Raw genomic sequence first — 57,671 nt, 5'->3', positions numbered from 1 at the left:
TGCCTCAGGAAAGCCAAAAAGGTCGTTTTCCAATGATCGAGGAAGGACTGAAGGTCTCTATCCTCGTGCGCCAGTCCGTGGCAGAGCCCAGTCTGGAGAAAGCGTTGAACAGTACCCTTAAGTATTTGCCAGCCCATCAACTGAACAACCGGCGAAGAGCGCCGACCACTTCCAGGTCCCACTCTGTTTAAATAATCTCGAATCTGGTTACAAACTATTATCAGGTCCTTGCGCCCTCTCAACCGACTGTTCCTAAGCACAGAGAGGAATTCCGTCGCGGTGCCAGACACCTCTTGAGCTACGGCACCGAAAATTTGCGCTGTATCGTAGTCGGGCATGTCCCTTGCACTTGCTTCGAGAGTCTCGATCAGCCGATCTCGCTCATCAACGGAAGCCCTTTCGAGCGACTCTGTGAACGCTGTAGGAGACATCCAGTCCGCTCCCCCGATTAGAGCCCCATCCGAGCAATTCCTCACAGAGAAACTAAGGCGCTGCTCAATACGGTCAGATAGGTAATTTTCAACCGCGCGCTTAGCCGTAAAGTAATCCCCTTGAGTGGTAACTGTGGTTCCATTTACCCCCTCTGTCTCGAACTTGGGCCGAGCTTCAGTGCCTCTGGCAGTCTCCTTGCGAAAACGAGAAGCGAACTCAGTTCGAGATTCTTGTCCGTAAATCGAAAATCGCGAGTGGTGCTGCGATTTTTCCTGATAGCCGTAATCTGTCCCAAATAAGAACAAGTTTCTGAAGCCGAACGCAAAGGCCAGCGCCATTGCTGCGTTGGTGCAAGTAGGCGAGCAACCGGGGATAGCATCTTCATTCAAACCTAAGAAAGCCGGCACGTAGTATTCATTGGAGAAGTAAAAGCGATACTTGTCAAACAACGGCGGAACTAGTGGATTCACGCTTACCGTGCACAGAAGCGTAATGTCATGTAGCCCGAACTGCTCATCTATGTCGCTGAGCATTTCATAGATCATGTAGTCAGCGTCGAGTTCAACGTGCAGATCTGGTCGGATACCATGACTAAGAAGCGCTCGCAAGCCCGTACCGGCGCTCATCACTACAAGCTTGTCCCGATTAGCCTTCAGCTCCCCGATCCGTGCATCCAAAGACGGACCACTGCCAACCACCGCGACTGGGGTATGCGATTCTGGAAGCTCATAAGCCTTTGCGTAAGTGCCGCCCAATTTAAGGTTATGGAAGACGTTTCTAAAGCCCCGAAGCTCAAAATCGTAATTTCCCCAGTTTGCACCTACCACCGGCAGATCCTTCTCAAGGTCTTTGGCAATTCGGTACAAATCAACATTCACTAGATGATTGTAATACGAGCTGAAGTAAGGATAGAGGGGAACAATTTCAGCAACCTTTGCTCCCAGAACTCGACGCACGTTCTCTTCTGAAGGATTGGTTGCTATACAAAAAGAGATCGACCGCCCCTTTCCCCTAAAGCGAGCGCAGATTTCTTCCCAGTCCACCGTAAACAGAGTTAGGGCGAAGCGCTCAGGATCAGGCTCAAAAACTACCACATCTATGACATCCGCCCGGGCCGTCAGGCTGTCAATGTGATACCCAAGCCCGCACCCGAGAAAAACCACCGAAGGTAGAATATCCCCGCGATAGTAGCCTTTGAAGGTCGACGGATTGATTCTACTTTTCCTAAGACTTTCCCGGACAAAGCGGGAAGCAAAACGTGCGCCCTCGCCCGCTTCCAAAAAAAATGGGGGAGCCACAGTGACTATCGGCTTTTCAGTGGGGGTTTTCTCGAGGAAATCCGAGACTTCTGCGAGGGAGTACTCACGCGCCAAATGCCGATAAACGGATGTACCGGAATCCACCAAGTCCACATCGTCCCGACCGGGAGTAATGCTTAGTTCACAGTGCTGGGGTTCGAAGTTGGCAAAAAATTCGAAAATCTCGGGACGATACTTTTGGAAATACGCCAAGTTCTTCTGCTTCCGCCTAATGAAAGGCACTGCAACATCTTCATCTTTTCCAGACATCAAACCTTCCTTTTAACGGGTTTCTAACGTTCAGCGCTTATGACGCGCAAAAAGTTTTATGCAACACCAAAGACGCCAAAACAGAGCAAGTAATACCAGATTAGGCAAACATTCGGCAAAGTTCGGACTCTAGAGGCGACGGCGAGGCAAGCGGCAAAATTCTGCCCTTTGCAGGAATTTGGCTTTGGTTACGCGCAGAAACGAGAGAACAAAAAACAAATATTTCACTGAATTTTCAGAATCTTAACCATCAATTTTTAAGTCTGGCACGCTATTAGCTTGGTCCCCATCAAGTAAACAGCTCCTGACCTCCACTGCCCCTCTCTGTCAGGAGAGTTGTTCGGAAAAATAAATCGAGGAGAAAAGAGATGCCTCAGGTAATTAATACCAATATTGCATCGCTGAACGCCCAGCGAAACCTTAACTCATCGCAGAGTGATGCCAACACAGCACTGGAACGCTTATCCTCTGGCCTTCGAATAAACTCTGCCAAAGATGATGCTGCGGGGCTAGCGATATCGACTCGCTTTGAATCACAGATTTCGGGACTGAACGTAGCTCAAAGAAACGCGAATGATGGTATCTCCTTGGCGCAAACGACCGAAGGCGCACTTGACGAGGTAGTTTCAAATCTTCAACGAATCAGGGAGCTCGCGGTTCAATCTGCCAACGCAACCAATAGCCAGTCGGATCGCGAGGCATTGGATAACGAGGTGCAACAACGAATCGAAGAAATCAATCGCATCTCCAACCAAACGTCATTCAACGGACTGAAGATCCTAGATGGTTCCTTTGGGGTAGCCTCTTTTCAGGTTGGAGCGAACGCCGGCGATACCATTAGCATTAACCTAACCTCCGGTTCCCGTGCGAGTGACGTTGGATCGATAGCGACAGCCTCAGCCTTGAATGTCGATTTCTCTGGCACTAACTCCGTTGCAGCGGGCGACACCCTCTCAGTAACGGTTGGAGATCCTGCGACAGCGACCGCTCAAACAGTTACTTTCACAGGAGATGAGGCAAATATTGCTGAAGTCGTGGAGACCATCAATGGCCAACTAGACGGAGCCTCGGCGATTGTCTCTGCTGACGGATCTGCGATTGAAATAAAGTCTCTGGAAGAGCTGAGCTCCATTGCGCTTTCTACCACGAATGGCACTAACGCACTTAACACCACAGGTACAGACACCGCAGCCACTGTTGGTGATCCCGGTGATAATTTACAGTTGGCCTCTGTCGACTCAGTTAACGGTGCAAATGATGCGATCCTCCGGGTGGATAGCGCATTGACCACAATCAACGGGATTAGAAGTGAGCTTGGCGCGATTCAAAATCGCTTTGAATCCACCATCGCAAATCTTGCCACGACGGCGGAAAACCTCGCAGCCTCCAACAGCCGCATCCGCGATGCCGACTTTGCCGCCGAATCCGCCGAGCTGGCCCGCACTCAGGTACTCCAGCAGGCCGGCCTGTCGGTTCTGGCCCAGGCTAACGCCCGGCCACAGCAGGTATTGCAACTACTGCAGGGCTAAACCGAAGCAGCAAAACCGAAACGGCCGGGCTAACGACCCGGCCGTTTTTGCATGGGTGCTGAGCACCTCACCGATGCGAGTTGTGATTTTCCATATACTGTCGCAACAACTTATTGATGCGCGTTTGATACCCCTTGCCCTGGGCTTTAAACCAGGCAAGTACATCCTCATCAATGCGCAGCGTCACCGGCTGCTTCGCTGGCACTCGCAATTCTGCTTCCTTGAAGAACGCATCATCTAACTCAGGAATGTCGCTGGTATCGATCGCGTCGCTGTCCAGTTCCGCGAGCCGCTTCCAGTCAGTTTTAGATGTTCTGTTCATAGAGCTGCACCTCACGTTTAGTCGCTTTCCGGGCGGAAATGATGCGGATGACATCACCGCACCTTTCGGAATACACAACCACTCCTATAATTTGCCGCACAAGCCCAATAGCTACCCAACGCTCCTCCTCATAGACAAACCGAGTATCAATAGCGGTCAGCATCGGGTGACTGAAAATATCCGCGGCATCATTAAAGTCGATACCATGCTTTCGAATGTTGGTCGCATTCTTCGCCTCATCCCACTCAAAACGCATCATACATCCTTGTATTTACATTTGTATGTACAGAGTACCTCAACCTATCCCAGATAGCAGTACATCAATCTATTTCGAAGCATTGCCAGTGAAGATGGCACACCTTTCGCAATACCTCTCTCAAAGCACGGCAAACCGTCAAAAACTGCAGACCTTTGCCGCCTCAGAATGCGGCTACTATCACGAGGTGTCCCATGCAATCACAGCATCACATTCAGAACCCTGGCTCCGATCAGGCGCAGGCGGCCCGCCTCCTGCTGCAGGCCAACCTGGCTTATGGTGAATCCAACAGCAACGGGCTGAGCCACCTTCAGCGCCTTCGGGCCAGGCAGGAGTGCCGTGATTACCTGGCTAACGCCTTCCAGCTGGAACCCGAAAACGCCGGTGCTCTCGGCCTTCTGGGACGCATTGAATTGGATGAAGGACGCCTCGATGAAGCCCATCAGCTGTTCAGTGCCAGCTTGCAAGCGCAGCCCGGACAGGCCCAGCAACACGCCAACTTGGGTTACTGGGCTCTAAAATCTGAACGCCCTGCGCTGGCCGAACAACACTTCCTCGAAGCCCTGGATTGCGACCGGCAATCCGCCGCCGCTTTTTGCGGAGTGGCCCACGCCAAGCGTCTGCAGGGCCAGTTCGATGTCGCTTACCTGCACTACCGCAAACTGCTCGAAACCGGCGCGGAATGGGATTCGGTTTACAGCGGCTTGCTGAGCTGCGCGCAACACCTTCAGGTGGAGCGCGCCGACGGTGAGCTGGCGCGGGATGCCATTGCCCTGCTCCGCCGCGAGGGGCTGCCCCATCAGGAACTGGGCCGGTTTGTGGCTGCCATCGTGCACCAGCAGTACGATCTGGATAACCCGAACGCGGAGATCTTCCTGGATGCCGCCAGTGAAGATGAGCTGTTAATCCTTGGCCTGCAGAAAACACTGATGTCAAACCCGGCGGTTGAGAACTTGGTGGTTATGCTGCGCCGCGCCATCATTGCGGAAGTGGCCCAAACGGTGGAGCTTCGGGACGACCTGCAGCAGCTGGCACTGGCGATTGGGCAGTATGCCGACCGCACCGGTTACGCGATGGCCGCTGAGGACGATGAAGAACGCCTGATCGCGACCATTAACGACAGCATCCAGGCCCAACTGGCGATGGGCGAGCCGCAGGATGGCGTGATCGGCTCCCTGATCATCAGCGCGATGTACGGCGCCCTGTTCCACCAGAGCTTTGCCGTTCAGCTCGGGCAGTGGAGCCTGACCGATTGGCCACTGGCGCTGCAGCCGGTGATGGCCGCCAGTTATTACGATCGTGCCAATGAAGAGGCGATCAAGCAGAATTTTGATGAAAAAGCTGCCGAGCTTTGCATGGAGAAGGTGGATGTTGCCCAGGCATGGCCGGCCTGGTCACAACTAGCGTTCCGTGCGGAGAATAGCCTGAAGAATGTGATGGCATCGGAACTGGGCATCGCCACTGACAGCCTGCCCGACACCCTTCGCATCCTGGTGTGTGGCGCCCAGTCTGGCCAGCGCGCCATGGAACTGGCTCGTTACCTCAGTGATGTCGAGGTGATTGCCGTGGACGAATCCCTGGCCAACGTTGCCAAGGGCACCCGCATGGCCGGCGACATGGGCATCGAGAACATTGTGTTCTGGCCCTGGTCCATTGCCCAGCGGTTTATTGCCGATGGGCATCAGGTGCATTGGATTGAGGTTGGGCGCCTGCCCTCCCCCGCCATGACCGAGGTGTCCCTAGCCGCATTGGTAAATGACGCCAGCTCGGCCGGTGCGGTGGTGCATATGCACACGGCCATTGGAGAGCAGACGCCGGGCGACCGCCACATTCGCAACCTGATTGCCGAGCACAGGCTGCAGCCTACCCGCACTGCACTGCGCCAGTTACGCCGCATGGTGCTCGCCAACCCTCAGGATGCCAATTGGAAGGAACTGACTCAGGAAGACGATTTCTTCAGCCTGGGTGGTTGTCGCGATCGCTGGTTCCGGCCGCAGGACGGCGCTCAGCTGAAGCAGCTGATGGCGATGGTCAGCAATGAAGTGGACTGGAAACTGGTGAAAGCACGGGATGCCGATGGCCACAGCCTGGCTACCCAACCGGTGCAGCGGCAGATTCAGGCCGAGGCTCTGGGTAGCGAAGTCCAGAGCCTGGTTGGCCAGGGGCTGAGCGTTTACTTTTGCAAGCGCCGCTGAGGCTCACAGGCCCAAACGCCTACACGCCCAGCACTTATACGTAAGGGATCAACGATTCCGCGTACAAATGTAGGTCTTCAAGAACGTGCCGCCGCTCTGGAGTCAGCTCCGGATCGGCGGCCAGCCGTTGCAGCTCATGGGCAAAGGCTTCAAGCGAACGCCAGCCTTTCTTCGGATGCATCAACCGCTGGGAACGAAATTCCTCCCAGCGCTCCATCTCTTCCCCCTGCAATGAACTCGGGTAATTCCGGGCCCGGTAGCGGAACAGCAGTTCCGTGAGCCGGTCATCAGAAAAATGCACTTCCTGCTCACCCAGACTTTCCACGGGCTGCTCCAACACCCAGTTCAGCTTTTCTCTATCCGCCTTACTGATAAAGCCTCCGGCATAGAGCTGTTCATCTGGGTCGGTCAGATCGCCTTGGTGCTCTTGATCAAAAGCCTGGGCAATTCGTGCCGCCAGATCAGGCGACTGCTTAAGTAAGGCCAGGTTGGCCCGCAGGGTATCGCCGTCGAGTTCGAGCTCACCCAAGCGTTCCTTGGTCAGGCTCTTGAGCATGGTGCCGGGTGCCAGCACCGGGCACTTATTCAGCTGCACCCCTTTGAGCGGGAATCGGCGCACGCCCTCGCCCAACTCGGCCTGGGAAGTGAATACCCGCTCACGAATCTGCTCAGGCGTGGCGTTGATCAGCTCCGTGGGGTCTTCACGAAGGTCGTAGACAATGACCAGATTTTTGTTGGTCGGGTGCTCCGCCACCGGCGCCACCATGGCACAACAACCGCGAGAGGCTGGGTACTTGGCTGAGATGTGAAACACTGGCTTCATGGTGCCGGTATCCAGCATCGCCCGCGCCGAATGTTTGTCCTTGTTCTTCAGGACAAAATCGAAGAGCTTGGGCTGCTTCTCTTTAATCAGCTTGGCGACGGCGATGGTTGCCTCAACGTCCGACATGGCGTCGTGTGCGCTTTCATGGGCAATGCCATTAGCCACCGTCAGTTCTTCCAGCCGGAAGCTGGGGCTGCCATCTTCTTTTTTCGGCCAGTTGATGCCCTCCGGGCGCAGTGCGTAGGTCAATCGAACCATATCGATGATGTCCCACCGGGAATTGCCGTTCTGCCATTCGCGGGCGTAGGGATCGCGCAGGTTTCGATAAAGAGTATGGCGGGTTACTTCATCATCGAAGCGCAGGCTGTTGTAGCCCACCACGCAGGTGCCGGGCTGACTGAAGGCTTCGTTGATCTGGGCAATAAACTCGGCCTCAGGGTAGCCATCCTGCAGGGCTTTCTGGGGCGTGATGCCGGTGATCAGACAGGCTTCCGGGGATGGCAGGTAGTCGTCCGCTGGTTTGCAGTATATGACCAGCGGATCCTCGATGATATTGAGATTTTCGTCCGTTCTGACACCGGCAAACTGGGAGGGACGGTCGTGGACCGGGTCTACGCCAAAGGTTTCGTAGTCGTGCCAGTAGAACGAGCGAATCAAGGGAAAACTCCTGCCGGTGATGGGTCAATGGGGCAGGAGTTTAGCATTTAAAACAGCTGAGTCCCCATATCGGCCTGGTGAGTCTGCAGTCTGGGCAAACCTGAAGGGCCGGTCAGTTGGCTCATGTCGACTGTCATACTGGTGGGGAGATTGATGAAGACGCCTTTTCCGGCGTTGATGACGTTGGCACCGTCCGGACTCTGCCATTTAACGCCCGCGTCGTCCCGCTGAAATCCGATAAAGAAATCATCGGTAAACCCCGTGACTGTGCCACCTGCGCCATCATCTTGCGCCGTTCCCACAAACAACGACTGCACTTTGCTCAGGGACGCACACTCACTGCAGGTAGCCGGGTTTGCACTATCGGCAATGCCAATCTGCGTCGCACGGTAGTTGGTTGCCTGATTGCTGGCATCGAACAGGGCCGCGTCGTGAACAACGCCCGCCGAGTCACGCAGTTTGAGGCCAATATTGCCGCTCAGGCTGGAGGTTAAAGAAGACGCAGAGCCTCGGGCCTGACCAAAACCCATCCGAAAACCTGCCAACCCGCTGGCGTCTTCTGCCAGCTCAATGAACGGTTTTGAGGCTTCGAACGGCACGGTCTCGCCTTGCATGTAGGTCTGGCCGTTGTATTGCACACCGTCCTGGCGAGCAATATGGCCCAGCGCCAGGTGGGTGGCGGCAAAGTCGGAGCCGCCATCTATCTCACCCACTTTGACATCGTCGATATTAACGCGGGTTTCCACGTCCATGCCCAATGTCATGCGGGTGAAGTCATGAACACCATCGGCAAGATTCTCGACCTGCATGAATGCCTGCCCGGTAACCTCACCGAGGGTTTGATCGGAGATGGGTTTCAACTCAGCGTGGGTAACCGGCACAACAGCCAGACAAAACATGACCAAAGCAGCGCATCCATAGGCATGATGCTTCATAACGTGTGCCTCTGATTAAGGTTCAAGAGCAAGTTTCGACACCCACTCTGCTGTTGCGCCTTTGTTCGTTAGTATTTGGGCTCAACAGGCGGCTGATTTTGCTGATTGCTTTCTTGTTGACCGCGAATGCACTATAGCTGAGGCAAGTTCGCCAATAGAGTGAGCTTCATCACAATCGCCGGGAACCAGCTGGCTTGGCAGGATTCAAGTATGACCGGCTTCACAAATCATTACGCTGGTGTCGCAAATGTGTACACACCGTAACAGCCTGATATACTCGATCAACTTTTCACTGGCGCTATGACAACTTCCATGACCACCCGCATCCTCGTTTGCGACGATTCCGCGCTCGCCAGAAAACAGATGGCCCGTGCGCTTCCTGAAGGCTTCGGTGCCGACATCGTATTCGCCAGCAACGGAAAAGAAGCTCTCGAGCTTTTGAGGGGCCATGAAGCGGAACTGATGTTTCTCGACCTCAACATGCCGGAAATGGACGGCTACGAGGTTCTGGAACACGTTCGCAAGGAAGACCTCCCGGTACTGACCATCGTGGTCTCCGGTGACATCCAGCCGGAAGCCCGGGAGCGGGTGCGCAAGCTGGGGGCCATTGATTTCATCAAGAAGCCGACAGACGCCGGCCTCATTCTGAGCTTGCTCAAAGACTACGGCTTCTACAGCCCGAGTGAGCTGGAAGACACCGCGCTCAACGACAACGCTCTGAAATCGGACTCATCCAGTGCCAGCGGCGGCGACATCTCGGTGTCCCTGAACGATTACCTGCAGGAAATTGCCAATGTCGCCATGGGCCGCTCATCGGACCTGCTGGCGCGCCTGCTTAAAGTGTTCGTCAAGCAGCCCATCCCCAAGGTGGCCTTCATCGCCAACTCGGAGCTGCACATGGCGATATCGGCGGCCCAACACAGCGATACCTATTCCGCCGTCTGCCAGGGCTTCACCGGTGCGGGCATTGCGGGCGAAGCACTGCTGCTGTTTGCCGATGCCAGCTTCAAGGAAATGGCCGAGATGCTTCATTACGAAGAGCTCGACGGCGAAGCGGTGAATGTCGAAGTATTGATGGACATGTCCAGCATCCTGTTCGGCGCCTTCCTCAAGGGAATTGGTGATCAACTAGACCTGAAGCTCGGGCTGGGGCATCCCACGGTTCTGGGGCAACACCGACAGATCACTGAACTCCTCGAACATCACAGCGCTCGAGACGAACGCCTACTGTGCATCGAAATCAGCTATGCCCTGGAGGATCGCGAGATACAGTGCGATGTGCTGGTACTGCTTACCGAGGATTCTATCCCCTTCCTCGAACAACGCCTCGAATACCTGGTGGACTGATCAATGGCCTTTAATGAAGTAGAAGCCAACTCGTTTCACTGGCTGGTGGATATGCTCGAGTCCGTTGAAGTCGGGCTTGTCGTTCTGGACCTCGATTTCCGAGTGCAAGCCTGGAACGGCTTCATGGAGAATCACAGCGGCATCACCGCCAGCAAGATCCGCGACCAGGTCATCTTCGATGTCTTCCCAGATATCCCTCAGGCCTGGCTGGCACGGAAGGTAGATGCCGTTGCACTACTGAACACCCGGGCATTTACCTCCTGGGAACAACGCCCCTACCTGTTCAAATTCCGCAACACCCGCCCGATTACCGGCACTGAAGAGTTCATGTTCCAGAACCTCACCATCAGCCCGCTGTCTGGCACCACGGGCCAGGTGGAGAAGGTCTGCCTGATGGTGTACGACGTCACCGACATCGCCAGCAGTAAACGGGCACTGGAGCGCGCCAACGAGCAATTGGCGAAGCTCAGCATGACCGACCGCCTGACCGGATTGCTCAACCGGGGCACCTGGGAGAATCTGGTGGACGCGGAGTTCGAACGTTACCGCCGCTATGGCCAGGCCACCTCTCTGGTGATGTTCGACATTGACCACTTCAAGAAAGTGAACGACAGCTATGGCCACTTGGCCGGCGATGAGGTGATCAAACACACCGCAGCGGTCACCAAGGGCAATTTGCGGCAATCGGATATCTCCGGCCGCTACGGCGGTGAAGAGTTCGGGATTATCCTGCCAGAGACCGACGCCGAGGGCGCCCGCATTATTTGTGAGCGAATTCGGGAGAACATTGAGCAGAGTGTGGTTGAGACCAGCGTCGCGCCCATTCAATACACCATCAGCATGGGCATCGCTCAATTAAGTGATGCGCCCGAAAATTACATGCAGTGGATGCAGCTGGCCGATGAGGCGCTATATGCGGCCAAGGAAGGCGGAAGGAATCGGGTAATGATTTCCAGAAAGTGACCGGCTGATAAAAGAAAAGCCCGGGATTAACCGGGCTTTTCTTTTTATAAAACTGACAAACTAAACTTAGTTTTCCTGCCAGCTCTGAACCGCTTCTTTACCGTACTTATTACGCCACTCGTTCAGTGTCTTGTGATTACCACCACGGGTCTTAACCACTTCACCGGTATGCGGGTTCTTATACGTCTTCAAGGGCCGCTTGGCGCGACCACCAGAAGCGGTCTCACTCTTGGCAGAGCCAACAGACGGATCAATCGCAGACAAGATCTGCAGGACATCTTTCGGTGACTTGTCATATTCCTTCATCAAGTCACGAACCTTGTTCTCGAACTCCAATTCGCCTTTCAGAGCCTGGTCTTCTTCAAGCTTTTCCAGCTCTGCGGCAAGCTTTTCCATAAGCTGCTTTTTCTGGTAATAGTCGTTGATCTTTGCCATGGAAATAAAACCTTATTCAAAAAAGGGTTTTCAAAATATTTCGGAGTTGACCAAAAGCCAAAAAGATAATAATTAATTTAACAAGATTTGGCAAAGTTTATTGCGTTTTCTTAAATAAAAAGCCGATCTTTTTGATCGGCTTTTTGACAAATCATCGAGAACAGTTTAATTGATACTACAATCTCAAATCGGCTTCACCGAGTGGCAGGACGCCTTTCAAATCAAACAACACACCATCATTCTTTAAATAGGCACGCAGTTCCTTAGACGATTTTTCCGCATACTCCCGATGAGGGACAGCCAATAACAGGGCGTCGTAATCACCCTGTTTGGGTGATTCCAGAAGGGTCACTCCATACTCATGCTGTGCGTCGTCAGAGTTAGCCCAGCAATCTGTGATATCTACCAAGCAACCAAATTCCTTAAGTTCCCTCACTACATCGATAACATGGGTATTGCGCAAATCCGGACAGTTTTCCTTAAACGCAAACCCCATGATTAAGACTCGGGATTTAGCCACCGTATGGTTGGTTTTGATCATCGCTTTAACCAACTCAGCGGCAACATAAGTGCCCATACCGTCGTTAACTCGACGGCCCGCAAGAATGATCTCCGGATGATAGCCAATGGACTGAGCTTTGTGAGTGAGGTAGTAAGGGTCTACGCCAATACAATGTCCGCCCACCAGGCCAGGCTTAAACGGCAAAAAATTCCATTTCGTTCCAGCAGCGGCCAACACTTCATGGGTATCAATTTTCAGCCGCGAAAAAATCATCGATAACTCATTAATCAGGGCGATATTCAAATCACGCTGAGTATTCTCAATTACTTTTGCTGCTTCCGCGACTTTTATCGAGCTGGTCTTATGGGTACCTGCCGTAGTGACTTCGGCGTACAACCGATCAATCTCTTCAGCAATCTCAGGGGTAGACCCTGACGTCACTTTTTTAATGGTTTTGACGCGATGCTCTTTATCGCCTGGATTGATACGCTCTGGACTGTAACCCGCAAAAAAATCTTTGTTAAAGACAAGTCCAGAAACACGCTCCAGCACTGGAACGCAGACTTCTTCAGTCGCCCCTGGAAAAACGGTGGATTCATAGATAACAATGTCGCCCTGCCTCAAAACACGGCCGACTGTTTCACTGGCTGCTAAAAGCGGGGTCAAGTCCGGGGCTTTCGACTCGTTAATCGGCGTGGGCACTGTAACGATGTAAATCTGGCAATCTTCGATATCTTCCAGCGAGTTGGAAAATGAGAGGCCAGACGACTCTGACAACTCCTCCCGTGACACTTCTCGCGTGACATCAATACCGTCCTTTAGCTGAGCAATACGCTGGGCGTTTATATCAAAGCCGATAACTTCTCGCCGCTCTCCGAAGGCTGCCGCCAAAGGCAGTCCGACATAGCCAAGCCCAATCACCGCAATCTTTTTCATACGAATTCCTTTCGTTTCTACGGGAGCTATCCTTAGCTCTAATTCTAACCACAATTACAAAACTTGCTATTTAAACTGGGAACCGGCGGATTTTATCTGTCTCTGGAATCTCCACGCTTGGCTTTTGGGCTTCGCTCTGCCAAACCAAATCCGAAACTCCCTCATTTGGCGTGAATCCCGTCGGGGCGGCAGTAAGGATTTCAACGACTCTACTGCAATTGAACTCTTGGCTGGCGCTTAGCAACTCTTGTAGCGCCTCGTCCAGATCTTGCGGCGACATAGAAACCTCCCTAGCCATCATGATCCGCGGATGGGAGGTTCCTTGGGGGTTATCGCCAATCAACAGCTCTTCATAGAGCTTTTCACCCGGCCGCAGGCCACTGAAAACAACTTCAATATCCCCATTGGGCTCATCTTCCGTTTTTTCAGCTAAGCCCATCAGATGGATCATCTTGCGGGCCAGGTCAGCAATTTTGACCGGCTCACCCATATCCAATACGAAAACCTCTCCGCCAACTCCCATGCTGCCCGCTTGCAAAACCAGCTGGCTTGCCTCCGGGATTGTCATGAAATAACGGATGATGTCCGGATGAGTAACCGTAATCGGCCCACCATCACGAATCTGGTCGCGAAACAAAGGCACAACTGAGCCGGAGGAGCCAAGGACGTTGCCAAATCGAACCATGGAAAACACGGTTTTGGCCTGCCGATCTGCAAGCCCCTGAAGCACCAGCTCTGCCATTCGCTTACTGGCTCCCATAACATTGGTTGGCCGCACGGCTTTATCGGTAGAAATTAAGACAAAGCGCTCAACGCCCGCTGCGATCGCCGCCTCCGCAGCGTGAGCGGTGCCGAAAACATTGTTCTGAACCCCTTCAATAACATTGTGTTCGACCAACGGGACATGTTTATAGGCGGCTGCGTGATAGACCGTTTGAACACCAAACGTTCGCATAATCACTTCGCAACGCCGTCGGTGCACAACGCTCCCCAACAACGGATGCAACTCTACACCTAATGCTTCCACTCGATTAATAGCCTGTAATTCACGTTCAATGGCATAAAGTGAAAATTCAGATTGTTCAAAAAGCACCAGTGTTTTCGGTTTGTGCCGAATGATTTGGCGACACAGCTCAGAGCCAATAGAGCCCCCTGCCCCAGTCACCATAACCGATTTCTGAAACAGACTTTCTGCAACGATCGCCGTATCCGGACGAACCGGGTCTCTCCCCAGCAAATCCTCAATCTCGAGATCACGGATATCGTTGATCCGGGCTTGTCCTGCGACCAACTCTGACATTGACGGAACCGTTTGGACCGGTACCGAGAGCCTTTCCAAAGACTGCATAAGGTGTTTACGATCAACACGTTCTGTATCTTCCAGAGCAAGCAGAACCCGGGATGCCCCTAACTCTTTCGTCGCCCTCTCGATATGTTCGACTGAATAAACAGGCAGGTTGCCAATGAGCGAGCGATGATTGCCGCTCTCGAAAGAAACAAAACCAATTGGCCGGTATTCAACCCCTTGAGCTAAAGCCGATGCCAGTTGCATACCCTTATTTCCAGCGCCAACAATCAACACACTGTTTTTTGATTTTTCACCCCGGCGCCGAACAACTCCACGAACTGAAAACCTAGTTCCGGCCACTAGAAGAAAAGCAAATGTCCCGTAAATTACTGGTACCGAACGTGGCACAAGTGTCTGAAACAAATAGCCAAATACAATCAGCGCCACACTGGAAAAAGCAACACCGATAATAATCGCCAGAAACGCATGCTCGCTCAGATATCTGATGACAGCGCGATAAAGCCCTAACTTAACGAAAGCGCCGATGGTTATGAGAACTGTAGCTGAAGAAACAAGCAGTTGTTTGTTGTTTGGGAGCCAAGTAAAACTCTCAAACCTAAGTGCAAAGGCAGCCCAGATTGCAACGAATAGCAAAAGGAAATCGACACCGACGGAAATAACACGCTTCGCAGGACGGGGCAGATCGAGTATTTTTTTAATCGTGTTCGAGCTCAATTCTACCACTCCTCACCGGTTGAGATCCGCCCCATAAAAGGCTTGTTAATGCTCTACAATTCGTCTCGTGTACGTTGAGTCTTTATTTCCGCACACGATCTCCCGCGCCTTTGCCCGAAACAGTCTGGATTATGTAAGAAAAGTAGTCTTTTACCCCAAGAGAGCTGAGCATTTTCTGATCAGTCTCAGCCAACAATTCGGGGGTGGACATATCAATACCATTTACCTGGGCCAATCCAGTGATACCCGGCCTATGATCCAACACTCGACGGGCTTCGCGCTCTCGTATCAACGCCTCTTGGCTGTATAGGCATGGCCGAGCCCCCACCAGACTCATTTCGCCTTTCAATACGTTCCAAAGCTGAGGCAACTCATCCAGCTTTGTCCTTCTGAGAAAATGCCCTAACTGAGTAATAGAGGAGACGTTCGCAAGGTGACTAGCGACCGATTTCGTCTCTCTAGACATGGTCCGAAACTTTACAAGAGTAAACGGTTTTTTGTATCGTCCTACTCGCTCCTGCATGAACAAGGGCGAACCAGTATCGAACAACCCCATAACAAAAATGGCTACTAATATCGGAAAACCAACGATCAAGCCCAATGCTGAAAACAAAATATCCATAACTCTTAACACAAGCCTACTCCAACAGCTTCAACGTGCACGGTAATAATCAACGGTTTTTTGGAGCGCTTGCTCGACCGAGTATGGAGGCGCCCAATTCAGGGCATCGACCGCCTCCCCACAATCGACCTGTAAAGAACCTACCAAGCGCTCGACTACGGATTGTTTTCTAATCAGCCAGCCAGCAAAACGAAACAGAGCAATCGGTATCGGCACCAACAGTGGCCCCTTTCCTAATGAGCGCCGCAGCGCCGCCAACAATCCAGCAAGGGAAAGATCTTCACCATCACTAACCAAAAAGGCTTTTCCAGCCGCCAAAGACGAGGTGGCACAACACACGAGGAAATGAGCCAGATTATCAACATAAACCATGCTTCTCTGGTTCTTCACCGCCCCGAACGGAAGCGGAAGAGAAGAACTAGCCAACTTCATTAAACTCAAAAAGTTGCCCTTAACGCCTGGCCCGTAAACTAATGGTGGGCGAACGATTACAAGCTCCATACCCTTTGCGCGGCAAAAGGCCGATAATTTTTGCTCCGCTTCAGCCTTAGAAACTGCGTATGGATCTGAAGGCGCCAACATTTCTGCCCCCCTAAAAGGGCTCCTATCAGTTGTACTCTCTCCATGCACCTTTACGCTACTCAGGTATACGAAACGGCGAACGCCCGACGCATGTGCCAATCTTGCGAGTCGAAGCGTGCCTTCCACATTCACGCGACGAAATTCCGCTAACGGATCAGCTGCCTTCTCGGCCATCACATGAACCCGAGCAGCACAATGTATGACCACGTCAACACCTATCAGGGCCTCATCCCATCCAACGTCTGAGTTGAGTTCGAGATTTCGCTGATAGCGACAGGGCAATTGATTTCGCGAACGGTCCTCTGAGCGGACCGCAGCAACCACGTCAAGAGAGCGATCACGATGATCCAGCAACGCTTTTAGAACCGCCCGACCCACAAATCCTTTTGCGCCAGTTACCAAAACTCTCAAGCTGTCACTCACCCAGGTCGCCTTACAAGTTCCGCCAATTTAAAGGGAATTTTGCTAAGGACCATAAGCAAGTTGGTGTATATCCCATTTTCTCTACAAGCAAGCACAATTTCCCGATTCAATGTGATACTGCTACGGAGCCCGGAGGTACTGATGCCCCCTGAACGCATTCGTACTAAAACTTTGCTGAGATACTTCCATCTAAGCCGCGCTTTCAGCAACCAACGGACAAACATTTCATAGTCGGCAGAAATTTTCATGTCGACTCGATAAGGTCCAGCCAAATCATAGGCCTGACGCCGAACAAAAGTAGCGGGATGAGGAGGCATCCAACCAAAGCGCAACTTCCAAGGCCTAAAATGTTTCGCTCCGTAGTAACGTATTACCTTAGACAAATCATCGGCTTCAGCAAAAACGACATCACCGAAGACCAGGTCACAGTCCGGAGATTCCCGAAAGGTATCTACAACCGTCGCAACCACATCATCCGATTCGAAAATATCGTCAGAATTCAACACACCAATGATATCGCCGGTCGCGGCTAGGACACCCTTATTCATTGCATCGTAGAGGCCTTCATCAGGCTCCGATATCAGCGCCCCCAAATTAGCCCGCCTGCTCTCAAGCAACTCCACGGTACCATCGGACGAGCCACCATCAACGATTACGTGCTCAATATCGCCGTACGACTGAGATTGAACCGAATCAAGAGTATCGCTAATCGTTGATGCACTGTTAAAACAAACTGTAATGATCGAAACCTTCAACTTAGATGCACCTTATCCTTGTTTATTCCGCTGAAGTTGCTCAGTTTTCCGGGAGTGTACTCGGTTCAATAAGTCCAGATAAGCCTCTTCTACTTTCTCAAAAGAGAAGTTTTTCTCAATGCTAGCACGCCCGGCCCGGCCCATCCTTGATCGATCCGCCTCTCCGAGACGCACGGCCCTCTCGATCTGAACTGCCAAACTATCCACTGACAAAAAATCGGCGACAAACCCAGACACTCCATGCTGCACTACATCCCGCAGTCCAGATGTGTCGAAGCAAATAACCGGGACACCGCAACTTAAACTCTCCGCCGCTACCTGGCCAAATGCTTCGACCTGCGAAGGAACCACAGTAAAATCACCTACTCCATAGGTCCTCTGCATTCCGCCAGACGATGATACTCGGCCGCAATGAACTGTACGGAAACCAGCCATACACACTTTAGAAGTCACATCCCCACCGAACACTAACAAAGTGATGCGATCCGTCACATCTTTTGGAAGCCTCTTAGCAAGCGCAACAAGCGCTTTTTCAAGCTCAGCACCACCTTTAAGCCTATTCTTTTCAAGAGCTACGCCACCAAAAACCAAAACGAAGTCTTCAGCTCCGATACCCAGTTCATTGCGGATGCGCTGCTTTTCTGTCTCCAGCAGCGGTGCAAAAACCCCTGTATCGATAGGGTTAGGCAACAACTCAATTTGATTACCTGCTAACACAGGACTTTGCGCTGCTCTCTCACATAGCCAATTAGAAGGTGCAGTAACTATCAAATCCTTTCGCTGAGAGAGCAGCTTATACTTTAAAAACCAACAATACTTGTTAACCAATTTGCAAAGCGATAGCTTTCCGGAGGAGTAACCATCGAGCGCACCCTGAGGTCCAAAAGGATTTTGGTAATGCTCAGCCCCGGCAATTAACCATTCATCATGAAGGGTTATTATTGAGTACGGTGGCACCTTGGCGAGATCCCACAGAGAGAGAGTGTCGTTATTGATCCAGTGGAGATGAACGATTTCATCAGATCCAAAGCACGACTGAAGGGCATCGCGAACCAGCCTGCATGAGAATAGATTAATCGAATGCTTAACATCGACATCTTTCCGTACAAAGATCAGAAGGCAATACTCCAACAATCTTAAAAAGTAATGATAGCGGAATGCCATTGGCGCTGGCGCCTCTCGGCGATCATCGCCCGATAATTCTTCTACACAGAAAGAGCGAACTGAGAAGTTTCGAGACCCTAAATAATAAAACTTCTCGGCGGCAATCGCAGCACCACCTCTTAAGAATGAAAATGCAAAATAATTTACGCGCATCTTTTTACTCTATAAGTGAAGATTTTCCCGGAAATCCAACAAGCAAAAATCACGGGGACCAGATAGGCAAATGCCGGTAAAAATGGCCCGCGCAAGAGAAAATACATATAGAATGAAAAATAAATCATTAAAGTATTCCAAACAACGCAAAACCCCGCCCTCTTCTCTAGAAATACGACAAAAAAGGCTAAGGACGAAGCTGCGATGAATACTCCCAAAATGCCGAAATCAAGATAAAACTCAAAAGGAAGGGAGAAAGAAACATTAGAAAACCATAACGATGCATTTTCCATAAGGTACTGGCCAATCATTTCTCCAGAAGATACAGGTTTATCAGGCCAAAAACTTCTCGGAACAAAGAACAACAATGCTCCCAAGAGTTGCTGACCCATCGTATGGCCTCGCTCCGCGATCATTTCCTGCATCGTCACGCCATTTGACCATGCATCATAATGTAGATCATTATAATGACCACCGATCTGTCCCAGAATCTGCTCTACAGATATACCCCCACCTCCGAGCACGCCATATTGATGCGTAAGCAAAGAGGCTGCGGGAAAGGCAATCAACATAACCAGCATACCAAACAAAAGAAAAATACGTCCCCGCAAAAGCAGCGGTAATGCCAAACAGACCATTGTCAAGTACACCGGCCCCAAAGCATTCCTTCGCTCGAAGCCGGGATTCTTAAAAAAAACAACAAAAACGAGAAACCCAACGAACAACATCAAAAGGATCTGCTTTTGGGCCATATTCCCACGAACACCTAAAAAATATACGGATGCACCAAAAAATGCCATCAGCGCTAGGAATTTGAATACAAACAGGGAAATTATCGAGCTTTGAATGCCACTAAGCGCAAACAACGCAGATACAAACAATAGGGAGAAAACGAGGGTGTTTTTTAAAAACGATACCCTCACACCCTCGCGAGCATTCCGCTCCGCGATGTGTGCGTAAGGAATGAAGGCTCGACCAGACGTAAGCCAAAGGTAAGATATAGAATAAGAAATTAAGAAAACAAATATAATTACATTGACATATACAGCGCCAGACAACGAAAAACTCGATGTATTTACCAAGTAATCCATTGAGTCTTCCAGCTGTATAATAGGTGCCAAAAAATAAAACAAAGCGGAAAAAATAAATAAAGATATGCCCGGAAGACTAACTCTGGAGCCTCGCAAAGACACACATAGCACAGCCGCTGTCGCAATGAACACCAAAAAGAAAGAGGCAGTCAGCTCAGGCATTTAATGCGTCCAAAGTTAGTGAAGAATAAAAAACTTCATTATTCGACACACTTGACTCGCTTCCGAACCACGAAAATAAATTCTGAAATAAATACCAACATTACACCAAGAACGAAGGCCAAAAGCAGCCCAACAAGCAAAATTATCTGTGTCGGAGTGGAACTTTGATTTTTACCTAGACTTGCCTCCGAAAGGATTTCCCCTCTCTGCATCTGATCAAGCTTATACTCAAACTCTATTTTGTTCTCCAGAAGAGCTGCCAGTGCTTCGCCTGAAGCTGCACTCCCTTGTAACTGATCGATTACGCCAGCAATACGCTTTATCCTTCGTTCAAGTTGGGCGGATCGATCTTTGAACACTTTTGATTGCCAGCCATGCAACCGAGCAAGTATTTTCTGGTTTACGGTCACAGCGAAATCTTTGTCAATCACCCTCGCTACAGTTGCCAGCTGAACCAATCCAGTAGCTTCAGGGTGGGTCGCCAGAAGATCCAAGGCGGGTTGCCCATTCTTCTCATTTTCGGACACCAATTCTGGAATCCACACCGAGTTTATAGTGGACACAACCCCCTCGGGATCTGAAAGAAACTCCCCGTCTCCGACTTTCGCCAGCTGATACACACCCACAAACTCTTGCTTGGCCGGAGAGAGAAACGCGTACACCCCTGCAGCACATAAAATCGAAACGAACACAGAAAAAAACAACACCTTCCAACGCACGACGATTACCGCCAGCTCTACAAGGCTAATATCGGAGCGCTCTAGCGCCTGGCTCGAGGTATTTCCCATGATCTCCACTCAGTTCAAGTAGTCAATTGGTTTGTTTCGCCTGAAAGCCTTCTCCACAGCAGTGGAAAAAGCTCATCTATAAGCGCCTCTGCGCCAGTCGGATCTAACATAAGGTTCAGCCGACCAGGCAGTGTATTCAGGTAATATGCTGCAACAAATCGTAAGTTTTGCCCCTCAATGTCAACAAAAGTTTCTTCTGAGGTCCTCAATAATCTGGTCAAATTATCGAAAAGATCTGACAAACGGCCTACTTTAATGACCATTGGGTGGTTCTGATAGAACACCTCGCCAAACAGAAGAACGGGTTTTTTTAAGAGGAGCGCTTCATAACCTACCGTGCTTGTAAGCGTTACAACACCCTTCGATTTTCTTATAAGTTCCTTTGTCGCCTCATAAGGCGCCAGCAGCTTAACATTTGGAAGCGATGCTACCTTTTTATAGAAACTAAGCCGCGGGTACCCCCAGGCACTCATGTGGTCTTTGACGTAGAGACGGACCCCGTCGGGGAGATTAAAGGCAATATTTTTTATCGTTTCATATTCGTTTATATAACTTGAAGAAAGAATTGATGTTGATGACTCAGGATGGAAGTGCAAGGGATAAAGAAAAAAGTCATCGTGACCGGGCTCAGTGTAATACTTCTTTATGAAGGGTAACCTAAGTCGCCTTTTTAAACTCCGAAGAAACATTCCCAAAGAATAAAACAGCGGATTCCCTCGCTGAAAGCTGTGGTAGTGATCGTCGCCAATAAACTTGACCGCTCGGATTACCTTCTGAAGTTTTGAAAACCGAAAATAACGATCGAAAATTTTTACATTATCTAACTTATTGAACGCCATGTAATCTGGGGATGTGGTTTCAATATTATCAATATATTCACGACACCATTCCCAAACTGAATCGGGAACATCCAGGGTTCTATTCTCCAACGCCTGTCGGGTTTTCTCGACTGAAACATGCTCCTCTACCGGATTGCTGGTAAACCAAAATCGGCCTGGTAGACGATTCCCAGTAAACCCAATGTAATCCACATTTTTTTCCTGGCAGACAATCCAGCAAAAATGAGCAAAAGCGTTAGAGACATTCTCATAAAGGACTGTGCTGTATCCGTGGCGGTCTATCAATTGAGAAAAAAAGGACAGAAGGGCACTCTTTAGACGATCAAAAAACTCATTAGATTTTTCACCCCAAATTCCATACTCTTCAGACCGGTCGAAATCCGAAAAAAGCGCCAAGTTCAGGTTATGGTGAGAATAAGCCGACAGCAGCTTTTCGTCCAATTCATGCTGAGCAAAAAACTCTGAAAAAACCTCGTAATTTACACCAAGCTCTTCAACTTTGTTTTCGGACAGGGAAAAGGGACAGTCGACAGCGTACCCAACTTCCACGCCCTTCTCAATTAAGCGGCGAGCGATCGCATTAAAGAAATTATGATAATTAGGCGCACCATTTGATAACACAAGGACTTTCATTAAAACCACTTTCTGGAACATAGGAAATGCATTAAGACCGAACCGCGTAGGAATTCTTCAAGAACCACTGATAGGCTTGCGCTAACCCATCTTCCAAACCAATCGAAGCCTCCCAGCCTAGTGTCTTCAACCTTGAAACATCCATGAGCTTCCGGGGAGTTCCATCTGGCTTAGTGCTGTCGAACTCAAGCCGGCCCTCGAATCCCGTCACCTTCGCAATCGTTTCAGCCAGCTCACGAATAGTACAATCCACACCTGTACCCACATTGATGTGCGAGAGCATCGTTTGCGTGTTGGCCTGATAAGCTTCCTCGGCAAGCTCCATCACATAAACACTGGCCGCGGCCATGTCGTCCACATGCAAGAATTCACGCATCGGTTTGCCACTGCCCCAGATAACAACTACCTCATCACCCGCCTTGACCGCCTCATGAAACCGCCGCAACAGCGCAGGTATCACGTGACTATTCTCAGGATGGAAGTTATCGTTGGGTCCATATAGATTGGTGGGCATTACGCTCCGGTAGTCCCTACCGTACTGGCGATTGTAACTTTCGCACAACTTGATGCCCGCAATCTTGGCAATCGCATACGGCTCGTTAGTGGGCTCGAGAATGCCCGTCAGCAAAGAATCCTCCCGCATCGGTTGTTCAGCAAATTTCGGATAAATGCAGGACGAACCTAAAAACAAAACCTTCTGCACGCCGGCCTGATGAGCTCCGTGAATCAGGTTGGCTTCGATCATCAAGTTCTCGTAGATGAATTCCGCCGGGTAGGTATTGTTCGCGTGTATGCCGCCCACCTTCGCAGCAGCGATGTAAACCTGCTCAGGCTGATGCTCGGCAAGCCAGGCTTGCACGGCAGCCTGATCCAATAGATTCAGTTGGTCACGGCCGGCCGTCAGGATATTGGTGTACCCCAAGCCCTCGAGTTGACGGACAATGGCCGATCCCACCATACCTCGATGCCCGGCCACAAAGACCTTTTCATTACGAACGTCAGACATATTAATTCTCCACCGATACCGTCACATCATGGCCATGGGCCTTGAGCAACGCATGGCGCTTGGCTGCCTGAAGATCCTCCCGAACCATCTCGGCGCACATCTCCTGTACTGTAATTTCCGGCACCCAACCCAGCTTTTCCTTTGCCTTGGTTGGGTCCCCCAGCAAGGTCTCCACTTCTGCGGGCCGGAAATAGCGAGGATCTACCCTCACAATCACATCGCCCCGCTTCACTGCCGGTGCCGCGTCACCAGACACCGACACAACTACGGCCGTCTCCTCCACGCCTTTACCCTCAAAGCGCAGTTCAATGCCCAACTCAGCCGCAGACCACTGAATAAACTCACGCACCGCGTACTGCACGCCGGTAGCGATAACAAAATCCTCGGGTTGCTCCTGCTGCAGCATCATCCACTGCATGCGAACGTAATCCTTCGCGTGGCCCCAATCCCGGAGCGCGTCTAGGTTCCCCATATAAAGGCAGCTTTCAAGCCCTTGGGCAATGTTGGCCAAACCACGGGTAATCTTCCGAGTCACAAATGTTTCGCCCCGGCGCGGCGACTCGTGATTGAACAATATTCCATTGCAGGCGTACATCCCGTATGCTTCCCGGTAGTTCACGGTCATCCAATAGGCATAAAGTTTGGCAACCGCATAAGGAGAGCGGGGGTAGAATGGGGTAGTTTCTTTCTGAGGAATTTCCTGTACCAGGCCATAAAGCTCAGAGGTAGAAGCCTGGTAGAAGCGGGTTTTCTTCTCCAGCCCCAACAAACGGATGGCCTCGAGCAGCCGCAAGGTGCCCATGGCATCGACATCAGCCGTGTACTCGGGGGATTCGAAGCTTACCGCCACATGTGACTGCGCTCCTAGGTTATACACCTCGTCTGGCTGCACTTCCTGCAAAATACGCGTGAGGTTCGACGAATCCGTCAGGTCGCCATAATGCAAGACAAAGCGTTGATTATCGGCGTGAGGATCCTGATAAATATGGTCTACCCGCTGAGTGTTGAATAGAGAAGCCCTGCGCTTGATACCATGCACCTCATAGCCCTTCTTTAGCAGAAATTCCGCAAGGTAGGAGCCATCTTGGCCGGTGATACCGGTAATCAAAGCCTTTTTCATCTGTTAATCCTAAAACCATCTGTGTCTTAAATAGAAGCGCGCCTACGCTTCTAGTGAAAGCCTGCTTGATCAAACATCGGCGAGAGTTTACGCCAACACATCTATTTTTTCAGTAGCGATCAAGTAACCCAAGAGACTCCAACTACGCTAGGCACGCCCATACTTATCCTCAAACCGAACAATATCGTCCTCACCAAGATACGAGCCGGACTGCACCTCAATTAACTCAAGATCCACCATCCCCGGATTCTCAAGGGCATGAACCTGCCCGACAGGAATGTAGGTAGACTGATTCTCGGTTACCAAATAGGTTTTCTCTCCGTTCGTCACCCTCGCAGTGCCGCTCACAACAATCCAATGCTCAGCCCTGTGGTGATGCATCTGAACCGATAGTTTTGCCCCCGACTTCACAGTAATGCGCTTTACCTGGTAGCGGTGACCATTATCAATGGAATCATAAACGCCCCAAGGCCGATAAACTTCCCGATGATTTAGATGTTCATGGCGACCATCAGCCTCTATCTGACTGACCACTTTCTTAACATCCTGAACCCGATCTTTGTGGGCAACTAGAACGGCATCTTTGGTTTCAACGATAACTAAATCTTCTACACCAACTGTCGCTACCAGGCGATGATCTGCCCGCACCAAGCACCCAGAACTAATTTGCTGAATGACATCACCGGCAACCGCATTACCCCAATCATCTTTGCTCGAAACCTCCCACAATACAGACCAAGAACCAATATCGCTCCAACCGGCATCCATTGGCACAACTGCCGCGGAAGATGTGTTTTCCATCACTGCGTAATCAACAGACTCCGCAGGGCAATCTGCAAACGCTTCATGGTTAAGCCGGGTAAAGTGAAGGTCCTGCGAAGAACTTTCGAGCGAAGCCCGACAGGCCTCGAGGATATCGGGGCGGAAACGCTCCAGCTCTTCCAGGTAACGGCTGGCTTTAAAAAGAAACATACCGCTGTTCCAGAGATAATCACCGGATTCAAAGTAGCCTTGAGCCGTGGCTTGATCTGGCTTTTCTACGAAGCGCTCAACAACAAAACCGCCGTTATCCAGCAACTTTCCTTTTTGAATGTAACCGTAACCAGTCTCGGCTTTTTCAGGAACAATCCCAAAAGTGACCAACTTGCCAGCCTCCGCAAGAGGCAACGCCTGAGAAACTGTGTCGCGGAATGCCGTCGCATCGCCAATCAGGTGGTCCGCAGCGAGAACGAGGAGCATACCGTCCTCGCCTACAGCAACAGCCTGCAACGCAGCAAGAGCAATTGCGGGCGCTGTGTTGCGACCCATCGGTTCAAGAATAATCCGGGCGCCCTCCTCACCCGCTAACCGCAACTGCTCGGCAGCCAGAAACCGATGTTCTTCATTGCAAATGACTACCGGCGCATCAGCATTCAAGCCGTTCAGGCGGCTGACCGTTTGCTGCAACATAGTTAAATGATCATCCGTCAAAGCGAGAAACTGCTTCGGATTTAGCTGGCGAGAAAGAGGCCAAAGACGAGATCCAGCTCCACCCGCCATTATTACAGGTACTACCACATCAAATTCCTTTCCGTTATATGGAACAACAATAGCTCTGACGGTATTTACGCCGACCAAAAGCTAATAATCCCCTACTCCCGCTCATTTTCGAACTTATCTAGCTTTTAATAATTGACGGGTCGCAAACCAAATAAATAATGTATTGGTCACCAGATACCGTTTCCAGAGTCTTCTCGGTTCACTAAGCAAACGAAACAGCCACTCCAAACCATTGCGTTGCATCCAGAGAGGCGCACGACGCACGGTGCCAGCGTGATAATCAAAAGCCGCGCCCACGCCAATCATTACCGCGTTAAGGTAGCCACGATGAGCGGCCATCCACGCCTCTTGCTTAGGACAACCGAGGCTCACCCAAACAGTCCTGGCACCGGAAGCATTAATCGAGTTAATCGCCACCTCTCGCTCCTCCGGAGTTAACTCTCGGTAGGGTGGCGAGTATGCCCCAGCTATTTTGAGCCCAGGGAATCTCTGAGTAAGCTTTTTTTGAAGAAGAGCCAATGTCGTTTCAGAACCACCATATAGATAAATAGACTCACCCCGCATAGCTGCCTCGGAACAATAGCGTTCCATCAGGTCCGGGCCATTGATCCGTTCCTGCCTTACCGCGCCAAACCTCCTCATCAACCAGGCTACTGGCGCGCCATCCGGTGTCGCCATATCAGCGCCCTTTACTACCTCATAAAATTCAGGATTTTGAACGGCTGAAACTACGGAATGCGAATTGCAGATACACACGTAGCGGCTGCTTCCCTCTCGCGCCCAGATTCGTATCCGTCCAAGTGCCTCTTCCCATGTCAAAGCATCTATCGGAGCCTTCAAGACTGAAATACGTGTAGGAGTCGACTTATCGCTTGGACAGTTCAAACTTTGCAACATCTTTCGCCTCTTTATAAATATCTTGGAGCTGCTGATAATTGGCCTGTTCAGTATACTTAGTTTCAAATTCCGCTCTGGCCCCAACTCCCAATCGCTGGAGAAGATCGGGTGCTGCCCACGCGCCTTTGACCTCTGCCAATAAGGAGGCCGCATCTGACGCTTCAAATACAACGCCATTCAACCCCTTTGTCACAATCGAGGGTAAAGGCCCAATGTTTGATACCGCCGCAGGCGTGCCAAATGCGAAAGCTTCACGAATCACCATAGGAAACCCCTCGAACCACTCTGAGGGGAGAATCTGCAGCATATTCTCGGCTATTTCACGTTGAGCCTCCTCCATTTGGAGTTGTCCCAGGAAAGTGACCGGCAAACCCTCAGCCATTTCTTCTAGTTCGCGGCGAAGCGGACCATCACCAACGATCCTTAACTCAGGCGCATTGACACCCCACATTCGCCATGCCTTCAACAGAGTAACAACCCCTTTTTCCGCCCCAAGCCGACCAGCAAAAACTACTGCTGGCCTGCGAGCCATCCAAGGTTTAACTTCAGGCATTCCAGGGTAAAAATTAGGCTTAACGTGAACCTTGTGTTTAGGCAAGCCTGCATCAATCATCAGTTCCTTCTGAAAGTTGGAAAGACAGATGAATGCGTCGACCTGGTTCTGCCAGGTCCCCATTCTTCGATGCAACGCCACATTCGCCGCCAAGGGAGCAGTGGCTAGTCGACTGTTCCGGTAACATCCATGTCTCATAGCCGGCGCCGCTGAACGTTTATCCAGGCATTCGGTACAAACGTTGCCACCGCGCATAGGGATAGCATTGGCACAGAAAAGACGATAATTATGAAGAGTAATCACTCTTGCAGATAGACCTCGTGCCGCCCAAAAGACAGACGGAGATATCATCGGAAAAGTATTGTGCACATGCAGAACATCGGTGCTTTCACTAACCAGCCTTTTTTTTACATCCTTTGCGACAAATGTATTCCAAGGGGTTTGAGCCGCACCTTTAATTACACCAGCTATGCCTTCCTTCGATAGTGTATCGCTGTTTCGAATAAACTCCGATACCGTATGTCCATTTCGCGAAAGCAAATCCCTTTCCATTTCATAAACAAGGTTCTCTCCTGAGGGCGAGGATGAACGGTAGTAGTTGTGACCAAGAAGTATTTTCATAGATAAATCAACTCTGAATACTATATTTTTCCATCTTTGATCCTCTTATCTTCCGCACTTGCCAACTCAAATACAACCGGAACGAAAATTATACCCCAGAAAATTAAGGCACCGTGGGGATTTTCTAGTGCGACCTCAAACGAAGCAAAGAGTGTAGCAATTGATAAGAAGGGCGCAAGCTTCCAAAATCCAACCCAAGAAGAACATATTCCTACTACGTCTTTCAATAATTTCAAAAAAAGCAATAGGCCCACAATGCCTAATTTAAAGAAGATACCCATAAAGGAATTATGCGGCTCAATTAGGTCTTTATTCGAAAAGCTAAAATCCGGGAGAACAACATTTAGAAATCCAGAGGAGAAACCATTACCGAAGAAAAAATTAATTGGGTTGGACAACTGATGTACTACAATAGCCCCCCAGAAGAAAGCTCGTGTTTCTGTTGTCCCCGCAGAGCTTCCTCTTGATGACGAAACATCCCCACCAAGTGCAACCCCTAAGTCGAAAAGAACCGCAGAATCGACCAAACCGCTTACCCCAAGTAAGACCCCTCCAACCATTTCACCTACAACAGGACTAAAGAGCATAGATACCAGAATAATTGCACAAAAAGAAAATATTAGAATTAATTTCTTGTTTACGGAGCCCACAGAAATTATGAACGTTATTAAAAAAAACAAGCCCACAAATAGCGTCACGAATGGCGTCCGAAATAATGACTGTCCACTTGAAAGCCCGCTCGCAGAAAAAAAGAAGCACCCGAGAAATATAAAGGAAACCAAGGCGCTTCTCGAATACAAAATGGAAGCAAGAAAAAGCGCTCCGGCTAGCTCAGCTGCCATAGTTGGCTGAAAACCAGGGATATTAAAAAATATAACAAAAAAGAAGCAGATCGAAAATGTTAATAAATTTTTTCTTATAAGAACAGACAATTCTTTTGCGTATAAGACAAAAAAAACCGGAATAAAAATATAAAAAAACATAGCAGCACGACGAAAATACTCAAACTCGACACCATAAATAAGCAGGTCTTTTACCAGCACCAACATCGCGTAAATAAAGATAAATAAAAATATTGGATATTCCTTGCAAATCCTTAGAAAAGGTCTTGCCCGAAAAAACAAGCCTAGGAATATCATCGCTTCTACTGGCCCACCGTAAGGTGAAATCTTTGAGAAGGACCTATTCAAGAACATCGCAGAGATAGACAATAGAGCAAAAAAATATTTAATTTTCAATTTTTGACACAGCTCCTAGCCGCACTCAATTCAAGATATATTTTAAACGCCCGTCGCCGATTTAATATTGGGCAACAACTCTCAAGCAATTTTAATTAACCGGGAAAGCTACAAATATATTTTTTTGACACTAAAAAATAAAAGGCAAAAAAATCACCCAAAAAATAATAGGAACCAAATCATGCTTTAAATACCCTCACACGCCTTCCCCAAACAGCAAGGTTCATTTTCTCACTTACAAACCGAAAATCATGAACGCAGAAGCATAGAGTAACCAAAAGCAAAACTCTCATAACTAAACATTGAGCAGACAGCTTAATTTATTTATTACGGTGATACGCTTACCAATCTGACAAACGCTGTCGTATTTTCATAAACTGAGTTCTTGGCTCATACATCGATAATGTACTCAAAAAAATTTACGAAACTTCGGCATCCGGGCCTGGGACGAATTTATTGAATGTTTTGTTGGGGCATTGCACCCATTGAAGACTTTGAAAAGTCACAAAGCGCTATAACTTGAATTGCATTAATCGCTAGACTGCCACCCAAAATGTTCAACTCATCTGTGCTAGTTCCGCAAAGTACAGCGGGTGCCCCCGATTCCGAGAACAAACTATATTACAACTTTCAGAGCTACAGCCCGAAATGAAGTATTATTCTATGACGATTGTATTCTGAACCATAGTCACTGGCGCATGGATCTTGCCCTGTTCATGGTAAAATGAGCCTGTCGTCGAGCCAGATTGATGCAAAGAATCCTTTAAGGCTCGCAGGTTATGCCCATCTCTGGATACAGTTTAAAAAGTGACCCTTATAGCCATCATTGCTTCCGCCGCATCCACACCAATAGAGCTTCCCCGAAGCTCCGCAAGGCGTTTTGCATTAATTAAGGAGCGTGAATGAGGAGCCTTCCGCATCTCTAGCTCGTAAGCGGCGAGAGCCTCCATTTTTTTTTCCAAATGTTCTGAAATATCCACAAATACATTGGGAACAAAAGGGCTTTCTGCAGGAGTGTTCCAGCCTGTAGCCGACAATACTTCGAAGGCATAAATCTCTTTCACCGATACACCCGGCACTGGTCTGCAAACGGTGAGCACCGCTTGGTGAGTCACGCGGTGGTCTACATTTAGATCACCGACGTGATGTGTATAGACAACCTGAGGCTGAATTTCACTGAAGACGCTTTCCAACTTCTGAACGATGTCTAGCAACGGTACGCTGTCCATCCGGTTGTCTGGGAATCCGAGCATGTAAGCCTTCTTGATTCCAAGGGTCTCATGAGCGCTTTCCGCGGCTGAGTTGCGCTGTTCCAGCTCTTCATTCGTTGCATCGAGACGTGATGTTACTCCATCCGCCAGAAAAACGGCGTAAACGGTATCTCCCTCGGCCACGTGCCGAGCAATGCTGCCTCCGCAACCCAAAGCCTCGTCATCGGTGTGGGCTGCAACTACAAGGACGGTTTTACTCATCGAACTGCTCCCAACTTGTTGGAGTACCGCGTGTAACGTCACTCTTTAGTGTTTTCCCGATAAGCGTGGCGGAGTGTTTGGGCTCGATACCAATTCCCGGCCGAATTCTACGAATATCCTTTTCTTGTATAATCTCACCAGCCTTCATGTCGCGCATGTAGTATATGGACCGACGAAATATCCGGTTTTGCTCCTCAGCTTTCTGGCGGACATAGCCTACATTGCCGATGGCGAGTTTGGCTTCGCGCGTTTCTACGCATAAACGTTCAAGTTCTTCTGGTTCTATCGAGAAACCGCTATCAGGGCCGCCGTCCTCTCGGTTAAGAATAAAATGCTTTTCGATCAGACAAGCTCCGAGAGCAACCGCTGCTACAGATGCGGTAGTGCCCAAGGTATGGTCAGAAAGACCAGGAATGGCCTGAAAGCGGTTCCCAAGCTCTTTAACCTGTGCAATGTTTGCCTGCTCCATGGGGGCAGGATAACTACTGATGCAGTGAAGCAAAACCAGCTGCTCACAACCTGCGTTTCTGGCTGTCGCAACCGCTTCTTCGATTTCCTCTTCACTAGCCATCCCTGTCGACATAATCATGGGCTTGCCAGTTTTGGCTACGTATTCAATCAATGGGAGGTCGGTTACTTCAAAAGAAGCAATTTTATAGGCGGGAGCATCAAGCTCCTCGAGCAGATCCACAGCCGTTTCATCAAACGGTGTCGAGAACACGGTAATACCAATTTTACGAGCGTGCTCGAACATGGCTTTGTGCCATTCGAACGGCGTTTCCGCCCATTTGTAGAGATCGTATAGCTTAAAGCCACCCCATGGTCCGCCTTTGATCAAAAACTCTGGGCGATCGGAGTCTATGGTCATGGTATCCGCTGTATATGTTTGCAGCTTGATCGCAGATGCCCCACGTTTTTTGGCTTCATCTATAGTAGCCAAGGCATGTTCTAAAGAACCATTGTGGTTTGCGGATAACTCAGCAATAACGTAGGGAGGATGATCCGGCCCGATCTTCACGCCATCAATAACAACATCTTTCATAACGGTTCCTTAAATCGGTTTCTTTGTAATTCGCACAGATGCTTTCAAGGCTTCTCCATCTACTTCGGCGTCTGAAAATTCAATAACAAATTCGCCATACTCAATAAAAGCAGATGGGTACGTTGGAGCGTCAAGCATTCGTATGTGGTCGTATAGCTCGTGAACTCTGCCGTCCATCGGCAGTTCACTTTGCGCAGGCTTTCTGCGTTTGAAGATAGTGGGAGTCCCCTGCTGTGGGGTAGGCTGCGGCTGGGCGTCAATCATCCACTTAATAACATCGAAGCTCAACTCTCCAGCTCTTTTGTAGATTTCTTCTGCCGTTCCGCTGAGCGACATATCCCTTTTGGTATAAACTGGCCCAGCATCCATTTCCTCGACCATTCGCAGGGCGGTCAACTTCGTAGAGGTATGACCCCGAACGATTAGGTTCTGGAGCGGGCTCCCCCCCCGGCCATAGGGCACGTCTGTCATATGAAAACAAACACATTCATGGTTTTTCCACACTTGCTCCGGTACAAGCCAATTCCAGTGCAGAAAGAATATGTATCGTATGTCCGGCTCTTTATCGATAATTGCACCAAGTTCCACAGGGTCTTTAGCCCATAGGTATCGATACTCACCGGGGAGCAATTCAGTAGCTTGGGGTTGATGCCACGGTTTTGAGGTGGCAAAGATGTATGTGTTCGTGTCCAAGTGTGTTGCCTATGAGCTTCTGTTCGGGAAGGTTGCTGCCAATACTTTACGATGCTCGTCCCATTCAGCAGCGAGCAGCCCAAAACGAGTTACTGACTGAAAAGCTTGTTCACCGAGATATTGATCCTGAAAGACGCCTTCCACTTTGAACCCAAGTTTTCGGTGAAATCGAAGACTTCTTTCGTTCGTTTCCAGCACTTCTGCGTTAAGTTTGTGGAAGCCTAACTCACTGAAATATAGATCAATGGCCTCTAGGCCCATTCTCGTTCCAGTGCCCGGCTGTGCATCGGGAGCCGCATAAAATCCCCAGAACGCGTTCCTGGGGGCGCGATCCATATCCGTGAAATATACGATTCCAGCTGGACGGTTTTCGTGCGTTTCGTAAATAAGCCACAAGCAGTCTTCCTTTTTAGCTTGTCGCCGGAACCATGCCCGGTGCTGCTCCGGCTCAATAATTACTTGTGAGAACATGCTCTGCCGGATTGATGGATGATTGCGCCAGCTCAGCATTAGGTCCAGATCCGCTTCTTCAATCTTACGGAGTGGCATAGGAAATTTGCTCCATAGCTTTTACTAACCGTGCCGTTCCATTGCCGTCAACAACCCCTCGCATTGCTCTGGATTGGGCAGAGTTGACCTGTGTATTTCTTAACACAGGTGCCAGGCATGTCCTGATTTTTTCCACAGCGACATTTTCAGCACTTCCAAGAAAATGAAGGAGCGACAGTTCGTCTAGCTCTTCGTTAATGCTGTCTTGGTTTCGCGCCACGCTCACCACAATTGCGGGCAACCCCAGGCACATGCGCTCCCAGTTAGTGGCTCCACCGGCACCCAACATTAAATCTGCTCTAACCATTAGGGCTGAGAGACTGGGCAGTCCCAAATAGAGTCTTGCTCCGTCTCTCCTATCAACTATCTGCGAAACCTTCTCGGGCGACGGATGATTGTTCCCAATGACCACATCAACCGCCAAGTGTTTGAACAAAGGAGTGGCTAATGCGTCAAGGTATCGTTCCGTGAGATGGTGAGGATCGCTTCCCCCAACGAAAATCAGAACTCTTAATACGTGCCCGTCACGCTCGGGCATAGCGCTCGCCAATAAGCGATATTCCTGGCCTAAAAGTGCATATTGAGGACCAAAGTACAGGCCGCATTGCCGGTTTACTAGGTACCGGTAACGCTCTTTGATCTGCTCCCCCAGTGCATTCTGATCCAGAAGAATATCAGCCTGATGTTCCCGATCGGCCAGATCGTCAATCACTAATATGTGACTAACGACGCTAGCAATACTCCGCTCCCAACGCGCATCCAAAGCGTAATGATCAACGACCATCCAATCTACTTTATTGCCGGCCAGTGCTCTGAGTGTTTGTTCGGCATCCAGCTGCCACGGAACTCCCAACCAATCAGCATGTGCCGGTGGAGAGTCGTCGGCATTCCAAACTCCCTGCACCTCCTGTGTCAAACGGTGCACCTCAAATCCACGCCTTCCGATCAATTCCGCGAGATGTCCTTGGTGATCCCGGCAAATAAATACGCAAACGTGGCCATGAGTGCTCAGGGCATCGGCCAGCGTCAGACACCGCATCACGTGACCGGTGCCAATTTCAATGGAAGCATCTGCTCGGAAAGCAATGTGCATTAGTCGGCACCCTGCGCCTGCATGGCCCTGAACAGCCACTCTGCGCGTACCCAGTCCTCGGGCGTGTCAATGTCCTGAACCCGGTGTCTTGGCAACGTTACTGGCAGGGTATCTTCAGAGAAGATAGGCCGCTCTTCCATCCATACTTGGGCACTTCCCCAGTAGAATTGCCCGGCATCGTGCCAGGCTTCTTCCAGATCCTGGGATCGAGTCTGGAAATGTTCGGGGTTGAACATCGCCACTCGCCCCTCGCTTGTGATGCGAATGGCCCGCTGAATCGGGAAGGCGTAACTGGTTACCGAGAAGGCATAGCTACAGGCTTCGCTGTGCAGCATTTGCTGGCCCCGCTTCAAATCCTCCGGAGAGACAAAGGGAGCGGTGGCATAGAGACAGCACGCCTCGAATACCGTACTGCCATTATCACTCAGCCATTCAACAGCATGGCGGATAACGGGTATGGTCCCGGTGTAATCATCCGATAAACTGGATGGGCGCATGAAGGGGATTTCTGCGCCGAATTGCCTGGCAACTTCAGCGATTTCTGCGTCATCCGTAGACACGACGATACGGTCAAAACAACCACTCTGGCGGGCAGCCTCGATTGACCATGCAATCATCGGTTTGCCACAGAACTCTTTGATATTTTTGCGGGGAATGCGCTTGCTGCCGCCACGGGCGGGGATAATGGCTACGATGCTCATTGTCACTCCTTCGCCAGCGTCTTGTGGAGCACCTCAACCACTTCGTCCTGCTGATCTTCCGTCAGGCCCTGGAACATCGGCAGACTGATGGCCTCCCGGTAGTAGGCCATGGAATGCGGGAAGGTCTCTGCCTCAAAGCCCATATCGCGATAATAAGGTTGGGTGTGCACCGGAATGTAGTGCAGATTTACCCCGATGCCTTGCTCGCGCAGAGATTCAAACACTTCCTTGTGACTCTTGGTAATACTGTCCAGCTTCAGGCGAATAACGTATAGGTGCAGGCCGGAATAGCTGTCCGGGTGCTGCCAGGGCAAGACGACGGGCAGATCCGCCAGGAGCTGATCATAACGCTTCGCTAACTCGTGCCTGCGAGCCACAAAAGCCTCCAGCCGTTCCATCTGGCTCACACCGAGCGCGGCCTGCAGTTCCGTCATCCGGTAGTTGAATCCCAGATCCACCTGTTGGTAATACCAAGGGCCATCCGGCTTCTGGGTCATCAGTGCCGGGTCGCGGGTAATACCGTGGCTGCGTAGAAGGTTCATTCTCTCAGCAAGCTTGGCATCGTTGGTTACAGCCATGCCGCCTTCGGCCGTGGTAACAATTTTTACCGGGTGAAAACTGAATACGGTTATGTCGCTGTAACGGCTGCTGCCGATAAATTCGCCCTGATACTTACCGCCAATCGCGTGGGAAGCATCTTCAATGACTTTAACACCATATTCCTCTGCCAGAGCGGCAATGGCTTCCATATCACAGGGCTGGCCGGACAAATGAACGGCTACTACCACCTTGGGCAGCCGGTTTTCATCCTTCGCCTGCTCAAGCTTTGCTTTCAAAGCCAACGGGCACAGGTTGTAGGTTTTCGGATCGATATCGACAAAATCGACCTGCGCACCACAGTACAACCCACAGTTGGCGGAGGCCACAAAGGTAACTGGCGTTGTCCATAACCAATCACCCTGCCCCAACCCAAGTGCAAGGCAGGCAATATGCAAGGCGGAGGTGGCACTGTTCACCGCGAGGGCATGGTTTGCGCCCACGTGATTGGCAACGGTTTCCTCAAACTTTGGCACGACTGGCCCTTGAGTCAGAAAATCTGACCTCAAGACCTCCAGAACCGCGTCAATGTCTGCCTGGTTAATATCCTGCTTACCGTAAGGAATCATGATTAGATTTTGCCAATCTCGTTGTAATGGCGGTCGATCCAAGACTCCAGATCTTCATCCGCCATCCATTCGGTGTTGTTGTCGCTGGAGTAAACGAAGCCTTCGGGAACGAGCTTGCCGTCCTTGATTCGCTCCTGACTGGTACCCCAATTATTGATGTTCGGCAGAATCTTGAAATGTTCCGGGTATTCGTAAGTAAAATAGGAATCTTCCGCGCCAATCATCTGCTCATGCAATTTTTCGCCTGGGCGAATCCCCACCACTTCTTGCTTAGCCTCGGGCGCAACAACACGCGCCAGGTCCGTCACTTTCATGGAAGGGATTTTCTTCACGTAGATTTCACCGCCAACCATGTCTTCAAACGCATGCCATACCAGCTCCACGCCCTGCTCAAGGCTGATCATGAAGCGAGTCATTCGCGGATCAGTGATGGGGAGTACGCCTTTATCCTTGATTGACATAAAGAACGGAATAACAGAGCCGCGTGAGCCCATCACGTTGCCGTAGCGAACCACGGAAAACTTGGTTTGATGGCCACCGGCGTAGGAATTTCCTGCCACAAACAGTTTGTCCGAGGCCAACTTGGTAGCACCATACAAATTGATGGGGCTGCTGGCCTTATCGGTAGACAAAGCAACCACCCCTTTTATGCCTTTATCGATAGCTGCATCGATGAGGTTCATGGCCCCGTGAATGTTGGTTTTTACACATTCAAACGGGTTGTATTCGGCGGTGGGTACAATTTTTGTAGCCGCAGCGTGAACCACATAATCCACACCATCCAGCGCGCGGTAGAGGCGCTCTCTGTCGCGCACATCGCCAATGAAAAAGCGCAGGCGGTCGTCACCCTGGAACAGCTTGGCCATTTCCCACTGTTTCATTTCATCACGAGAAAACACGATGATTTTCTTCGGGTTGTACTTTTCCAGGGTCATTGGAATGAATTTATGGCCAAAGGAGCCGGTGCCGCCGGTAACGAGGATGGTGGAGTTTTCGAGCATAGTCATTTCTCTGGATTTAGCTGTAAAGATGAATGGTATCACCGCCAGTCGGCGGGTGTTAATCGATAGAACTGGAGGGTTTTCCAGGCCAGCATGAAAACGAAGGCTGATATTAGTCCGAAGGGCACAGCCAACTCTGCGACGAAAGGGGCCAACGCAAAGGTGCTCGCCAGGAATACCAGAAAGCCGGTAAGGTGCGCCACGATAAGTGCCCGGTCCTTACCTCTGGCATATAATCCGTAATGTGGAATCATACCTACTACAAAGAGCCCATTGGCAAGCAACAGCCAGCCAAACAGATCAACACGTTCAAGATATAACGGTTTGTCGAGCCACTCTAGCAACGGCATGACCACTAGCCATGCGCAGGCGGAGAACAGACCAGTAAGGGCCACGGTTTGCCATGCGAGTTGTCGGTATTTTTGTCGAAACTCTGCAGCATTGTTGTTGGCGTGGGCCGTGATCATCGCGGGATAAAGGAAGGTGAACACACCTGCGTCCATAAAGCCCAGCAATGCGGTACACATACCAATGAAAAGCACGTAAGCACCCAGTACGTCCAGCCCTCCCAGGGCTTCAAACCAGTACCTGTCCACCGTGTAGATGCCACGCAATGCCAGTGTGGCAACTAACATGGGTAGGGCGATCTTCAGGCCTTTTTTGAGCCAGGCCCAATCGACGGCCTTGAACCAACCTCCCATTGGTATGTGCCATAGAGTCACCATACCAATAAGCAACCCGGTGCTGCTGCCCACAATCCAGCCCGCCAGCACAGTTGTGAGCTCTTGACTGGGTTCACTCAGATACATAATGCCAACCACCGCCAGGCACCAGGCTCCGGCTCTGAAGAATAACACCCAACTGGCAACGAGTTGCCGTTGCAGGGCGACCAAGAGTCGGTTTAATTCCTGGGTTATATGCTCCAATACTAGGAGTGCCAGAAACCAAGGAAGCAGCCACCAGGGAAGCAATTCCAGCCCGAACAGCCCAATTGTAAGCGGCAGGAATATGGCGTATAGAATTAGGCTGAGAGCGATTTGGCTCTTGAGCAATTGGCCACGGCTTTCGGGCTCTGCCTTCAAAACTTCCCTTGTGGTGAAGATGTAGAAATCAAAACCAAGAAAATAGAGCGAATAACTGATCGTTACTGTCAGCAGCCCATACAAGCCGAGCTCTGCAGGCTCCAGAAATCGCGCCAACATGAAGATTAGCAAAAACTTGCTAACTAACGTGGCACCCCGGAGCCCAAGGTTCGTAAGGCGAATCAGAATATGCTTCATTAAACAGCAGCGTCGCTGACTTCATGACCCGAGAGGACTTTATCTGGACCGCTGCCGATAAAAGCCCGGATAAACACAATGAATACCCCGAACATCCCCCCCAGAAGCGTTGCAATTACGCAGATGAGCGCTCGCTTAGGCTCAGCCTTTTCTTCAGCGATAACAGCCGGGTCTATTGTTTTGAAAACATACTCTTTCTGGGCGTTGGCAAGCATTACGGTGCGCGTCTCATTTTCAATAAGCTGGTAAAACACTTGCTGCATGCCTGCAACGTTAGTCTCGTCTAACTTTTCTTCAAGGTACGCAATACGGGCCTCGGCCTCTTCAACGTCCTGCTTACGCATGTGTTCGTTTAAGTCTTGAACCAACTTTTCGGCCCACTGTTTGGCCAAAACTGGCGAGTAGTGCTTTACACTCACGGTGATCATGCCGGTTTCTTTCGCTTCGCTAACGCTGAAGTGGTCTTCCCGGAAAGTTTCCACCATTTCCCAATCGGTCGGCTTATAGCTTTCGCCATCGCTGTCGAGTAGCCATTCGCTAGTCTCAGGGTTGTATTTATCCTGGTCGTAATCCCACTCTCCACTTTTCTCATTCCAGCCATCCAGCGCCATTAAGGGTACTTCCAAATCATGGCGGTGGAAAAAGTTGGTTAGGAAGGCGCGGGATTGGAGCACCTCTTTGGCAATCACTGTCTTGTTCGAGCTCCCACCACCCAGATTTATGCCAGCAAGGCTGGCAAGGCCACCAAACTGGCTAGCCAGGCCTCCTAGGCCGCCACCTTCTTCTTGGGCAGGCGCGATCAACACGCTGGATTGGTAGATGTTGGGTTTGTAGAGTGCAAAACCCACGCCTGCGGCGGCGAAGATAAACGTGGCCAAGATGATGATCCATTTACCGCGCCAGACGGTCGAAAACAACTCTCGCAGATCGATCTCGTCATCAGGATAGTAAGTTTGTTGTGTCACATTCTCAGACATTAAAGGTTACCTACTGCGGCGGCACCCAGCGCCATCTGGTAAACGATCTGGCTTACATTTGTCCAGAGCTCAAGCTGATTCAGGCGGTCTACATCGATCGGCATGATGATGGTATCGCCCGGCTCCAGTTGCTCGCTTCGGCCGCCGAACCACTGGCTCTGTTCTGGAAGCATTACTGACCCATCTGCCTTTACCACGTAAATCCTACTCTCATCGGCCTGTCGGGTTGGTCCACCCGAGCGCTCAAGGTAGTCATCCACGGTTAAGCCTTGTTGATGGAGGTGGCTAGTCGGGAACTGCACTTCTCCAAAGACTGTTACCGATTGCGGAATGGTTGGAACCGATAAGGTGTCGCCATCTTGCAGCCGGATGGATTGGTAGTTGGGATCACTCAAAACGCGAGCAAGATCTATTACGAGTCGACCTACCGGATCACTCTCCTGAACGTCTTCAAGCAGGCCCTGCACTTGTTGCGTTCTGTCTACACTTTGGCCGCTAAAACTATCGCCTTCCAGTTGCACACCGAGCAGATCCCCCTGCAGGCGCTTTTCTGCTTCGCGAAGGCGCTGTGCTTCGAGCTGACGGAGCTTCTTACGAGAGAACACTGCACCTTTAGGAAAGGCATTGGTGGTGATACCACCGGCTCTTTGGAGCACTTCGCTTAGCGTTTCACCATCGCGGAAGGTGTATTGACCCGGGTAACGAACCTCGCCTCTCAGCTCGATCGTTCGGGTTTTGGCAAAGTCCGGTATGGATTTAATCAAAATTCTGTCCCGGCTTTTCAGGCTTAGGTTCAAGTTACCGGCCATGGCCTGCGCCAGGTTCACGTCGAGTATTCTGGTTTGGCCGATGCCGTTTTCATCGGTGGTGTAACGGGCTACTTCAGCCTGAAATAGAGATGCAGAATCTTTAAGACCGCCAGCCACAAATACGGCATCTGCCAAGCTGCGACTTGCCGGCAACGGGTATTCCCCGGGGTAGCGAACCGGCCCACTGATGCGGATAGTCTGTTGCGGATTCGCTGGGCTGGCCTGGGTCTTCAAACGCTGCAGCACCGGGTTGAAGAGGCCTTCGCGAGTAAAGTTTCGGCCTTTTTCTCCACCCTTTACCTTGCCCGCATCAGAAAAAATCAGGATGCGGTCTTTTTCTTCCAGAAGCAGATCTTCTTTCCCGCCCTCCTGGCCGAGGGCCTCTTTCAACCGGAGGTTAAGCACGGATATACGGTCTGTTTCCTGATGAGTTCGAACGATAGCGGCATAGCGTTTATCCGCTGTTGGCATCAGATCCGAATCCAGGTTTTGCAGCAAAGAGCTCACTCGCATTCCGGGAATCCAGGCAAACTTACCGGTGCGGGTAGCAGCCCCTGTCAGTTCAACATATTGGCCAGTAATGTCCGAGATCGAAGGAATGTCGACTTTATCTCCAGCCCTGATGCGAGCCTGCCGGCCCTTCTGGGTTGTGTAATCAGCTTCCGCAATGATACGCAAGAAGTCCTTATTAGTGCGTTCAATATTGATTCGTTGAGGATAGGCCTGGGGTGTCAGGCCTCCGGCCATCTCTACCAGTTCCGCCAGCGTGCTTTCGCCCTTCAGTTCGTACAAAGCGGGGCGGTAGACTTCACCATCTATGCCGGCCCGTTTACCGACGGGGGGGACAAAAATCACATCTCCGGGTTGCAATCTGTTATCAGCAGAGCTGTCACCGGCCATGAGCAGATCGTACAAATCGAGCGTACCCACGAGATTGCCATTGCGCTTATGTTGCAAGTTCCGCAGCGACCCTGTTTGTTTGATGCCGCCAGATACATATAGCGCGTTTGTAATCGTTGAAAGAGAACTCACGCTGTAAGAACCCGGATTTCTAGACTCACCGAGCACGAATACGCGCATGCTGCGAAGCTCGCCCAGAGAAACGCTGGCTTCTACACCAATGTACTGTTCTGAAATGCGTTTTTTTATTTGCTGCCTAGCTTCGTCAAAACTCAGGCCGGCAATACTCATGGGACCCGATTGCGGGAAACTGATGGAGCCATCGCGACTGATCGGCAATTCCAGGTTCTGATTTTCCTTACCCCAGAGCTGGATTTGCAAGACATCCCCAGGGCCCAGAGTATAATCTGAGGGCACGGGAATTTCCGTTACGGGCGCGAAGGTGGTGGGGTTGCCGGCGAACAAGTCGTAGCCATAAGGCCGGAGACCATCGTTCTTCTTCGCTTGCGCTTTTTCTTGTTCTTCTTGCTCCGCCTGTCTGCTATCGCCCTCAGAGTTGCCATTCAGAGGTTTAACAACTTGCACCTTTTGGGGCCGCTGCTCGCTTTGACGACCCATCAGGTCTTCCAGATTGACTCCGTATTGCCGAGCTAAAGCCTCCTGTTGCGCTCTGGGAAGCTGCTTGAAACTTTCAATCTGAGATTGACTGATCGACTGACCATGGACTGCCAGTGGCAGCAAAACAATTAGCAGGAAAAGGAATCTTTTAAAGCGCACGGTTTAGTACTTCCAAGGTCTGAAGTTTAATTAGAATCGGTATTTCCAGGCGGCAGAGACAGACAATTGATCTTTCTCGCCTCCCAAGAGTTTAATTTTTTTGTCGGTTGCCTGAAGGTTGAGGTCAAGCCAGCCCATGAAAAGCTCTGTGCCGTAACCAAGATGGATAATAGCGACCTTTTGCGCACCATCAGGCACAAAGTAGAAAATTTCGTCATTGGGCTGAGACACACGATTGCCGCCATCTTTGTTCAGGTTGGCAAAAGTCAGGGTTGCCGATAAGTCGCTGCCATCACTCATAAAATTAAAGACACCGAGTGTTAATGCTTCAGCGTCTGCATCAAAGGTGGAGCCAATCGCTCTGCCATAATATTGGTACCCGGTCTGATACTGAAAATGGTTATAGGCATAGTCAGGTTTGGGGTCACCTAAAAGGTCCTCGGCTAAAGTATTGGTAGCTTCCAGATACCACTGCTGATCATCGTTGAAAAACTGCGAGGTCCAGTCCAGACCAAGCAGCCAAGACTTCCGTGATGGCAAATAACCAGCCTCATCTTCCCCCATCATCTGTGCATATAAGCCGACCGTCTGGGCGCCGACCGGAAAACCGTAACGGATGTCGACAGCTGCAATTTGGTTGCTCGGATCATTTTCACCAGTCTCGCCTGCGTTAACATCTATGTTGTCCTCGCCTATCAGTGCATCCCAAATCGTCGAGAAGTCCTCCTGCCGACCCTCACCACCAAAGGTGATGGTTCTAGACAAGCCAATCTCGAGCCCCTGAACCGGGACAAAGCTGGCTCTCATCCCGATCATTTTGGCGTCCTGAACAACGCGTTCTTCTTCTAACTGGCCTAAAAATCCCGTGAACTTCCAGGGGCCGATCCATGAAAGATACGGTGATTCCGGAGCCAGACTCTGCTTGCGATCGATCCAAATAGCAGGGATAGGCCGTGCGTTACTGGACAATATCATGCTCGACTGCCAGCCAGGGCCCCACCAACGATCAACCGCGCCGACACCAAGCACCCAGTTACCCGCGGTTCCAGCAACGTAGGAGCCGTCAAGCCGAAATTCTTTGCCGTCCACCGGGTCTTTGACAGCTGAAGGAGAAATTCCAGCCGCCCACGCCTCACCCTGCCACTGGAGAGTTGCGCTTAATTGCCCCTCATCACGGGGAGGGCTGCGAAAACCTCTCAGAAATGCCGACTCGGTGGTTGCTTCCACGCCGATTTCTGCGCGGAACCCAGCGTCTGCTTGCTGATCCTTTTCAAATCCGAGGTAAGCACGCTGCATGGTCACTGAACTGCCTGCGAGCGCACTTGCCCCCTGATCGATATCGGCCCACATAATCGGCCAAGTGGTTGTAGTTGTTGCCAGGTGCCCGCGGTCAGATAACTTTTGTACAGAGTGACGTGCACGGGCATCGCCAGGCCCCAGCCAGGGCGCTGAATACGCGAGCACAGGGCCAGACATAAACACAATTGCAGTAAGAATCGTAGAAAAGCGCGGCATTTTACTTAGCCAATAGGGTTGGGGTTAATAGATGTCTTTCGAGACAAGGGTGAGCGGTGTTTTTATAAGGATCTTGACGTCTAACCACAGGCTCCAGTGGTTGATATACTCAAGATCCATTTCTACACGCTTCTGCATTTTATCCAGCGTTTCGGTTTCACCGCGGTAACCGCTGATCTGCGCTAAGCCGGTGATGCCGGGCTTGATACGATGGCGCGCCATGTAAGCAATGATTTTGTCAGAGTAGTAATCATTGTGCGCCAAAGCATGTGGCCGGGGGCCCACCAGTGCCATATCTCCTTTGATCACATTGAACAGTTGCGGCAGCTCATCCAGCGAAGATCGACGAAGAAAGCGTCCTGCCCGGGTTATCCTCGGATCCTCTTTTTGTGCCTGCTTTACCTGGTTATCCTCATGGACTTTCATTGAGCGAAATTTAAGCACCTCAATGATATTACCATTCCAGCCGTGTCGCTTTTGTTTAAACAAAATTGGACCCGGCGAGGAGAGTTTTACTGCAATGGCGCAGCTAACGAGGACGGGTGCCAATGCAATCACACCCAGCACTGCAAGTGTGCGATCCATTAATGATTTCATCAGCGCTGCCCCCGGAGAGGAAGTGAGCGGGCTCTCGTTGAGGTGAATAGCCGGCATTCCACCAAGGTTTTGAATGCTATGATTAAGCAGCTTTAGGTTGGCGAAATCTGGCACCCACACTACGTCGACGTTAGCATCCAAAAGGTCTACGTAAAGCCCTTCAATCTGATCAGTCTCTTTGGCTGGAAGCGCAATGTACACCCGGCTTACGTCGTTGTCTTTTAGAATGCTCCGCAACTGACTCACCACGCCCAGCGTCGGAAAATACCGGCTCGTATTTTCGACTTCGTAGAGATCCTCATCGTCTAGCGCTACAACCCCCAGCATTGCCTCTTTGCGCTCATAGCGGAGCTTGCTCGCAAGATCAAAGGCCAATTGACCTGCGCCTACTATGATCGAAGGCCTCGCATAACGCTGATTGCCCTGTACCTGTTTGAAGAAATATTGAAGTGGCACGTATACCAACGCCTGTATTGCATAGCCACCGATTACCCACTCCAAGACCACTTCCCGGGAAAAGAGCTCGCTGGTTTTCGTTAAAAAGGCGCTGAACGTTAGTACTGCAACCAACGCTGCCCAGGCAGCACCAATTCGTGCAATACCCACGAGGTATCCGTTATGCATGCTATAGGTATGAAACACCACGCAGAGCGGCACCGAAGCTATCGAAGCCGCGATGGCCAATACTCGGTAATGAGAGGCAACGTCGCCCGACTTGTTTACGGCCAACAAGAACAACAGGGCAACCTGAACGGCTGTTGCAAATGCCCACTGACTCCAGAACAGCAGCTTCACTGGCCCGTTTGCTTGAGGTGCTAAGGGTGATTCGTGTCTTCCGCGCGACAAGCTTACACGCGTAGCAGTTTTGACCGAGGGGGGGACTTTGGAAAAGTCGTTCATGCTACTGGCCGAGCCCATTGATTGCTGAGAGACGCACTGCGAGAGAGCGCTACCAGCTTCGTTAACGGCGGTACCGTCAGGCACGCTACCGCCCCACCGACCAAGGTCCAGTGTATTGAGGTCATATAATTCTTCTGAGTTGTTTTAAAACAGATAGGCGCAGGAAGGGTGCGAGCATCCATGTACTCCTAAGCACCAATCCCTGGCAGCTCTGATTTCGCGGGCGTAATTCTACGTCTTCCTGTGGCGCAATCAAGAGCAGAGCGATAGCAAACTGTGTGCTAACCGGCTACAGGCGTAAATATTTGTAAAACAATGAGTTGTGCAACTAAATCAATACTCTCTTATAGCTTCACGATTTCAAGGCAGAAACTGCCACATTAACGGACTGCTGTTTTTGCATGAAGTTGATGAGGACAATCGCCCGCTCCTCCCCATCGTAGGCTTGGAAGATGGCATCCACCCCATCGAATGCCCCCTCACTTAGGCGGACTACCTGGCCAGGCTTGATACCACCCTGCTCTTCAACTGCGTTAAGACTCTGCTTGATCTGCTCTACCACCTCGTCGGAGAGAGCTGCGGGTTTGTTTCGAAAGCCCACCACTCTCAAAACGCCTCGCGTGGATCGCAACTTCGACCACATTGGGTCGGTGGGCTCAAGATGAACAAACAGGTAGCCAGGAAAAAGCGGCTCCAGTTTAACGGTGCGCTTGCCCGCTCGTATGTGCTCCACGCTCACCTTGGGATAAAAGCAGGCAACATCCTGATTCTGCAGGTGCGAAAGGGCCCGATCACCTTGGGCCGGCTTATGCTGCAACACGTACCAACTCATTGGCTCCACTCGCCACTGGCAATGAAATGGGGGTTTTGCAGGCTTTCTTTGCCGTACCGAAGCGGAGTGCCGTCAAGGGTTTCTACTTTTCCTCCAGCCGCGACCAGAACAGCATGCGCCGCCGCAGTGTCCCATTCACTGGTTGGCCCCAGGCGGGGGTATATGTCTGCACGCCCCTCGGCAATACGACAAAATTTGAGGGAGCTGCCCGCCTGAAGGAATTCATGATCTCCAAGACGTTCGATAAAGGAACGGGTTTCATCATTAAGGTGGTTTTTGCTGGCCACCACCCGCACCGCCTGCCTCGGCTCCAAAACACGAATTTGTTGCACTCGGCCAGAACGATCGCGCCGGTGCGCACCCTCGCCTTTTATTCCCCAGTAGGCTTCCCCTAGTGCCGGAACCGTCACCACACCGAGCACCGGCTCACCATCTTCGACCAACGCGATATTAACCGTGAATTCACCGGTTCGCTGGGTGAACTCCTTGGTGCCGTCAATGGGATCGACCAACCAGAAGCGGCGCCAATGGCGGCGTTCTTCCCAGGAAATGTCCGCACCCTCCTCTGAGAGCACAGGGATGTCTCGACTAATTCTGCGCAGTCCCTTTTCTATAATCTCATGGCTAGCAATGTCGGCTGCGGTGATGGGCGAACTGTCGTCTTTATAGTTGATCTTAAAGTCAGACTGGTAAATATGAAGAACGCGCTGACTCGCCTCATCAGCCACCTTGATCACATCGGGAAGAATCGAATTCAGTTGCATGTGCGTCGCTTCCTGCTCAAGTCACAGCGGTATGGTCTAGAATGCAAGATGGTAACATTTTGTTAACCAGCAATGAGAGGGGCCAGCATGGAACTTCAATTTCTCGGCGCCACCGGAACCGTAACCGGCTCCCGATACCTTCTCTCTGACGACAAGCACCGCCTACTGGTGGATTGCGGGATGTACCAGGGGGTAAAAACCCTGCGCCGAAGAAACTGGGCAGAGTTTCCCGTAGATCCGCATACCATCGACGCAGTGGTGCTAACCCATGCCCATATTGATCACTCCGGCTATCTTCCCGCCTTGATCAAGAATGGCTTTAAGGGCACGATTTACTGCACCAAAGGTACCCATGAATTGTGCAAAGTATTGCTGCCCGATGCCGGCTTTCTCCAAGAGGAGGACGCCAAGTATGCGTTTCGTAAAAAGTTTTCGAAACACGCGAAACCCGAACCTCTCTTTACCGAAAAAGATGCTTGGGAGGCTCTCAAGCATTTTCAATCACTGCACTACCATGAAACGTTTGAGCCGGTAAGAGGGTTCCATGTCACGTTTAGTCCGGCGGGGCACATCCTGGGGTCATCCTGCGTTCATGTGCACCATAAGGCAGCCGATAAAACCATAGTATTCAGTGGGGACGTGGGCAGGCAAAACGACATCATCATGCGCCCGCCGGAGCCAATTCAGAAGGCCGATGTACTGGTGTGTGAATCCACCTATGGGGACCGGCTGCACAGCGAAGTTGATCCGGAAACAGAGCTCGCCACCATCATCAAACGGACCGCTGGCCGGGGTGGAATAGTGTTGATTCCAGCCTTTGCGGTGGGCCGCGCTCAGATGCTGCTTTACGTGATTCACAAGATCATGGGTGAAGGCCGTATTCCCAAGCTGCCTGTGTACCTGAACAGCCCGATGGCGATAAAGGCCACAGAGATCTTTTGCCGCCACCACAAGGAACACAAGCTCACCGCAGAGCAATGCGGAACGATTGATGAGAACACCAAGTTTGTCCGAAAGGTAGAGGAATCCATCGAGCTGGACGCCGCACGGTATCCCTGCGTGATCATTTCAGCCAGCGGCATGGCCAGTGGTGGGCGAGTGCTACACCACCTTAAAACACTTCTTCCAAATGAGAGAAACAGCGTCGTGTTTGCTGGCTTTCAGGCACCGGGCACTCGCGGAGATGCGCTCGTCAATGGCGCGGAATCTGTGAAGATTCATGGGGAGTATTGGCCGGTTAAGGCGGATGTTTTCAATCTGGATTCACTTTCGGCGCACGGGGACTATCAAGAAATTCTGGAGTGGTTAGAGCAAGGCAATCTGAGACCACTCAAGGTTTATGTAACCCATGGAGAGCTTGTAGCTAGCGACCTCATGCGGAGGCGAATCTTTGAAAAGTTCGAATGGGATGTTGAGGTGCCGGAATTGTTTGATGAGGTCAAGATTTAAGCCGCCGTTAAATCACCGTGCAAGCTGCCGGGCTAAATTCGTTCTTCCATCCTGACGCAGCAGCTGGATCGATGACACATCGCCAAGTGCCAGTGCTGCTTCTCGCTAACCGAACTATCACACCCGCCAAATTTGGGTGAGCATTGCCCCCCATGGTCACCTCTACATGACCAGAACCGTCACTTTGCGCAGTGGCGACATCAGTACCTACACCTTCCAGCACGAGACTCGACGGCACATAACCGAGATCTGCATTCGTTACACTGCCCGACTGAGATAACCGAGCCTCGAACGAAGACTTATAAGGAGAGAGCTCGCCAACAACCCTACCAACCTGAGATTTTAAGACATATTCCTGATACAAAGGAAACGCTAAGGCAGCCAGAACCCCAACGATAGCGACAACAATCATCAACTCTATCAACGTAAAACCACTCACAAACTTTTTCATATCACACTCACTAGCAAACAACCATCTAACTTACGTACTGCAAAATAAATGCCAAACCTATCGGACAGCAAAGTACGTAAACAAATAAATTTATTTAAATGGGTTCGCGTTTAAGAGTTGCAACAGTGGCGCAAATCCAAATTGAGACTTCTCTCGCTAATTGCAGCTAAAACTCCCTTTTACGTCAAAAACCGAAGAGCCTGCAACTAAAATCAGCTCTCGCTCAAGTTGCCCCAGATACTTCGGATATTGCCGCTCAAGCAATCTTTCCGTACGGCAATATTGAAGCTCCTCACCTGAAAGGAAATGAAGCAATCCCTTTCGAACCAGCGCAACAGGGTGCCTTTGCAAGCTCAAGATAGCATCCACCTCCTGCAACTGTTGGCTGTATTGATAGGGCTCAGGCATGAATTTATAATACCTGGTTAAAATAACACGATCACCCCACAGGTCGTCCGCGCCATATAGGTACAACCACCTTAAATCACCTTCTGATGCCACGCCTGAATTAAAAACACTTGACACCCTCAAGTAAACATTTAAAGAATTAGTAAATCCGACCAATAGAACGACCATAAAAGCCAAGCCAATGGCTTTGGGTATAAGTGCTTTTGAAAAACTAATTTTCCAAGAATGAGACCCAACAGAAACGAGAAAAATAAAAACTATAAGAAAATAGATATTCCATAATGGGAACTCAAGAAAAGAATATATTAAAAACGCAGAAAAGTTTAAAAGGTAAAAATATCGTATTTCGCCACTTGTAACTCGAAACGCATTGAGCAAGCAAAAAACTGCCATACCTAGAACAGTCGCTAGGCCAAGCCACCCCCACTCAACCAAAGCATTTATTAGTAAATTGTGGGAATGGTTCCAGAGTAAATTCCTCGAGCATCCTATAGTGGCATCTGTTGTATTCGCTGCACTAAACTTGCTATAAGAGCCGTGCCCATACCCCAACAGTGAAAAACTACCCCCCCCCATATGTTCAAGTGCTTTTGACCATTCACAAAGCCGGACAGAGCCACTGAAATCCTTGACTCTTTGACTAGAATCCGACTCAACCGATTCAATTCCAATAGTTGAGAATAGGTATCGCGTGCCACTATCTATACTGCTGCCAAGACCTATCGCAGCCACAGGAACCAAAATAAAAATTGCCAAAACTGGACTGGTGATTCTCGCTTTATCAGCAGCACCCAATTTAGAGCTCGCAAAAACCACAAAAATAAAAACCATAAATACCGAAAGATAAACATAGAAAGATCTTGAATAAGTCAGGTATGAAAAATACGAAAAAATGAATAAAATAACGATAACTATTAACCAAGAAGCCTTTCGAATTAGAAACAAATAAAACAGCGAAACAATTCCAAGGAATATAGAAAAAGCGGCGGCATTGGGCTGTGCAACAGTTCCTGAAAACCTACCCGAACTGTAATTCATCCATGGAATATATTTTCCCAAAATTCCATAGTGCTCAAAAAAACCGATCAAACACTGAAAAAATGCCATCACCACTAGCGAATAAGCAAAAATTGATACAGCCTTTTCTCTCCCCATTAAACGTACTAACGAACCAAATACAACTAAAGAAAGAAAGCCAATCAACCAAAATACAAAAGCCCACCGATCATTGACCGGCATAACCTCGCTATGAGCAGCGCCGACTCCTAGCCAAACCACTCCCAAAAACACCCAAATCGCACCAAATTTGGGGAACGCGATCGACTGGCTATAACAAATCGCAACTACAACGAAGAGAATCGTCAAAATAAAGAAGGCAGCGAATTCCATTGTGAATGAGGGAACTGGCTGGAAGTGAAAAAGCAGCAGCGGAGGGATAACCACGAGGGCAAAAATTAGAGCTTTCATCTCATCCTCAAAAAAGGAGGGCCGAAGCCCTCCTTTTATTCTCAGCGTCTAGCCAGCATCTTCCTGACTTACGCTTTAGATCTACGTGATAACAGATCAGCAGCCCGCAGGTACGAATGCCGAGTCTACACCGCTAACACTGCAGCTCCATACACCTGCATCCGTCCGACTGATGGTAACTGTACCCGAAGAAACAGCAGTACTTGCACTTTCACCCAGCGTACCCTGGAGAGAACCGCTTCCGTCGTTCTGGAAAGAAATTGCGAATGCACTCAACAAGCTCGAACCTGGAAAGCCGATATTGTTTGAAGCCTCGGTGCCTGTTGGGATGACGCCTCTCATAAGATTTTCCTCGGCCGCAGTTTTCAGCGCAGAAATTTCTCCAACCACGCGGTTAACCTGAGATCTAGCGATATAGTCTTGATACTGAGGGATTGCGATCGCCGCCAAAATACCGATGATCGCAACAACGATCATCAATTCAATCAGAGTAAAACCTTTTTGAGCATGATTAATTTGGATATTTTTCATTATCGACCTCTACATTTGTTTTTTACAACTTCGCCTTGGCCCGGATCCGGTGGAGTTCTGCCCCGCGACCTTCGATATGAGCCTGATGTAGAGTTAGCATTAATCATGCCAAACTTTACCTCCCCTTCATTCCAACCCTTGGAGCCCCTGACTTCAGTCGCATCCCTGAAAATTCGATGCAAACAGAATGCGAATAAAAACAAAAGAACCGCCTTTAAACGTCAAGGTGTGACAAATTTTGTCACACGGAATTGACTCTCCCCTAATACCGAAAGGCAGAATAATGAAATTAATCGGATTCCGATAAAAGCCTACTAAGCACTAGCCTTTCCAAAACCCCGCCAGCCATCTAAACTCAGCCATAGTACGAAACACCGGTTTCAATAACTTAGGCGGCACTTCTTACACTATTTATGGCTACCAACAACACCAATGTAACGCTCACTGGTCTCGCAAGGCGCTTCGTGGACGACGGGCTGCTCGATGAGTCGACAGCGAAAGACGCGTTTCTCCAAGCATCTCAGAACAAAATCCCACTAATTACCTATCTAGTGCAGAATAATTTGGCAAACAGCAGTGGTCTCGCGTTTTCTGCAGCGATGGAATTTGGCGTATCAGTGCTTGACCTGAACGCCTTTTTGCCTGAAATGATGCCCGAGAAGGCTGTAGACGAGAAACTGATCCGAAAGCATAATGCCCTGCCTCTCTACAGGCGGGGCAACCGCCTGTTCATTGCAGTTTCTGACCCCACAAACATCCAAGCGCTGGATGAGATCAAGTTCAACACCGGCCTAAGCACTGATGCGGTGCTGGTAGACGACGCCAAACTACGTGCAGCCATCGATAAGTATCTCGAATCCCAAGACACTACTATGGGCGATCTCGACGATGCGGATCTCGAAGGCGTTGAGACTGAAGGCGGCGAACAGGAAGATGATGGCGCAGTCTCGGCCACCGAAGTCGACGATGCGCCCATCGTAAAATACGTCAATAAAATGCTGCTGGACGCGATTCGTGGCGGAGCCTCAGACGTCCACTTCGAGCCTTACGAAAAAACTTACCGAGTACGTTATCGCACCGACGGCATCCTCAAGGAAGTGTCCCGCCCTTCCATCAAACTCGCCCCTAAAATTTCGGCGCGCGTGAAAATCATGGCGCAGCTGGATATTTCTGAGCGCCGAGTGCCTCAGGATGGCCGCATTAAAATGAAGCTATCCAAAACCAAGGCCATAGATTTCCGAGTCAACACCCTCCCTACTCTCTGGGGGGAGAAAATAGTACTGCGGATACTCGACCCCAGCCAGGCAAAACTTGGCATCGACGTACTAGGATATGAGGAAGACCAGAAACAGCTATATATGGACGCTCTGGAGCAGCCTCAGGGCATGATTCTGGTCACCGGCCCCACGGGCTCCGGCAAGACAGTCTCTCTCTATACAGGCCTAAACATCCTAAACACGAACGAGCGAAACATATCGACCGCAGAGGATCCAGCCGAGATCAATCTCGAAGGCATCAACCAAGTCAATGTAAACACGCGGGTCGGGCTTGGCTTCGCTGAAGCCTTGAGGGCGTTTCTGCGACAAGACCCTGACATTATCATGGTTGGCGAGATTCGAGATCTCGAAACTGCCAACATTGCCATCAAGGCGGCCCAAACCGGGCACCTAGTGCTTTCAACCCTTCACACCAACAGTGCTGCCGAAACGTTAACGCGAATGATGAACATGGGTGTGCCGTCGTTCAATATAGCGACATCGGTAAGCCTGATCATCGCCCAGCGCCTTGGTCGACGTCTGTGTAGTTGCAAGCAAGCAGCGGACATTCCCAAAGACGTGCTTTTGAAGGAAGGGTTCACACAAGAACAAATTGATACAGGCTTCACGTTGTACCGCCCGAAAGGCTGTGATAAATGCAATGGTGGATACAAAGGCCGCGTCGGTATTTACGAGGTGGTCAAGATCACCGACGAACTGGCGAACATGATTATGGAAGAGGCCAGCTCAATTAAAATCGCAAAACAGGCTGAGGCCGAAGGCTTCCGTAATTTGCGTCAATCGGCGCTTTTAAAGGTGATCGAGGGCGTAACAAGTCTTGAGGAAGCCAACCGCGTGACGAAGGATTAAGCATGGCTGAGAAAGCGCAAAAACTGGAATCGTACGTTTGGGAAGGTAAAGACCGAAAAGGGAATAAATCCAAAGGCGAGCTTTCGGGCTCGAACCTTGCCTTGGTGAAAGCGCAACTACGCAAACAAGGCATCATTCCAGACAGAGTGAAGAAAAAGCCTAAGCCACTATTTGGCGGTGGCAGCAAAAAGATTACGCCTTTTGATATTGCTATGCTTACTCGTCAATTAGCGACAATGATGAAGGCTGGTGTGCCGCTGGTTCAGAGCTTCGACATTGTTGCCGATGGCTTAGAAAACAAAGGACTCCAAGACCTCGTCATGAGCATCCGGAATGACATTTCATCCGGAACAAGTTTTGCTGGTTCACTCCGCAAACACCCAAAACACTTTGACGACCTGTATTGCAACCTGGTGGACTCCGGCGAGAAAGCCGGCGCACTAGAACAGATGCTAGATCGCATTGCGACTTATCTTGAAAAAACGGAACTGCTCAAGAAGAAAGTCAAAAAGGCGATGACCTATCCTATCGCCGTGATTATCGTTGCACTCGTCGTAACCGCCATCCTGCTCGTGAAAGTTGTTCCCCAGTTCGAAAGTCTGTTCCAAGGTTTTGGGGCTGAATTGCCGGTGTTTACACAGATGGTCGTCAGACTTTCCGAATGGATGCAAAGTTGGTGGTTTGTCGTTCTTCTAGGCATCGCTGGAACGATCTTTCTCTTTAAAGAAGGCATTAGGCGGTCACAGAAATTTTCCGACTTCGTAGACAAGTATGTCTTGAAGCTCCCCGTAGTCGGCGAGATACTCGATAAATCTGCTGTGGCTAAGTTTGGCCGGGTTTTATCTACAACTTTCGCTGCGGGGGTCCCGCTTGTTGACGCTCTGGACTCAGTAGCAGGAGCTACAGGCAACGCTGTCTATCGGGATGCCATTAATCGGATAAAAAATGATGTCTCCAGCGGTACGCAACTACAGGCTTCGATGCGTCAACAGGACATCTTTCCCGTCATGGCCGTCCAGCTCACCGCCATCGGCGAAGAATCCGGCAACCTGGATGAAATGCTGGCTAAAGTTGCCGAACACTACGAAGCCGTCGTGGATGACATGGTCGACAACCTCACTGCATTGATGGAGCCCATGATTATGGCTGTGCTCGGCGTACTGGTCGGCGGCCTCATCATCGCCATGTACCTCCCCATCTTCCAAATGGGCCAGGTCGTCGGTTAATCATCCTTAGCTACCCTGGCCGGGTTACTCACCGTATCCCGGCCTTTCTCGTTTTAATGGACGCCCAATGCTCACACTAGACACACTTCTGGCGACGCCCTGGTTATTATTCCCGTCTGTCACCCTGCTATCCCTCTGCATAGGAAGCTTTCTGAACGTCGTCATCCTCCGCCTGCCCAAGATGATGCATCAGGACTGGCGCTGCCAATGCGAAGAATTCCTGGAACTGCCTGAAAACCAGAGAAAACCGGAAGAGCGGATCACCCTGTCCAAACCGGCATCGACCTGCCCTTCCTGTGGCCACTCTATTCGGGCCTGGGAGAATATTCCGGTGGTCAGTTACCTGGTTCTTGGAGGCAAGTGCGCCTCCTGCAAGACGGGCATTTCGCCGCGCTACCCGATTATTGAAGCGATCACTACCCTACTCTCCATTGCCACCATCGCACTGCTCGGCCCTACCGAAGCCACGCTTTGGTCGTTGTTGCTGGTATGGTCCTTGGTAGCCTTGACGGTGATTGATTTCGACACTCAGTTGCTGCCAGACAGTATTACACTGCCCCTGCTCTGGCTCGGCCTCGTCCTGAATTACTTTGGCGTGCTGACCGACTTCACCAGCGCTTTCTGGGGCGCCGTTTGGGGCTATTTGTCCCTTTGGTCAGTGTACTGGCTATTCAAACTGGTCACTGGCAAGGAAGGTATGGGTCATGGTGACTTCAAGCTACTGGCCGCACTAGGCGCTTGGCTGGGTTGGCAGCTGCTGCCAGCTGTGATTCTACTGTCGTCGGTGGTTGGTGCAGTCGTAGGTATCAGCCTGATGGTGTTCAAAAAGCATGGCCGCGAGGTGCCAATTCCTTTCGGGCCCTACCTGGCGGCCGCGGGCCTGCTGTGCCTTTGGTTTGGAACCGAAATTCAGCGTTTCTGGTTTGGCTTTCTGGGTGTGTAACTGATGGCAATTGTAGGCCTTACCGGCGGAATCGGCTCCGGCAAATCAACCGTTGTGCGCATGTTCGGGGACCTGGGCGTCCACTGGGTCGACGCGGACGATGTTGCCCGCGAAGTGGTTGAGCCAGGCACAGCCGCACTCAAAGCCATTGCCGAACATTTTGGTGCGGATATTCTGGATGCCGCCGGCGCCCTTGACCGCGCAAAGCTCCGGGCCATTGTATTTGAAACGCCTGAGGAACGAGAATGGCTGGAAGCCCTGCTGCATCCCATTATCCGGGAAGAGCTGATTCGCCAGTTGAAGCCGGACAACTACTCACTGCCCTACGTGCTTTTGGTCACTCCCCTGTTGTTTGAAACCGATCAACACAAACTCGTGGATTACGCCTTGGTGGTGGATGTGCCGGTGGATATTCAGATCGAGCGCACCGTGGCACGGGATGCCAATTCACGGGAACAGGTCGAGCGAATTATTGCAGCACAGATGCCAAGAGATCAGCGCCGCGCGAAGGCTGACGCTATAATTGATAACAACCGTCCGCCCGCTGACGTGGAGCGTCAGGTTCATGAATTGCATAATAAGATGTTGGTGGACTTTGCCTGACCGCTACTCTCGTTCCCTGCTGACAGGCATCACCGCCGCATGCTTTTTCTTGTCCCATGCACCCACTCGGGCAGCTGAACCTGTATTCCAGATTCAGGAACGGCCGGTGCCCGATGTTCTGGCGCCCGGCACCTTACCTGAATCCTTCTATACTTTCTCGCCCGAGGAGTATTGGGACGAGCCAAGGGATTCCTACTGGTTCAACTTCAGCAACTGGGTACTGCTCCAGGGGCGAACGCAAAACCCCCGCGTCGAAAGACTGGGCCAGTGGGCAGATCGCACCTTTTCTGGCAGCCAGTACAACCTTCCCAACAACGCCAGCTACCTTCGAGTGGGTTTTGCCACCGAATCCGAATACGGCGATCCATTCCAGTTCGAGCCGGAGGCCCGATTCCGTCTCGATGTTCCCACTACCCGTCGCAAACTACGCCTGGTCATTGAGAGTGAAAGCGAAGAGCTGATCCCACTGGAGGAACGGCAACGTGACAGACAGCTGACGGAAACCGATCGGACCGACACGGACACCACCGGTGCTCTGCGTTACTTGACCCAGATTGGTGACGCCATCAACTTGTCTAACGACGTGGGTGCGCGCCTGAGATTTCCGCCCGATGCATTCTGGCGAGCCACCGCCCGAAAGAAGTGGCGCCTGGACGATGACTGGCTGATGAGTGTTCAGCAACGCTTCTATTACTACCACAGTGATGGCTGGGGCGAACGCACCTGGGTTGGCTTTGGCCGCTCGGTCGGGAATGGCTGGTATTTTCAGTCTTCGTCAGAACTGGAGTGGGTGCACAGGGATCGGAAGTTCGTGGCGGCCCAGATTTTCAGCGTTGATAAAAGGCTAAATAACCGCTCAACCCTGACGCCTCGACTGGGGGTCCTGGGAGAAAGCCAGCCTTCCTGGCGCACTACCTCAGCCTTTGCGGACTTGACCTGGCGGTACCGCTTGCACAGTGACTGGGTGTACACCGAACTGATTCCGGCTCTGGAGTTTCCACGGGACGACAGCTTCAAGGACCGGGCGTCGGTGCTTTTCAGGATAGAATTGTATTTTTCCGGCAGCCTTGAACGCCCTTACCTGGATTAACTATGCCAAGACACCCGTCCCGACCCGCGCAGGACGCCCTGACACTCTCACCAATCGCTCTCACCCGATCGTGTTTTCGCGACAAGTTTGGCGTGCCCCGGCAACCGGGACTGACCCGCTTCGCCCACGCGGAACTTATCATCGAACCGCCTTACGATCGCGAAGATGCGTTCCGGGGTTTGGAATCGGCGACCCATCTCTGGCTGACCTTTCAGTTCCACGAAGCGGTTCGTGCCGATTGGCGCCCGGTGGTCCGGCCGCCTCGCCTTGGCGGTAACCGTAAAGTGGGTGTTTTTGCCAGCCGATCGCCCTTTAGGCCCAACAGTCTGGGTCTCTCTGTGGTCAGAAACCGCGGCCTCAGCCGCAAAGACAGTCGGCTGATCCTGCACATCAGTGACCACGACCTGATTGATGGCACCCCTATTCTCGACATCAAGCCTTACCTGCCATTTGCAGACGCCGTGCCCGAGGCTTCACTGGGCTGGGCCGACAGCCCGCCAACTGAACGGCTAGCAGTGTCTTTTCTGCCAGAAGCCGAAAAGCAGCTTAAGGCACTTCCGCAGGAGGCCTACCCTGATTTGCGGAACCTGATCGAGGATGTGGTCAGTTACGACCCGCGGCCCTCGTTCCGACGCGGCCGGGAGGAGGAACGGATTTACGGCGCCCATCTCTATGATCTGAACGTTCGCTTCCGCTTCGTGAACCTTGATTCACAGGAACGTGTTGAAGTGCTAACGGTCTGTTAAACTCGAACTGATTAATGAGTAGTCGACACAGGGAACCCGTGCATTGCCTTCAAACCGGTTGTTAAAGCGTTTGGGAATCCGGCCACTCGCGGCCCGATTGCTTGCGTATGTGCTGCTGTTCAGCCTGGTGCTTTCACTTGTTGCCACTGGTATCCAAACGATCGGTGAGATTGAGCGCCTGAAAGAAGAGCTGGAAAGCACCCAGACCCGCGCTGCCGAATTGGTGTCCGGTAGCATGAGTAACAACATCTGGTTGATGAATTACAGCGAGGTTGCCAACAGCCTCGATGACATGAAAGCCGTCAATGCTATCCAGCACGCACGGGTAGTTACTTCGACCGGTGACCAGTTCACCACCGGCACCTTTCCCGAAGGCCGGGTAATCTCCAACACCTTCCCTTTGGTTTTCGATCGATCCACTTTCCGCAGCCCTCAGGATGTCGGCACACTCACG

Annotated in this window: 51 protein-coding genes (2 of these 51 cut by a window edge); 12 read left to right on the top strand and 39 right to left on the bottom strand. The window is 50.8% G+C overall.

All coding sequences use genetic code 11. The features are described 5' to 3' along the window. Positions 1 to 2,000, bottom strand: the 5' portion of a protein-coding gene (locus FGO67_RS08380) for a motility associated factor glycosyltransferase family protein (protein ID WP_203300285.1). 115 nt of this gene lie to the left of the window's left edge; the window shows 2,000 of its 2,115 coding nt (coding positions 1–2,000); the start codon lies at positions 1,998 to 2,000; its stop codon lies beyond the left edge, outside the window. Positions 2,001 to 2,368: 368 nt separating this feature from the next. Between FGO67_RS08380 and FGO67_RS08375 the strand changes: the two genes are divergently transcribed. Next, entirely contained in the window at positions 2,369 to 3,529 is a 1,161-nt protein-coding gene (locus FGO67_RS08375) for a flagellin (RefSeq protein ID WP_203300284.1), read from the top strand. A 67-nt stretch (positions 3,530 to 3,596) separates the two neighbouring features. Here FGO67_RS08375 and FGO67_RS08370 read toward each other — a convergent pair whose 3' ends face one another. Beyond that, positions 3,597 to 3,851 (bottom strand): BrnA antitoxin family protein, encoded by a 255-nt coding sequence (locus FGO67_RS08370; RefSeq protein ID WP_203300283.1) that lies wholly within the window; start codon positions 3,849 to 3,851, stop codon positions 3,597 to 3,599. After that, complete coding sequence (locus FGO67_RS08365; RefSeq protein ID WP_203300282.1) at positions 3,835 to 4,107, bottom strand: BrnT family toxin; 273 nt, start codon at positions 4,105 to 4,107, stop codon at positions 3,835 to 3,837. Before FGO67_RS08365 ends, FGO67_RS08370 begins: the two co-directional genes overlap by 17 nt. 194 nt (positions 4,108 to 4,301) lie before the next feature. Here FGO67_RS08365 and FGO67_RS08360 point away from each other — a divergent pair, with 194 nt between their 5' ends. Beyond that, complete coding sequence (locus FGO67_RS08360) at positions 4,302 to 6,302, top strand: tetratricopeptide repeat protein (protein WP_203300281.1); 2,001 nt, start codon at positions 4,302 to 4,304, stop codon at positions 6,300 to 6,302. A 34-nt stretch (positions 6,303 to 6,336) separates the two neighbouring features. Here FGO67_RS08360 and sbcB read toward each other — a convergent pair whose 3' ends face one another. Continuing rightward, on the bottom strand, positions 6,337 to 7,782 hold the full coding sequence (gene sbcB / locus FGO67_RS08355; RefSeq protein ID WP_203300280.1) for an exodeoxyribonuclease I: 1,446 nt from the start codon (positions 7,780 to 7,782) through the stop codon (positions 6,337 to 6,339). Between the two features lie 47 nt (positions 7,783 to 7,829). Beyond that, complete coding sequence (locus FGO67_RS08350) at positions 7,830 to 8,717, bottom strand: hypothetical protein (RefSeq protein WP_203300279.1); 888 nt, start codon at positions 8,715 to 8,717, stop codon at positions 7,830 to 7,832. Positions 8,718 to 9,029: 312 nt separating this feature from the next. Here FGO67_RS08350 and FGO67_RS08345 point away from each other — a divergent pair, with 312 nt between their 5' ends. Both FGO67_RS08345 and FGO67_RS08340 read left to right on the top strand, forming a co-directional pair. After that, positions 9,030 to 10,064 carry a response regulator gene (locus tag FGO67_RS08345; RefSeq protein WP_203300278.1) on the top strand — a complete coding sequence of 345 codons (1,035 nt, stop codon included), beginning with the start codon at positions 9,030 to 9,032 and terminating at the stop codon, positions 10,062 to 10,064. A gap of 3 nt (positions 10,065 to 10,067) precedes the next feature. Then, on the top strand, positions 10,068 to 11,027 hold the full coding sequence (locus FGO67_RS08340; RefSeq protein ID WP_203300277.1) for a GGDEF domain-containing protein: 960 nt from the start codon (positions 10,068 to 10,070) through the stop codon (positions 11,025 to 11,027). Positions 11,028 to 11,093: 66 nt separating this feature from the next. Here the strand turns inward: FGO67_RS08340 and FGO67_RS08335 are convergent, their stop codons facing one another. The 31 genes from FGO67_RS08335 to cysQ form a co-directional block, all read right to left on the bottom strand. Beyond that, positions 11,094 to 11,462, bottom strand: a complete 369-nt coding sequence (locus FGO67_RS08335; RefSeq protein ID WP_203300276.1) for a histone-like nucleoid-structuring protein, MvaT/MvaU family — start codon at positions 11,460 to 11,462, stop codon at positions 11,094 to 11,096. Positions 11,463 to 11,637: 175 nt separating this feature from the next. After that, the gene (tviB, locus tag FGO67_RS08330) at positions 11,638 to 12,900 is read right to left on the bottom strand and encodes a Vi polysaccharide biosynthesis UDP-N-acetylglucosamine C-6 dehydrogenase TviB (RefSeq protein ID WP_203300275.1); all 1,263 of its coding nucleotides are present in this window, start codon (positions 12,898 to 12,900) and stop codon (positions 11,638 to 11,640) included. A gap of 70 nt (positions 12,901 to 12,970) precedes the next feature. After that, positions 12,971 to 14,923, bottom strand: a complete 1,953-nt coding sequence (locus FGO67_RS08325; RefSeq protein WP_203300274.1) for a polysaccharide biosynthesis protein — start codon at positions 14,921 to 14,923, stop codon at positions 12,971 to 12,973. A gap of 82 nt (positions 14,924 to 15,005) precedes the next feature. After that, the gene (locus FGO67_RS08320; RefSeq protein ID WP_238942309.1) at positions 15,006 to 15,545 is read right to left on the bottom strand and encodes a sugar transferase; all 540 of its coding nucleotides are present in this window, start codon (positions 15,543 to 15,545) and stop codon (positions 15,006 to 15,008) included. A 30-nt stretch (positions 15,546 to 15,575) separates the two neighbouring features. After that, positions 15,576 to 16,550, bottom strand: a complete 975-nt coding sequence (locus FGO67_RS08315; RefSeq protein ID WP_338039545.1) for an NAD-dependent epimerase/dehydratase family protein — start codon at positions 16,548 to 16,550, stop codon at positions 15,576 to 15,578. Beyond that, positions 16,547 to 17,305: a glycosyltransferase family 2 protein gene (locus FGO67_RS08310; protein WP_203300272.1), complete on the bottom strand. Its 759-nt coding sequence runs from the start codon at positions 17,303 to 17,305 to the stop codon at positions 16,547 to 16,549. Before FGO67_RS08310 ends, FGO67_RS08315 begins: the two co-directional genes overlap by 4 nt. 12 nt (positions 17,306 to 17,317) lie before the next feature. Beyond that, entirely contained in the window at positions 17,318 to 18,622 is a 1,305-nt protein-coding gene (locus FGO67_RS08305) for a glycosyltransferase (protein ID WP_203300271.1), read from the bottom strand. Beyond that, positions 18,613 to 19,875 carry a hypothetical protein gene (locus FGO67_RS08300; RefSeq protein WP_203300270.1) on the bottom strand — a complete coding sequence of 421 codons (1,263 nt, stop codon included), beginning with the start codon at positions 19,873 to 19,875 and terminating at the stop codon, positions 18,613 to 18,615. The genes FGO67_RS08305 and FGO67_RS08300 overlap by 10 nt, the downstream gene beginning before the upstream one ends. Positions 19,876 to 19,913: 38 nt before the next feature. After that, entirely contained in the window at positions 19,914 to 20,663 is a 750-nt protein-coding gene (locus FGO67_RS08295; RefSeq protein WP_203300269.1) for a hypothetical protein, read from the bottom strand. Positions 20,664 to 20,677: 14 nt separating this feature from the next. Further along, entirely contained in the window at positions 20,678 to 22,135 is a 1,458-nt protein-coding gene (locus tag FGO67_RS08290) for a capsular polysaccharide export protein, LipB/KpsS family (RefSeq protein ID WP_203300268.1), read from the bottom strand. 31 nt (positions 22,136 to 22,166) lie between these two features. After that, positions 22,167 to 23,141 (bottom strand): GDP-L-fucose synthase, encoded by a 975-nt coding sequence (gene fcl / locus FGO67_RS08285; RefSeq protein ID WP_203300267.1) that lies wholly within the window; start codon positions 23,139 to 23,141, stop codon positions 22,167 to 22,169. A gap of 1 nt (position 23,142) precedes the next feature. Further along, complete coding sequence (gene gmd / locus FGO67_RS08280; RefSeq protein WP_203300266.1) at positions 23,143 to 24,261, bottom strand: GDP-mannose 4,6-dehydratase; 1,119 nt, start codon at positions 24,259 to 24,261, stop codon at positions 23,143 to 23,145. Between the two features lie 147 nt (positions 24,262 to 24,408). Continuing rightward, positions 24,409 to 25,818 carry a mannose-1-phosphate guanylyltransferase/mannose-6-phosphate isomerase gene (locus FGO67_RS08275; RefSeq protein ID WP_338039544.1) on the bottom strand — a complete coding sequence of 470 codons (1,410 nt, stop codon included), beginning with the start codon at positions 25,816 to 25,818 and terminating at the stop codon, positions 24,409 to 24,411. A gap of 96 nt (positions 25,819 to 25,914) precedes the next feature. Beyond that, entirely contained in the window at positions 25,915 to 26,697 is a 783-nt protein-coding gene (locus tag FGO67_RS08270) for a WecB/TagA/CpsF family glycosyltransferase (protein WP_275297931.1), read from the bottom strand. Continuing rightward, positions 26,666 to 27,871: a glycosyltransferase family 4 protein gene (locus FGO67_RS08265; RefSeq protein ID WP_203300264.1), complete on the bottom strand. Its 1,206-nt coding sequence runs from the start codon at positions 27,869 to 27,871 to the stop codon at positions 26,666 to 26,668. The genes FGO67_RS08270 and FGO67_RS08265 overlap by 32 nt, the downstream gene beginning before the upstream one ends. A gap of 20 nt (positions 27,872 to 27,891) precedes the next feature. Then, complete coding sequence (locus FGO67_RS08260; RefSeq protein ID WP_203300263.1) at positions 27,892 to 29,109, bottom strand: hypothetical protein; 1,218 nt, start codon at positions 29,107 to 29,109, stop codon at positions 27,892 to 27,894. An 800-nt stretch (positions 29,110 to 29,909) separates the two neighbouring features. Continuing rightward, the gene (locus FGO67_RS08255; RefSeq protein ID WP_203300262.1) at positions 29,910 to 30,581 is read right to left on the bottom strand and encodes a PIG-L deacetylase family protein; all 672 of its coding nucleotides are present in this window, start codon (positions 30,579 to 30,581) and stop codon (positions 29,910 to 29,912) included. Then, positions 30,574 to 31,623, bottom strand: coding sequence for a pseudaminic acid synthase (pseI, locus tag FGO67_RS08250; RefSeq protein ID WP_203300261.1), 1,050 nt, complete (start codon positions 31,621 to 31,623; stop codon positions 30,574 to 30,576). The genes FGO67_RS08255 and pseI overlap by 8 nt, the downstream gene beginning before the upstream one ends. Before the next feature lie 9 nt (positions 31,624 to 31,632). Next, the gene (locus tag FGO67_RS08245) at positions 31,633 to 32,316 is read right to left on the bottom strand and encodes a formyl transferase (RefSeq protein ID WP_203300260.1); all 684 of its coding nucleotides are present in this window, start codon (positions 32,314 to 32,316) and stop codon (positions 31,633 to 31,635) included. Between the two features lie 9 nt (positions 32,317 to 32,325). Next, positions 32,326 to 32,865: a UDP-4-amino-4,6-dideoxy-N-acetyl-beta-L-altrosamine N-acetyltransferase gene (gene pseH, locus FGO67_RS08240; RefSeq protein WP_203300259.1), complete on the bottom strand. Its 540-nt coding sequence runs from the start codon at positions 32,863 to 32,865 to the stop codon at positions 32,326 to 32,328. Further along, positions 32,852 to 33,958, bottom strand: a complete 1,107-nt coding sequence (pseG, locus tag FGO67_RS08235) for a UDP-2,4-diacetamido-2,4,6-trideoxy-beta-L-altropyranose hydrolase (protein WP_203300258.1) — start codon at positions 33,956 to 33,958, stop codon at positions 32,852 to 32,854. Before pseG ends, pseH begins: the two co-directional genes overlap by 14 nt. After that, a complete protein-coding gene (pseF, locus tag FGO67_RS08230) occupies positions 33,958 to 34,659 on the bottom strand; it encodes a pseudaminic acid cytidylyltransferase (RefSeq protein ID WP_203300257.1) in 702 nt (233 codons plus the stop codon). The genes pseG and pseF overlap by 1 nt, the downstream gene beginning before the upstream one ends. Positions 34,660 to 34,661: 2 nt before the next feature. Further along, entirely contained in the window at positions 34,662 to 35,825 is a 1,164-nt protein-coding gene (gene pseC / locus FGO67_RS08225) for a UDP-4-amino-4,6-dideoxy-N-acetyl-beta-L-altrosamine transaminase (protein ID WP_203300256.1), read from the bottom strand. A 2-nt stretch (positions 35,826 to 35,827) separates the two neighbouring features. Continuing rightward, a complete protein-coding gene (gene pseB / locus FGO67_RS08220; protein WP_203300255.1) occupies positions 35,828 to 36,826 on the bottom strand; it encodes a UDP-N-acetylglucosamine 4,6-dehydratase (inverting) in 999 nt (332 codons plus the stop codon). A gap of 38 nt (positions 36,827 to 36,864) precedes the next feature. After that, entirely contained in the window at positions 36,865 to 38,106 is a 1,242-nt protein-coding gene (locus FGO67_RS08215) for a lipopolysaccharide biosynthesis protein (protein WP_203300254.1), read from the bottom strand. Further along, positions 38,106 to 39,083, bottom strand: a complete 978-nt coding sequence (locus FGO67_RS08210) for a Wzz/FepE/Etk N-terminal domain-containing protein (RefSeq protein ID WP_203300253.1) — start codon at positions 39,081 to 39,083, stop codon at positions 38,106 to 38,108. Before FGO67_RS08210 ends, FGO67_RS08215 begins: the two co-directional genes overlap by 1 nt. Continuing rightward, complete coding sequence (locus tag FGO67_RS08205; protein ID WP_420844511.1) at positions 39,083 to 41,410, bottom strand: SLBB domain-containing protein; 2,328 nt, start codon at positions 41,408 to 41,410, stop codon at positions 39,083 to 39,085. The genes FGO67_RS08210 and FGO67_RS08205 overlap by 1 nt, the downstream gene beginning before the upstream one ends. A 189-nt stretch (positions 41,411 to 41,599) precedes the next feature. Next, on the bottom strand, positions 41,600 to 42,919 hold the full coding sequence (locus FGO67_RS08200; RefSeq protein WP_238942308.1) for a capsule assembly Wzi family protein: 1,320 nt from the start codon (positions 42,917 to 42,919) through the stop codon (positions 41,600 to 41,602). A 189-nt stretch (positions 42,920 to 43,108) separates the two neighbouring features. Continuing rightward, on the bottom strand, positions 43,109 to 44,476 hold the full coding sequence (locus tag FGO67_RS08195; RefSeq protein ID WP_203300250.1) for an undecaprenyl-phosphate glucose phosphotransferase: 1,368 nt from the start codon (positions 44,474 to 44,476) through the stop codon (positions 43,109 to 43,111). Positions 44,477 to 44,933: 457 nt separating this feature from the next. Next, entirely contained in the window at positions 44,934 to 45,413 is a 480-nt protein-coding gene (rfaH, locus tag FGO67_RS08190) for a transcription/translation regulatory transformer protein RfaH (RefSeq protein ID WP_203300249.1), read from the bottom strand. Continuing rightward, a complete protein-coding gene (gene cysQ / locus FGO67_RS08185; RefSeq protein ID WP_203300248.1) occupies positions 45,410 to 46,177 on the bottom strand; it encodes a 3'(2'),5'-bisphosphate nucleotidase CysQ in 768 nt (255 codons plus the stop codon). Before cysQ ends, rfaH begins: the two co-directional genes overlap by 4 nt. Positions 46,178 to 46,264: 87 nt before the next feature. Here cysQ and FGO67_RS08180 point away from each other — a divergent pair, with 87 nt between their 5' ends. Then, positions 46,265 to 47,626 carry an MBL fold metallo-hydrolase gene (locus FGO67_RS08180; protein WP_203300247.1) on the top strand — a complete coding sequence of 454 codons (1,362 nt, stop codon included), beginning with the start codon at positions 46,265 to 46,267 and terminating at the stop codon, positions 47,624 to 47,626. A gap of 7 nt (positions 47,627 to 47,633) precedes the next feature. Here the strand turns inward: FGO67_RS08180 and FGO67_RS17200 are convergent, their stop codons facing one another. The 3 genes from FGO67_RS17200 to FGO67_RS08165 form a co-directional block, all read right to left on the bottom strand. After that, complete coding sequence (locus FGO67_RS17200; protein ID WP_203300246.1) at positions 47,634 to 48,077, bottom strand: pilin; 444 nt, start codon at positions 48,075 to 48,077, stop codon at positions 47,634 to 47,636. A gap of 156 nt (positions 48,078 to 48,233) precedes the next feature. Further along, positions 48,234 to 49,952: an O-antigen ligase family protein gene (locus FGO67_RS08170; RefSeq protein ID WP_203300245.1), complete on the bottom strand. Its 1,719-nt coding sequence runs from the start codon at positions 49,950 to 49,952 to the stop codon at positions 48,234 to 48,236. Positions 49,953 to 50,048: 96 nt separating this feature from the next. After that, complete coding sequence (locus FGO67_RS08165) at positions 50,049 to 50,483, bottom strand: pilin (protein WP_203300244.1); 435 nt, start codon at positions 50,481 to 50,483, stop codon at positions 50,049 to 50,051. Between the two features lie 413 nt (positions 50,484 to 50,896). On the opposite strand from FGO67_RS08165, the gene pilB reads away from it, so the two are divergent. From pilB to FGO67_RS08130, 7 genes are all read left to right on the top strand, one after another. Then, entirely contained in the window at positions 50,897 to 52,609 is a 1,713-nt protein-coding gene (pilB, locus tag FGO67_RS08160) for a type IV-A pilus assembly ATPase PilB (protein ID WP_203300243.1), read from the top strand. Positions 52,610 to 52,611: 2 nt separating this feature from the next. Then, positions 52,612 to 53,835: a type II secretion system F family protein gene (locus tag FGO67_RS08155; protein ID WP_203300242.1), complete on the top strand. Its 1,224-nt coding sequence runs from the start codon at positions 52,612 to 52,614 to the stop codon at positions 53,833 to 53,835. Between the two features lie 67 nt (positions 53,836 to 53,902). Beyond that, a complete protein-coding gene (locus tag FGO67_RS08150) occupies positions 53,903 to 54,778 on the top strand; it encodes a prepilin peptidase (RefSeq protein ID WP_203300241.1) in 876 nt (291 codons plus the stop codon). A gap of 3 nt (positions 54,779 to 54,781) precedes the next feature. Beyond that, positions 54,782 to 55,381, top strand: a complete 600-nt coding sequence (coaE, locus tag FGO67_RS08145; protein WP_203300240.1) for a dephospho-CoA kinase — start codon at positions 54,782 to 54,784, stop codon at positions 55,379 to 55,381. Continuing rightward, entirely contained in the window at positions 55,374 to 56,471 is a 1,098-nt protein-coding gene (locus FGO67_RS08140; RefSeq protein WP_238942307.1) for a hypothetical protein, read from the top strand. The genes coaE and FGO67_RS08140 overlap by 8 nt, the downstream gene beginning before the upstream one ends. A gap of 2 nt (positions 56,472 to 56,473) precedes the next feature. Further along, a complete protein-coding gene (gene tsaA, locus FGO67_RS08135) occupies positions 56,474 to 57,217 on the top strand; it encodes a tRNA (N6-threonylcarbamoyladenosine(37)-N6)-methyltransferase TrmO (protein ID WP_203300239.1) in 744 nt (247 codons plus the stop codon). A gap of 43 nt (positions 57,218 to 57,260) precedes the next feature. Next, positions 57,261 to 57,671 carry the beginning of a response regulator gene (locus tag FGO67_RS08130; protein WP_203300238.1) on the top strand. 1,941 nt of this gene lie beyond the right edge of the window, so the window shows 411 of its 2,352 coding nt (coding positions 1–411); its start codon is at positions 57,261 to 57,263; its stop codon lies beyond the right edge, outside the window.

Source organism: Marinobacter sediminum, assembly GCF_016820575.1.
Lineage (GTDB): Bacteria > Pseudomonadota > Gammaproteobacteria > Pseudomonadales > Oleiphilaceae > Marinobacter > Marinobacter sediminum.
This window is presented reverse-complemented; position numbering and strand designations above follow the sequence as displayed.

What these genes read in the sequence shown, in the direction of transcription:
- FGO67_RS08375 (WP_203300284.1), top strand. Translation starts at nt 2,369, where the DNA reads ATGCCTCAGGTAATTAATACCAATATTGCATCGCTGAACGCCCAGCGA.
- FGO67_RS08370 (WP_203300283.1), bottom strand. Translation starts at nt 3,851, where the DNA reads ATGAACAGAACATCTAAAACTGACTGGAAGCGGCTCGCGGAACTGGAC.
- FGO67_RS08365 (WP_203300282.1), bottom strand. Translation starts at nt 4,107, where the DNA reads ATGCGTTTTGAGTGGGATGAGGCGAAGAATGCGACCAACATTCGAAAG.
- FGO67_RS08360 (WP_203300281.1), top strand. Translation starts at nt 4,302, where the DNA reads ATGCAATCACAGCATCACATTCAGAACCCTGGCTCCGATCAGGCGCAG.
- FGO67_RS08350 (WP_203300279.1), bottom strand. Translation starts at nt 8,717, where the DNA reads ATGAAGCATCATGCCTATGGATGCGCTGCTTTGGTCATGTTTTGTCTG.
- FGO67_RS08345 (WP_203300278.1), top strand. Translation starts at nt 9,030, where the DNA reads ATGACCACCCGCATCCTCGTTTGCGACGATTCCGCGCTCGCCAGAAAA.
- FGO67_RS08340 (WP_203300277.1), top strand. Translation starts at nt 10,068, where the DNA reads ATGGCCTTTAATGAAGTAGAAGCCAACTCGTTTCACTGGCTGGTGGAT.
- FGO67_RS08335 (WP_203300276.1), bottom strand. Translation starts at nt 11,462, where the DNA reads ATGGCAAAGATCAACGACTATTACCAGAAAAAGCAGCTTATGGAAAAG.
- tviB (WP_203300275.1), bottom strand. Translation starts at nt 12,900, where the DNA reads ATGAAAAAGATTGCGGTGATTGGGCTTGGCTATGTCGGACTGCCTTTG.
- FGO67_RS08320 (WP_238942309.1), bottom strand. Translation starts at nt 15,545, where the DNA reads ATGGATATTTTGTTTTCAGCATTGGGCTTGATCGTTGGTTTTCCGATA.
- FGO67_RS08305 (WP_203300271.1), bottom strand. Translation starts at nt 18,622, where the DNA reads ATGCGCGTAAATTATTTTGCATTTTCATTCTTAAGAGGTGGTGCTGCG.
- FGO67_RS08300 (WP_203300270.1), bottom strand. Translation starts at nt 19,875, where the DNA reads ATGCCTGAGCTGACTGCCTCTTTCTTTTTGGTGTTCATTGCGACAGCG.
- FGO67_RS08295 (WP_203300269.1), bottom strand. Translation starts at nt 20,663, where the DNA reads ATGGGAAATACCTCGAGCCAGGCGCTAGAGCGCTCCGATATTAGCCTT.
- FGO67_RS08290 (WP_203300268.1), bottom strand. Translation starts at nt 22,135, where the DNA reads ATGAAAGTCCTTGTGTTATCAAATGGTGCGCCTAATTATCATAATTTC.
- fcl (WP_203300267.1), bottom strand. Translation starts at nt 23,141, where the DNA reads ATGTCTGACGTTCGTAATGAAAAGGTCTTTGTGGCCGGGCATCGAGGT.
- gmd (WP_203300266.1), bottom strand. Translation starts at nt 24,261, where the DNA reads ATGAAAAAGGCTTTGATTACCGGTATCACCGGCCAAGATGGCTCCTAC.
- FGO67_RS08270 (WP_275297931.1), bottom strand. Translation starts at nt 26,697, where the DNA reads ATGTTGCAAAGTTTGAACTGTCCAAGCGATAAGTCGACTCCTACACGT.
- FGO67_RS08265 (WP_203300264.1), bottom strand. Translation starts at nt 27,871, where the DNA reads ATGAAAATACTTCTTGGTCACAACTACTACCGTTCATCCTCGCCCTCA.
- FGO67_RS08255 (WP_203300262.1), bottom strand. Translation starts at nt 30,581, where the DNA reads ATGAGTAAAACCGTCCTTGTAGTTGCAGCCCACACCGATGACGAGGCT.
- pseI (WP_203300261.1), bottom strand. Translation starts at nt 31,623, where the DNA reads ATGAAAGATGTTGTTATTGATGGCGTGAAGATCGGGCCGGATCATCCT.
- pseH (WP_203300259.1), bottom strand. Translation starts at nt 32,865, where the DNA reads ATGCCACTCCGTAAGATTGAAGAAGCGGATCTGGACCTAATGCTGAGC.
- pseG (WP_203300258.1), bottom strand. Translation starts at nt 33,958, where the DNA reads ATGCACATTGCTTTCCGAGCAGATGCTTCCATTGAAATTGGCACCGGT.
- pseF (WP_203300257.1), bottom strand. Translation starts at nt 34,659, where the DNA reads ATGAGCATCGTAGCCATTATCCCCGCCCGTGGCGGCAGCAAGCGCATT.
- pseC (WP_203300256.1), bottom strand. Translation starts at nt 35,825, where the DNA reads ATGATTCCTTACGGTAAGCAGGATATTAACCAGGCAGACATTGACGCG.
- pseB (WP_203300255.1), bottom strand. Translation starts at nt 36,826, where the DNA reads ATGCTCGAAAACTCCACCATCCTCGTTACCGGCGGCACCGGCTCCTTT.
- FGO67_RS08215 (WP_203300254.1), bottom strand. Translation starts at nt 38,106, where the DNA reads ATGAAGCATATTCTGATTCGCCTTACGAACCTTGGGCTCCGGGGTGCC.
- FGO67_RS08210 (WP_203300253.1), bottom strand. Translation starts at nt 39,083, where the DNA reads ATGTCTGAGAATGTGACACAACAAACTTACTATCCTGATGACGAGATC.
- FGO67_RS08205 (WP_420844511.1), bottom strand. Translation starts at nt 41,410, where the DNA reads ATGGGTCGTCAAAGCGAGCAGCGGCCCCAAAAGGTGCAAGTTGTTAAA.
- FGO67_RS08200 (WP_238942308.1), bottom strand. Translation starts at nt 42,919, where the DNA reads ATGTGGGCCGATATCGATCAGGGGGCAAGTGCGCTCGCAGGCAGTTCA.
- rfaH (WP_203300249.1), bottom strand. Translation starts at nt 45,413, where the DNA reads ATGAGTTGGTACGTGTTGCAGCATAAGCCGGCCCAAGGTGATCGGGCC.
- cysQ (WP_203300248.1), bottom strand. Translation starts at nt 46,177, where the DNA reads ATGCAACTGAATTCGATTCTTCCCGATGTGATCAAGGTGGCTGATGAG.
- FGO67_RS08180 (WP_203300247.1), top strand. Translation starts at nt 46,265, where the DNA reads ATGGAACTTCAATTTCTCGGCGCCACCGGAACCGTAACCGGCTCCCGA.
- FGO67_RS17200 (WP_203300246.1), bottom strand. Translation starts at nt 48,077, where the DNA reads ATGAAAAAGTTTGTGAGTGGTTTTACGTTGATAGAGTTGATGATTGTT.
- FGO67_RS08170 (WP_203300245.1), bottom strand. Translation starts at nt 49,952, where the DNA reads ATGAAAGCTCTAATTTTTGCCCTCGTGGTTATCCCTCCGCTGCTGCTT.
- FGO67_RS08165 (WP_203300244.1), bottom strand. Translation starts at nt 50,483, where the DNA reads ATGAAAAATATCCAAATTAATCATGCTCAAAAAGGTTTTACTCTGATT.
- pilB (WP_203300243.1), top strand. Translation starts at nt 50,897, where the DNA reads ATGGCTACCAACAACACCAATGTAACGCTCACTGGTCTCGCAAGGCGC.
- FGO67_RS08155 (WP_203300242.1), top strand. Translation starts at nt 52,612, where the DNA reads ATGGCTGAGAAAGCGCAAAAACTGGAATCGTACGTTTGGGAAGGTAAA.
- FGO67_RS08150 (WP_203300241.1), top strand. Translation starts at nt 53,903, where the DNA reads ATGCTCACACTAGACACACTTCTGGCGACGCCCTGGTTATTATTCCCG.
- coaE (WP_203300240.1), top strand. Translation starts at nt 54,782, where the DNA reads ATGGCAATTGTAGGCCTTACCGGCGGAATCGGCTCCGGCAAATCAACC.
- tsaA (WP_203300239.1), top strand. Translation starts at nt 56,474, where the DNA reads ATGCCAAGACACCCGTCCCGACCCGCGCAGGACGCCCTGACACTCTCA.